General features: G+C 70.5%; 55 protein-coding genes (1 of these 55 only partly in view). 33 read left to right on the plus strand and 22 right to left on the minus strand.

Annotated features, from left to right (window positions below; all coding sequences use genetic code 11):
• Positions 1 to 76: 76 nt before the first annotated feature.
• The gene (locus tag AC07RV_RS14455; protein WP_296788652.1) at positions 77 to 1,063 is read right to left on the minus strand and encodes an NAD-dependent epimerase/dehydratase family protein; all 987 of its coding nucleotides are present in this window, start codon (positions 1,061 to 1,063) and stop codon (positions 77 to 79) included.
• A gap of 96 nt (positions 1,064 to 1,159) precedes the next feature.
• On the opposite strand from AC07RV_RS14455, the gene AC07RV_RS14460 reads away from it, so the two are divergent.
• The 13 genes from AC07RV_RS14460 (at position 1,160) to AC07RV_RS14520 (ending at position 14,425) form a co-directional block, all read left to right on the plus strand.
• Entirely contained in the window at positions 1,160 to 2,089 is a 930-nt protein-coding gene (locus tag AC07RV_RS14460; RefSeq protein WP_296788651.1) for a LysR family transcriptional regulator, read from the plus strand.
• Positions 2,086 to 2,586 (plus strand): hypothetical protein, encoded by a 501-nt coding sequence (locus tag AC07RV_RS14465; protein ID WP_208511024.1) that lies wholly within the window; start codon positions 2,086 to 2,088, stop codon positions 2,584 to 2,586. Before AC07RV_RS14460 ends, AC07RV_RS14465 begins: the two co-directional genes overlap by 4 nt.
• A 411-nt stretch (positions 2,587 to 2,997) precedes the next feature.
• Positions 2,998 to 4,191 carry an urea ABC transporter substrate-binding protein gene (gene urtA / locus AC07RV_RS14470; protein ID WP_057592375.1) on the plus strand — a complete coding sequence of 398 codons (1,194 nt, stop codon included), beginning with the start codon at positions 2,998 to 3,000 and terminating at the stop codon, positions 4,189 to 4,191.
• A gap of 5 nt (positions 4,192 to 4,196) precedes the next feature.
• On the plus strand, positions 4,197 to 5,099 hold the full coding sequence (urtB, locus tag AC07RV_RS14475) for an urea ABC transporter permease subunit UrtB (protein WP_296788646.1): 903 nt from the start codon (positions 4,197 to 4,199) through the stop codon (positions 5,097 to 5,099).
• A 4-nt stretch (positions 5,100 to 5,103) separates the two neighbouring features.
• Positions 5,104 to 6,159: an urea ABC transporter permease subunit UrtC gene (urtC, locus tag AC07RV_RS14480; RefSeq protein WP_296788643.1), complete on the plus strand. Its 1,056-nt coding sequence runs from the start codon at positions 5,104 to 5,106 to the stop codon at positions 6,157 to 6,159.
• A 14-nt stretch (positions 6,160 to 6,173) separates the two neighbouring features.
• A complete protein-coding gene (gene urtD / locus AC07RV_RS14485; protein WP_281081428.1) occupies positions 6,174 to 6,956 on the plus strand; it encodes an urea ABC transporter ATP-binding protein UrtD in 783 nt (260 codons plus the stop codon).
• A 13-nt stretch (positions 6,957 to 6,969) separates the two neighbouring features.
• Entirely contained in the window at positions 6,970 to 7,659 is a 690-nt protein-coding gene (gene urtE / locus AC07RV_RS14490; protein ID WP_057592373.1) for an urea ABC transporter ATP-binding subunit UrtE, read from the plus strand.
• Between the two features lie 39 nt (positions 7,660 to 7,698).
• Positions 7,699 to 8,736 (plus strand): aliphatic amidase, encoded by a 1,038-nt coding sequence (locus AC07RV_RS14495; RefSeq protein ID WP_208511019.1) that lies wholly within the window; start codon positions 7,699 to 7,701, stop codon positions 8,734 to 8,736.
• A gap of 11 nt (positions 8,737 to 8,747) precedes the next feature.
• On the plus strand, positions 8,748 to 9,758 hold the full coding sequence (locus AC07RV_RS14500; protein WP_296788638.1) for an alpha/beta fold hydrolase: 1,011 nt from the start codon (positions 8,748 to 8,750) through the stop codon (positions 9,756 to 9,758).
• Positions 9,755 to 10,573, plus strand: coding sequence for a CbbQ/NirQ/NorQ/GpvN family protein (locus AC07RV_RS14505; RefSeq protein WP_093343794.1), 819 nt, complete (start codon positions 9,755 to 9,757; stop codon positions 10,571 to 10,573). Before AC07RV_RS14500 ends, AC07RV_RS14505 begins: the two co-directional genes overlap by 4 nt.
• The gene (locus AC07RV_RS14510) at positions 10,570 to 12,222 is read left to right on the plus strand and encodes a nitric oxide reductase activation protein NorD (RefSeq protein ID WP_296788635.1); all 1,653 of its coding nucleotides are present in this window, start codon (positions 10,570 to 10,572) and stop codon (positions 12,220 to 12,222) included. Before AC07RV_RS14505 ends, AC07RV_RS14510 begins: the two co-directional genes overlap by 4 nt.
• Before the next feature lie 96 nt (positions 12,223 to 12,318).
• The gene (locus AC07RV_RS14515; protein WP_203203608.1) at positions 12,319 to 13,473 is read left to right on the plus strand and encodes an ABC transporter substrate-binding protein; all 1,155 of its coding nucleotides are present in this window, start codon (positions 12,319 to 12,321) and stop codon (positions 13,471 to 13,473) included.
• A gap of 307 nt (positions 13,474 to 13,780) precedes the next feature.
• Positions 13,781 to 14,425 carry an ANTAR domain-containing response regulator gene (locus tag AC07RV_RS14520; RefSeq protein WP_208511016.1) on the plus strand — a complete coding sequence of 215 codons (645 nt, stop codon included), beginning with the start codon at positions 13,781 to 13,783 and terminating at the stop codon, positions 14,423 to 14,425.
• A 6-nt stretch (positions 14,426 to 14,431) separates the two neighbouring features.
• Here the strand turns inward: AC07RV_RS14520 and AC07RV_RS14525 are convergent, their stop codons facing one another.
• Entirely contained in the window at positions 14,432 to 15,322 is an 891-nt protein-coding gene (locus tag AC07RV_RS14525; protein WP_296788632.1) for a LysR family transcriptional regulator, read from the minus strand.
• A gap of 110 nt (positions 15,323 to 15,432) precedes the next feature.
• On the opposite strand from AC07RV_RS14525, the gene AC07RV_RS14530 reads away from it, so the two are divergent.
• Together AC07RV_RS14530 and AC07RV_RS14535 are read left to right on the plus strand one after the other, a co-directional pair.
• Positions 15,433 to 15,654 (plus strand): DUF1127 domain-containing protein, encoded by a 222-nt coding sequence (locus tag AC07RV_RS14530; RefSeq protein ID WP_296788629.1) that lies wholly within the window; start codon positions 15,433 to 15,435, stop codon positions 15,652 to 15,654.
• 53 nt (positions 15,655 to 15,707) lie between these two features.
• Complete coding sequence (locus AC07RV_RS14535) at positions 15,708 to 17,417, plus strand: hypothetical protein (RefSeq protein ID WP_296788626.1); 1,710 nt, start codon at positions 15,708 to 15,710, stop codon at positions 17,415 to 17,417.
• 7 nt (positions 17,418 to 17,424) lie between these two features.
• On the opposite strand, the gene AC07RV_RS14540 is transcribed toward AC07RV_RS14535, so the two are convergent.
• From AC07RV_RS14540 to AC07RV_RS14555, 4 genes are all read right to left on the minus strand, one after another.
• Positions 17,425 to 17,826: a RidA family protein gene (locus tag AC07RV_RS14540; RefSeq protein ID WP_093343787.1), complete on the minus strand. Its 402-nt coding sequence runs from the start codon at positions 17,824 to 17,826 to the stop codon at positions 17,425 to 17,427.
• Between the two features lie 84 nt (positions 17,827 to 17,910).
• A complete protein-coding gene (locus AC07RV_RS14545) occupies positions 17,911 to 18,498 on the minus strand; it encodes a uracil-DNA glycosylase family protein (RefSeq protein ID WP_057592366.1) in 588 nt (195 codons plus the stop codon).
• A 5-nt stretch (positions 18,499 to 18,503) separates the two neighbouring features.
• Entirely contained in the window at positions 18,504 to 19,343 is an 840-nt protein-coding gene (locus AC07RV_RS14550; protein ID WP_296788621.1) for an isocitrate lyase/PEP mutase family protein, read from the minus strand.
• Between the two features lie 60 nt (positions 19,344 to 19,403).
• Positions 19,404 to 20,321: a LysR substrate-binding domain-containing protein gene (locus AC07RV_RS14555; RefSeq protein ID WP_296788619.1), complete on the minus strand. Its 918-nt coding sequence runs from the start codon at positions 20,319 to 20,321 to the stop codon at positions 19,404 to 19,406.
• A gap of 105 nt (positions 20,322 to 20,426) precedes the next feature.
• On the opposite strand from AC07RV_RS14555, the gene AC07RV_RS14560 reads away from it, so the two are divergent.
• Both AC07RV_RS14560 and AC07RV_RS14565 read left to right on the plus strand, forming a co-directional pair.
• Positions 20,427 to 21,302, plus strand: coding sequence for a fumarylacetoacetate hydrolase family protein (locus AC07RV_RS14560; RefSeq protein ID WP_296788617.1), 876 nt, complete (start codon positions 20,427 to 20,429; stop codon positions 21,300 to 21,302).
• The gene (locus AC07RV_RS14565; protein ID WP_296788615.1) at positions 21,299 to 21,898 is read left to right on the plus strand and encodes a VOC family protein; all 600 of its coding nucleotides are present in this window, start codon (positions 21,299 to 21,301) and stop codon (positions 21,896 to 21,898) included. Before AC07RV_RS14560 ends, AC07RV_RS14565 begins: the two co-directional genes overlap by 4 nt.
• 17 nt (positions 21,899 to 21,915) lie before the next feature.
• Here AC07RV_RS14565 and AC07RV_RS14570 read toward each other — a convergent pair whose 3' ends face one another.
• Genes AC07RV_RS14570 through AC07RV_RS14580 form a run of 3 tightly spaced genes read right to left on the minus strand, consistent with a single transcriptional unit; the run spans position 21,916 to position 25,827 of the window.
• Positions 21,916 to 23,295, minus strand: coding sequence for an L-serine ammonia-lyase (locus AC07RV_RS14570; RefSeq protein WP_296788658.1), 1,380 nt, complete (start codon positions 23,293 to 23,295; stop codon positions 21,916 to 21,918).
• A gap of 4 nt (positions 23,296 to 23,299) precedes the next feature.
• Positions 23,300 to 24,469 (minus strand): M20 aminoacylase family protein, encoded by a 1,170-nt coding sequence (locus AC07RV_RS14575; RefSeq protein ID WP_093343778.1) that lies wholly within the window; start codon positions 24,467 to 24,469, stop codon positions 23,300 to 23,302.
• Between the two features lie 20 nt (positions 24,470 to 24,489).
• Complete coding sequence (locus AC07RV_RS14580; RefSeq protein WP_296788611.1) at positions 24,490 to 25,827, minus strand: DUF3100 domain-containing protein; 1,338 nt, start codon at positions 25,825 to 25,827, stop codon at positions 24,490 to 24,492.
• Positions 25,828 to 25,965: 138 nt separating this feature from the next.
• Between AC07RV_RS14580 and AC07RV_RS14585 the strand changes: the two genes are divergently transcribed.
• Both AC07RV_RS14585 and AC07RV_RS14590 read left to right on the plus strand, forming a co-directional pair.
• A complete protein-coding gene (locus AC07RV_RS14585) occupies positions 25,966 to 26,934 on the plus strand; it encodes a LysR family transcriptional regulator (protein WP_296788608.1) in 969 nt (322 codons plus the stop codon).
• Positions 26,935 to 26,990: 56 nt separating this feature from the next.
• On the plus strand, positions 26,991 to 27,446 hold the full coding sequence (locus tag AC07RV_RS14590; protein WP_296788605.1) for a CopD family protein: 456 nt from the start codon (positions 26,991 to 26,993) through the stop codon (positions 27,444 to 27,446).
• On the opposite strand, the gene AC07RV_RS14595 is transcribed toward AC07RV_RS14590, so the two are convergent.
• The 3 genes from AC07RV_RS14595 to AC07RV_RS14605 all read right to left on the minus strand — a co-directional run bounded on the left by AC07RV_RS14595 (position 27,443) and on the right by AC07RV_RS14605 (position 30,480).
• Positions 27,443 to 27,883, minus strand: a complete 441-nt coding sequence (locus AC07RV_RS14595) for a VOC family protein (RefSeq protein ID WP_296788602.1) — start codon at positions 27,881 to 27,883, stop codon at positions 27,443 to 27,445. The genes AC07RV_RS14590 and AC07RV_RS14595 overlap by 4 nt on opposite strands.
• 13 nt (positions 27,884 to 27,896) lie before the next feature.
• Positions 27,897 to 29,129: a CaiB/BaiF CoA transferase family protein gene (locus AC07RV_RS14600; RefSeq protein WP_203203593.1), complete on the minus strand. Its 1,233-nt coding sequence runs from the start codon at positions 29,127 to 29,129 to the stop codon at positions 27,897 to 27,899.
• A 151-nt stretch (positions 29,130 to 29,280) separates the two neighbouring features.
• Positions 29,281 to 30,480 (minus strand): acyl-CoA dehydrogenase, encoded by a 1,200-nt coding sequence (locus tag AC07RV_RS14605; RefSeq protein WP_057592354.1) that lies wholly within the window; start codon positions 30,478 to 30,480, stop codon positions 29,281 to 29,283.
• A gap of 176 nt (positions 30,481 to 30,656) precedes the next feature.
• Between AC07RV_RS14605 and AC07RV_RS14610 the strand changes: the two genes are divergently transcribed.
• The gene (locus AC07RV_RS14610; protein ID WP_093343769.1) at positions 30,657 to 31,559 is read left to right on the plus strand and encodes a LysR substrate-binding domain-containing protein; all 903 of its coding nucleotides are present in this window, start codon (positions 30,657 to 30,659) and stop codon (positions 31,557 to 31,559) included.
• A gap of 5 nt (positions 31,560 to 31,564) precedes the next feature.
• The gene (locus AC07RV_RS14615; protein ID WP_296788595.1) at positions 31,565 to 32,497 is read left to right on the plus strand and encodes an AraC family transcriptional regulator; all 933 of its coding nucleotides are present in this window, start codon (positions 31,565 to 31,567) and stop codon (positions 32,495 to 32,497) included.
• An 18-nt stretch (positions 32,498 to 32,515) separates the two neighbouring features.
• Here the strand turns inward: AC07RV_RS14615 and AC07RV_RS14620 are convergent, their stop codons facing one another.
• Both AC07RV_RS14620 and AC07RV_RS14625 read right to left on the minus strand, forming a co-directional pair.
• Positions 32,516 to 33,301: a zeta toxin family protein gene (locus AC07RV_RS14620; protein WP_296788592.1), complete on the minus strand. Its 786-nt coding sequence runs from the start codon at positions 33,299 to 33,301 to the stop codon at positions 32,516 to 32,518.
• Positions 33,298 to 33,645 (minus strand): hypothetical protein, encoded by a 348-nt coding sequence (locus AC07RV_RS14625; protein WP_296788590.1) that lies wholly within the window; start codon positions 33,643 to 33,645, stop codon positions 33,298 to 33,300. The genes AC07RV_RS14620 and AC07RV_RS14625 overlap by 4 nt, the downstream gene beginning before the upstream one ends.
• A gap of 26 nt (positions 33,646 to 33,671) precedes the next feature.
• Here AC07RV_RS14625 and AC07RV_RS14630 point away from each other — a divergent pair, with 26 nt between their 5' ends.
• Together AC07RV_RS14630 and AC07RV_RS14635 are read left to right on the plus strand one after the other, a co-directional pair.
• Positions 33,672 to 34,472 carry a 2OG-Fe(II) oxygenase gene (locus AC07RV_RS14630; RefSeq protein WP_444814049.1) on the plus strand — a complete coding sequence of 267 codons (801 nt, stop codon included), beginning with the start codon at positions 33,672 to 33,674 and terminating at the stop codon, positions 34,470 to 34,472.
• A gap of 188 nt (positions 34,473 to 34,660) precedes the next feature.
• A complete protein-coding gene (locus AC07RV_RS14635) occupies positions 34,661 to 36,628 on the plus strand; it encodes an adenylate/guanylate cyclase domain-containing protein (protein ID WP_296788586.1) in 1,968 nt (655 codons plus the stop codon).
• 126 nt (positions 36,629 to 36,754) lie between these two features.
• Here AC07RV_RS14635 and AC07RV_RS14640 read toward each other — a convergent pair whose 3' ends face one another.
• Together AC07RV_RS14640 and AC07RV_RS14645 are read right to left on the minus strand one after the other, a co-directional pair.
• On the minus strand, positions 36,755 to 37,216 hold the full coding sequence (locus AC07RV_RS14640) for a YbaY family lipoprotein (RefSeq protein WP_296788584.1): 462 nt from the start codon (positions 37,214 to 37,216) through the stop codon (positions 36,755 to 36,757).
• A gap of 7 nt (positions 37,217 to 37,223) precedes the next feature.
• Positions 37,224 to 39,218: an acetoacetate--CoA ligase gene (locus AC07RV_RS14645; protein WP_296788582.1), complete on the minus strand. Its 1,995-nt coding sequence runs from the start codon at positions 39,216 to 39,218 to the stop codon at positions 37,224 to 37,226.
• A 100-nt stretch (positions 39,219 to 39,318) separates the two neighbouring features.
• Here AC07RV_RS14645 and AC07RV_RS14650 point away from each other — a divergent pair, with 100 nt between their 5' ends.
• The 7 genes from AC07RV_RS14650 to fahA are packed head-to-tail and all read left to right on the plus strand — an operon-like array spanning position 39,319 to position 45,622.
• The gene (locus AC07RV_RS14650) at positions 39,319 to 40,071 is read left to right on the plus strand and encodes a TetR/AcrR family transcriptional regulator (protein WP_296788579.1); all 753 of its coding nucleotides are present in this window, start codon (positions 39,319 to 39,321) and stop codon (positions 40,069 to 40,071) included.
• Complete coding sequence (locus tag AC07RV_RS14655; RefSeq protein ID WP_093343760.1) at positions 40,068 to 41,012, plus strand: ABC transporter substrate-binding protein; 945 nt, start codon at positions 40,068 to 40,070, stop codon at positions 41,010 to 41,012. The genes AC07RV_RS14650 and AC07RV_RS14655 overlap by 4 nt, the downstream gene beginning before the upstream one ends.
• Entirely contained in the window at positions 41,009 to 41,866 is an 858-nt protein-coding gene (locus AC07RV_RS14660; RefSeq protein WP_093343758.1) for an ABC transporter ATP-binding protein, read from the plus strand. The genes AC07RV_RS14655 and AC07RV_RS14660 overlap by 4 nt, the downstream gene beginning before the upstream one ends.
• Positions 41,859 to 42,629 carry an ABC transporter permease gene (locus tag AC07RV_RS14665; RefSeq protein ID WP_203203582.1) on the plus strand — a complete coding sequence of 257 codons (771 nt, stop codon included), beginning with the start codon at positions 41,859 to 41,861 and terminating at the stop codon, positions 42,627 to 42,629. Before AC07RV_RS14660 ends, AC07RV_RS14665 begins: the two co-directional genes overlap by 8 nt.
• Positions 42,626 to 43,411 carry an ABC transporter permease gene (locus tag AC07RV_RS14670; protein WP_296788570.1) on the plus strand — a complete coding sequence of 262 codons (786 nt, stop codon included), beginning with the start codon at positions 42,626 to 42,628 and terminating at the stop codon, positions 43,409 to 43,411. The genes AC07RV_RS14665 and AC07RV_RS14670 overlap by 4 nt, the downstream gene beginning before the upstream one ends.
• Before the next feature lie 56 nt (positions 43,412 to 43,467).
• Positions 43,468 to 44,274: a cyclase family protein gene (locus AC07RV_RS14675; protein ID WP_093343754.1), complete on the plus strand. Its 807-nt coding sequence runs from the start codon at positions 43,468 to 43,470 to the stop codon at positions 44,272 to 44,274.
• A 13-nt stretch (positions 44,275 to 44,287) separates the two neighbouring features.
• Entirely contained in the window at positions 44,288 to 45,622 is a 1,335-nt protein-coding gene (gene fahA, locus AC07RV_RS14680; RefSeq protein WP_296788567.1) for a fumarylacetoacetase, read from the plus strand.
• A 210-nt stretch (positions 45,623 to 45,832) separates the two neighbouring features.
• Here fahA and AC07RV_RS14685 read toward each other — a convergent pair whose 3' ends face one another.
• From AC07RV_RS14685 to AC07RV_RS14695, 3 genes are all read right to left on the minus strand, one after another.
• A complete protein-coding gene (locus tag AC07RV_RS14685) occupies positions 45,833 to 46,777 on the minus strand; it encodes an NAD(P)/FAD-dependent oxidoreductase (protein ID WP_296788564.1) in 945 nt (314 codons plus the stop codon).
• Positions 46,770 to 47,228, minus strand: a complete 459-nt coding sequence (locus tag AC07RV_RS14690) for an Rrf2 family transcriptional regulator (protein ID WP_093343749.1) — start codon at positions 47,226 to 47,228, stop codon at positions 46,770 to 46,772. Before AC07RV_RS14690 ends, AC07RV_RS14685 begins: the two co-directional genes overlap by 8 nt.
• 76 nt (positions 47,229 to 47,304) lie before the next feature.
• Entirely contained in the window at positions 47,305 to 47,979 is a 675-nt protein-coding gene (locus AC07RV_RS14695; protein WP_296788561.1) for a 4'-phosphopantetheinyl transferase family protein, read from the minus strand.
• A 68-nt stretch (positions 47,980 to 48,047) separates the two neighbouring features.
• On the opposite strand from AC07RV_RS14695, the gene AC07RV_RS14700 reads away from it, so the two are divergent.
• The 3 genes from AC07RV_RS14700 (at position 48,048) to AC07RV_RS14710 (ending at position 51,261) form a co-directional block, all read left to right on the plus strand.
• Complete coding sequence (locus tag AC07RV_RS14700) at positions 48,048 to 49,265, plus strand: helix-turn-helix domain-containing protein (protein ID WP_296788558.1); 1,218 nt, start codon at positions 48,048 to 48,050, stop codon at positions 49,263 to 49,265.
• A gap of 136 nt (positions 49,266 to 49,401) precedes the next feature.
• A complete protein-coding gene (locus tag AC07RV_RS14705) occupies positions 49,402 to 50,415 on the plus strand; it encodes an alpha/beta hydrolase family protein (RefSeq protein WP_296788555.1) in 1,014 nt (337 codons plus the stop codon).
• Positions 50,416 to 50,610: 195 nt separating this feature from the next.
• Positions 50,611 to 51,261, plus strand: a complete 651-nt coding sequence (locus tag AC07RV_RS14710; RefSeq protein ID WP_296788553.1) for an adhesin — start codon at positions 50,611 to 50,613, stop codon at positions 51,259 to 51,261.
• Between the two features lie 83 nt (positions 51,262 to 51,344).
• On the opposite strand, the gene AC07RV_RS14715 is transcribed toward AC07RV_RS14710, so the two are convergent.
• From AC07RV_RS14715 to boxA, 3 genes are all read right to left on the minus strand, one after another.
• Complete coding sequence (locus AC07RV_RS14715) at positions 51,345 to 52,838, minus strand: hypothetical protein (RefSeq protein WP_296788550.1); 1,494 nt, start codon at positions 52,836 to 52,838, stop codon at positions 51,345 to 51,347.
• A 233-nt stretch (positions 52,839 to 53,071) separates the two neighbouring features.
• Complete coding sequence (locus AC07RV_RS14720) at positions 53,072 to 53,545, minus strand: MaoC family dehydratase (protein ID WP_296788547.1); 474 nt, start codon at positions 53,543 to 53,545, stop codon at positions 53,072 to 53,074.
• A 31-nt stretch (positions 53,546 to 53,576) separates the two neighbouring features.
• A protein-coding gene (gene boxA, locus AC07RV_RS14725; protein ID WP_296788544.1) for a benzoyl-CoA 2,3-epoxidase subunit BoxA crosses the window boundary here: on the minus strand, positions 53,577 to 54,735 show its 3' portion. The gene runs 125 nt beyond the window's last position; the window shows 1,159 of its 1,284 coding nt (coding positions 126-1,284); its start codon lies beyond the right edge, outside the window — the gene reads right to left on this strand; its stop codon occupies positions 53,577 to 53,579.

The following is a 54,735-nucleotide window of genomic DNA, read 5'->3' on the forward strand; positions in this document are numbered from 1 at the left end:
TCGCTTGGGTCTGGCTCGCTGAAGCACGTATCCTCGCTACTAGGCTGGCCGCGTAGATCATTTCAAATACACCCTCTCAGGCCAGCGCCGCGCGCGGCGCCGCCTGCAGGCAACCCATGCCCTCGAGCGCGGCCTCGACCGCCTCGTCGAGCGGCGTGTGCGGCTCGCGGCCGAGCAGCGCCACCAGCTTCGCGTTGTCCATGGCCACGGGCGTGCGCCACAGGTAGCGCATCTCGCGCAGCTCGCGGAAGGTGGCGACGAAGGGCGAGGCCAGCAGCAGCGGCCACCACGGGAAGGCCGACACACGCACGTGCGTGCCGGTGCGGCGCGCCACCACGCGGCGGATGGCATCGGCCATGCGCGTGCCGTCGGCATCCCAGTGGCCGGCCATGTGGAAGCTGGCGAAGGGCTCGAGCCGGTCGCGCCGCGCCAGCAGCTCGACCATGGTGCGGGCCACGTCGGGCAGGTACGACCAGAGGTGGCCCACGCCGGCATCGCCGGGATAGCTCACGCCCGCGACCGGCTGCCCCGCCTTCACCAGCCCCTGCGAGAACCAGTTGTTGCCGGCCTTCGGACCGAAGAAGTCGCCGGCGCGCACGATCAGCACGCGCGCGCCCTCGCGGCTGGCCAGCTCGAGGCGGCGCTCCATCTCGACCCGGATCGCGCCCTTGCGCGTGGCCGGATGCTGGGGCGCGTCCTCGGCCAGCAGCGGGAAGGCGTCGGCGCCGTAGTTGTAGACGTTGCCGGGCAGCACGATGGTCGCGCCCTCGGCCTTGGCGGCGGCGATCGTGTGGTCGAGCATCGGCAGCACCAGCTCCGACCAGCGGCGGTAGCCGGGCGGGTTGACCGCATGCACGATGACCGCGCAGCCGCGCGCGGCCTCGCGCACGTCCCGCGCCTCCATCGCGTCGCCGCCCACCCAGTCGATGCCGTCGCGCCGCTCGGGCACCGCGCCGCGCTTCATCGCGCGCACCCGCCATCCCGCGTCGCGCAGCTGGCGGGCCATCTCGCCGCCGACGCCGCCCGTCGCGCCCAGAACCAGAACCGTGTCGTTGCTTGCCATGAAACATCTCCAGAACAGTGATCGATGGATGAATTCTGGGCAGGGTCGGGCTCCAATGGAATTGCCGAACATGAGCCATCGGCCATACATTTATGTATGACCTGGACCATCAGCTGGGAGCTCTATCGCTCCTTCCTCGGCGTGCTGCGCGAGGGCTCCCTCTCGGGCGCGGCGCGCGCGCTCGGCATCACGCAGCCCACCGTCGGGCGCCACGTCGCGGCGCTCGAGGAGGCGCTGGAGGTGGTGCTCTTCACGCGCTCGCAGGTCGGGCTGCTGCCCACCGAGGTGGCGCTGGCGCTGCGCACGCACGCCGAGGCCATGGAGAGCACGGCCGCCTCGCTGCAGCGCGCGGCCAGCGGCCAGGGCGAAGGCGTGCGCGGCGTGGTGCGGGTGTCGACCAGCGAGGTGGTCGCGGTGGAGGTGCTGCCGCCGATCGTGGCGAAGCTGCGCGAGGCCCATCCGGCGCTCAAGGTCGAGCTGGTGTCGACCAACCGCGTGCAGGACCTGCTGCGGCGCGAGGCCGACATCGCGGTGCGCATGGTGCGCCCGCGCCAGGAGCAGCTGGTGGCGCGCCGCATCGGCGATATCGAACTGGGCTTCCATGCCCATCCCGACTACCTCGCGCGCCACGGCACGCCGCGCACGGCCGAGGAGCTCATGCGCCACACGCTGATCGGCTACGACCAGCCCACTGCCTTCGTGCGCGACGCGATCAAGTCCTTCAAGGGCTTCACGCGCGACGCCTTCTCGCTGCGCACCGACAGCGACCTCGCGCAGATGGCGCTGATCCGCGCGGGCGCCGGCATCGGCGTGTGCCAGGTCGCGCTGGCGCGGCGCGGCCCGGCGCTGGTGCGGCTGCTGCCGCGCGCGCTGTCGCTGAAGCTCGAGACCTGGGTCACGATGCACGAGGACCTGCGCGCGAGCCCGCGCTGCCGCGTCACCTTCGACGCGCTGGCCGAGGGGCTGCAGGCCTACATCGCCGGCCAGGGGACAATGGCACGCGCAAGAACCTCCGCCTCCGAATGACCGACACGACCCCGACCACCGAATCCGACGACATCCTCCCGCTGCAACAGGACCGCCTCTGGCGCGACGAGCGCTGGACCGCCCGCATCATCAAGAACGAGGAAGACGACGGCTGGGCCGTCGAGATGACGCGCCATGGCGACCCCGAGCCCGCGCTGGTCGGCCCCTGGACCATGGGCCGCGACAAGAAGAACCCCAAGCCGCTCGACGGCCCCGCCTTCTCCACGCTGGTGAAGACCGCGGCCGAGGTGATCCGCCGCCACGAACAGCAGCTGCACGCCACGCTCAACCGCAGCGTGACCGTGAGCGCCGGCGAGCGGCGCATCCGCGTCACGCTGGCCATCGTGCCCGACGAGGACAACCCCTCGGCCACGCTGAGCGCATTCGACGAGGCCGACGACAGCGAGCTCGCGCGCGTGAACGTGCCGGCCTCGTTCAAGCTCAGCGCCACCAGCGCCTCGGCCTGGATCGACGCGGACTTCGCCAGGCCGCGCTGACCCCGCGCAAAGCGACCCCAGGCGCGCCTGTGCGCGCAAATAGCACAGTCCCCGCCGGCCCGCCAATCCGCACAACAACGTATTTGCAGACCGGCGCGGGTTGAGAAGAATCCGCCGCAACGAGCAATCGTTACCAGTCATGCGACGCCCGCTGCCAATGCTGCCAGCGAGGTGTCGGGCAACAAGGCCCGAATCGGTTTGAACACCGGTTCGGGCCTTTTTGTTTTTTCGGTCGCAACAGGGCTTTCGTCGAAACGGATGCATGCATCCGCTGGCGGAGCTTTGCCCGAAGCAAGAGCACTGGCGACGAAGCGCTCGTTTGCAGGGCCGCGTGGCGGGAGGAGACACCCCGAGCGCGGTTCCGAAGGTCGGATCTTCCTGACGACTCGCACAACCACAAAGGAATTTGACATGACGAACGCTTTCAACCGCCGCCAGATCGTGAAGACCGGCGGCTCGATGATCGTGCTGGGCGCCGCGGGCGGCGTGGCACCGCTGGCCTTCGCGCAGGACGGCGGCACGGTGAAGCTCGGGCTGCTGCATTCGCTCTCGGGCACGATCGCGATCGCCGAGGCCTCGCTGGTCGACGCCGAGAAGCTCGCGATCGAGGAGATCAACGCCGCCGGCGGCGTGCTCGGCAAGAAGATCGAGGCCGTGGTGGAAGACGGCGCGAGCGAGAACCCGGTGTTCGCCGAGAAGGCGCGCAAGCTGCTCGAGCGCGACAAGGTGGCGGCCATCATCGGCTGCTACACCTCGGCCTCGCGCAAGGCGCTGCTGCCGGTGCTCGCCCAGGCCAAGGGCCTGCTGTTCTACCCCACCTACTACGAGGGCCAGGAGCAGGACAAGCGCGTGTTCTATCCCTCGCAGGAAGCCACGCAGTCGGTGATCGCGGCGGTCGAATGGATGGCGCGCGAGAAGGGCAAGAACTTCTTCCTCGTGGGCTCCGACTACATCTATCCGCGCACCTGCAACAAGATCGCCAAGCCCGCGATCGCCAAGGCCGGCGGCAAGGTGCTCGGCGAGGAATACGCGCCGCTGGGCCACACCGAGTTCTCCTCGATCATCAACAAGATCAAGGCCGCCAAGCCCGACTGCATCTACAGCACGGTGGTCGGCGGCTCGAACGTGGCCTTCTACAAGCAGCTGCGCGCGGCCGGGCTCGACGGCACGAAGCAGGTGCTGCTGTCGACCGTGGTGTCGGAGAACGAGATCGAGGGCATCGGCAAGGACAACGCCGCGGGCTACTACGCCTGCATGGGCTACTTCCAGAGCATCAAGTCGCCGGCCAACGAGAAGTTCGTGAAGGCCTTCAAGGCCAAGTACGGCCAGGACCGCGTGATCGGCGACCCGATGGAGGTGGCCTACAACAGCGTCTACCTCTGGAAGCTGGCGGTGGAGAAGGCCAAGTCCTTCGAGGTCGACAAGGTCACGGCCGCCGCCGCGGGCGTGGAGATCGAGGCGCCCGAGGGCACGGTGCGCGTGCACGCCACCAACCACCACGTGTGGAAGAAGGTGCGCGTGGGCCGCGCGCGGCCCGACGGGCAGTTCGACATCGTCTGGGAATCGCCGCAGCTGGTCGAGCCCAACCCGTTCCCGAAGGTCTGAGCGCGATGAACTTCGACATCGCGGTGATGCAGGTGTTCAACGGCGTGAGCCTGTTCACCATCCTGCTGTTGATGGCGATCGGGCTGGCCATCGTGTTCGGCCTGATGGGCGTCATCAACATGGCGCACGGCGAGCTGATGGCGCTCGGTGCCTACATGACCTACCTGGCGTCGCGCTTCTTCGAGCACTACGCGCCGGGCTTCATGGACCTCTACCTGTTCGCCGCGATTCCGTTCGCGTTCGCCGTGACCTTCGCGTTCGGCTATGTGCTGGAGCGCGGCTTCATCCGCTTCTTCTACGACCGGCCGCTCGACACCCTGCTCGCGACCTGGGGCCTGAGCCTCATGCTGCAGCAGGCCTACCGCTCGCTGTTCGGCGCGCAGGAAGTCAGCGTACCGCTGGCCTCCTGGCTCGCCGGCGCGTGGGAACCGACGCCGGGCATCCAGCTGCCGCTCACGCGCCTGTTCATCGTCGGGCTCACGGCCATCGTCGCCATCGGCGTCTACCTGCTGCTCTACCGCACCTCCTGGGGGCTGAAGGTGCGCGCGGTGACGCAGAACCGCGCGATCGCGGGCGCGGTCGGCATCGACACGCAGCGCGTCGATGCGCTGACCTTCGCGCTGGGCTCGGGCCTCGCGGGCATCGCGGGCGCGGTGTTCACGATGATCGGCTCGACCAACCCCGGCACCGGCCAGCTCTACATCGTCGACTCCTTCATCGTGGTGGTGTTCGGCGGCGTGCAGAGCCTGATCGGCACCGCGCTCTCGGGCTTCGCCATCGCGCAGTCGCAGACCTGGCTCGAGTACCTGATGAGCGGCTCGATGGCCAAGGCCACGATCCTGCTGCTGGTGATCGCGGTGCTCTACGTGCGGCCCAACGGGCTGTTCGCGACCCGCTCGAGGAGCTGAGCGCATGGGCATAAAGCTTTCTCCCCAACGCCGCGGCGACCTCGTCGGGCTGGCGGCCGTGCTGCTGTTGCTGGCCGTGGTGCTGCCGGCCACGCTCGACCCGTTCCGCCTCAACCTCGTGAGCAAGTACCTGGCCTTCGCCTTCGTCGCGATCGGCGTGGTGCTGACCTGGGGCTACGGCGGCGTGCTGAGCCTGGGCCAGGGCCTGTTCTTCGGCCTCGGCGGCTACATGATGGCGATGTTCCTCAAGCTCGAGGCCTCGGCGCCCGAGCTGCCGGACTTCATGGTCTGGAGCAGCGTCGAGCAGCTGCCCTCGTGGTGGATCCCCTTCCACTCGCTGGGCTGGACCCTGGTCGGCATCCTCGCGATCCCCGCCCTGCTCGCCTACGTGTTCTCGTACGCGATCTTCAAGCGGCGCGTGAGCGGCGTGTACTTCGCGATCGTCACGCTGTCGCTGGCGCTCACGCTCACCGTGGTGGTGATCGGCCAGCAGGGCGACACCGGCGGCGCCAACGGCATCACCGACTTCCGCACCCTGCTGGGGTGGGACATCGCGGGCGACGCGGCCAAGCGGACCATGTACTTCATCGAGGTGACGGCCGTCGCGCTCGCGATGATGGGTGCGCTGCTGATCGTGCGCAGCCGCTTCGGCAAGATCCTGATCGCCATCCGCGACCGCGAGGACCGCGTGCGCTTCAGCGGCTACAACACGGCGCACATGAAGGCCTTCGTGTTCGCGGTGGCGGCCCTGCTGTCGGCCATTGGCGGCGCCTTCTACAGCCTGCAGGTGGGGCTGATCGCGCCCGGCGTGATCGGCGTGGTGGCCTCGGTCGAGATGGTGATCTACGCGGCCGTGGGCGGGCGGCTCTCGATTCCGGGCGCGGTGATCGGCGCGCTCTTGATCGGCTTCCTCAAGTCCTACCTGTCGGAGACCTTCCCCGAGGGCTGGCTCTACTTCCTCGGCGCGGTCTTCATCCTCGTGGTGTGGGCGATGCCGAACGGCCTGGCGGGCCTGGGCGAGAAGCTGCTGCGCCGCCGCGGCGCGGAGGCCGCGCCATGAACGCGACGCTGGCGATGCCCAACGGCGGCCTGCCGCAGGCGGCCTCGGCCGTGCCGCCCTCGAACGAGCAGATCCTGCGCGTCGAGGACCTCACGGTCTCCTTCGACGGCTTCAAGGCGGTCGATGGCCTGAGCCTCTCGGTCGAGCGCAACGAGCTGCGCGTGATCATCGGACCGAACGGCGCGGGCAAGACCACGCTGCTCGACATGGTCTGCGGCAAGACCCGGCCCAGCGCGGGCCGGGTGCTGTTCAACGGCCAGGACCTGGGCCGCATGAACGAGCACGAGATCGTGCGCGCCGGCGTGGGCCGCAAGTTCCAGACGCCCTCGGTCTACGAGGACCTCACGGTGCTCGAGAACTTCGAGATCTCGCTGCCGCGCATGCACGGCCTGTGGCAGTCGCTGAGCTTTCGCCGCACCCGCGCGCTGCGCGAGCGCATCGAGGCGATGGCCACCGAGGTGTTCCTGGTCGAGCGGCTCGACCGCCGCGCGGGACAGCTGAGCCATGGCCAGAAGCAGTGGCTCGAGATCGGGATGCTGCTGATGCAGGAGCCCGAGCTGCTGCTGCTCGACGAGCCCGTGGCCGGCATGAGCCCGCGCGAGCGCGAGCAGACCGGCGACCTGCTGCGCCGCATCTCGGTGGGCAAGTCGGTGGTGGTGATCGAGCACGACATGGATTTCGTCAAGCGCATCGCGCACCGCGTGACCGTGCTGCACCAGGGCCGGCTGCTCAGCGAGGGCACGGCCGCCGAGGTGCAGGCCGACCCGCGCGTGATCGACGTCTACCTCGGCCATTGAAGGAGCCCACCGCATGCTCGAAGTCTCCGCACTCGATGTCGCCTACGGCGAGTCGCACGTGATCCACGATGTCTCGCTGCGCGTCGCGCCCGACGAGGCGGTCGCGGTCATGGGCCGCAACGGCATGGGCAAGACCACGCTGCTGAAGTCGCTGATCGGCCTGCTGCCCGCGCGCGGCGGCAGCATCCGCCTGAACGGCACCGAGCTCACCCGGCTGCCGAGCCACCAGCGCGTGGCGCAGGGCCTGGCCTTCGTGCCGCAGGGGCGCATGGTGTTTCCGCACCTCACGGTGGAGCAGAACATCCTCTCGGGCGCCGCGCGCTCGGGCCACCGCACGGTGCCCGACTACCTCTACCGCTTCTTCCCGGTGCTGCAGGACATGCGGCTGCGCAAGGCCGGCAACCTCTCGGGCGGCCAGCAGCAGATGCTGGCGATCGCGCGCGCGCTCATTTCGGAGCCCAAGGTGCTGATCCTCGACGAGCCCACCGAGGGCATCCAGCCTTCGATCATCAAGGAGATCGCGCAGACGCTGAACGTGCTGCGCGCCGAGCGCGGCTTCGCGATCGTGGTGTCGGAGCAGGTGCTGAGCTTCGCGCTCGCGCTGGCCGACCGCTTCCTCGTGATCGACCGCGGCCGCCTGGTGCACGACGAGGCGCGCGCCACGCTCGACCAGGACAAGGTCCGGTCCTTCCTCACTGTCTGAACCCCTTCCCTTCCCAACCACCCCTTCAGGAGCAGCGTCATGAGACATGGTGATATTTCGAGCAGCAACGATTGCGTCGGCGTCGCGGTCGTCAACTACAAGATGCCCCGCCTTCACACCAAGGCCGAGGTGCTCGACAACGCGCGCAAGATCGGCGAGATGCTGGTCGGCATGAAGAAAGGTTTGCCGGGCATGGACTTGGTGATCTTTCCCGAGTACTCCACGCACGGGATCATGTACGACGCCAAGGAGATGTACGACACGGCCGCCTCAGTGCCCGGCGAGGAGACCGCGATCTTCGCCGACGCCTGCCGGCGCGCCAACGTCTGGGGCGTGTTCTCGCTGACCGGCGAGCGCCACGAGGAGCATCCGAACAAGGCGCCCTACAACACGCTGATCCTCATGAACAACCAGGGCGAGATCGTCCAGAAGTACAGGAAGATCATGCCGTGGGTGCCGATCGAGGGCTGGTACCCGGGCGACTGCACCTACGTCAGCGAAGGCCCCAAGGGCATGAAGATGAGCCTGATCATCTGCGACGACGGCAACTACCCCGAGATCTGGCGCGACTGCGCGATGCGCGGCGCCGAGCTCATCATCCGCTGCCAGGGCTACATGTACCCGGCCAAGGAACAGCAGATCCTGGTGTCGAAGGCCATGGCCTTCATGAACAACACTTACGTGGCGGTGGCCAACGCGGCCGGCTTCGACGGCGTGTACTCGTACTTCGGCCACTCGGCGCTGATCGGCTTCGACGGCCGCACGCTCGGCGAATGCGGCGAGGAGGAGATGGGCATCAACTACGCCGAGCTCTCGATGAGCCTGATCCGCGACGCGCGGCGCAACGGCCAGTCGCAGAACCACCTGTTCAAGCTGGTGCACCGCGGCTACACCGGCACCATCAACTCGGGCGACGGCGACAAGGGCGTGGCGGCCTGCCCCTACAACTTCTACACCCAGTGGATCAACGACCCCGAGGGCACGCGCGAGAGGGTGGAGTCGTTCACGCGCAGCACCGTGGGCACACCCGAGTGCCCGATCGAGGGGATTCCGAACGAGCCGGCCAAGCACCGCTGAAGCGCCGCCCCATGGATCACCAGATCTTCGAGCTCGGCGACGTCGTGCTGCAGCGGGGCGCCACCCTGCGCGGCGCGAAGCTCGCCTACAAGACCTACGGCACGCTGAATGCCGACAAGAGCAACGTCGTCGTCTACCCGACCTGGTACTCGGGCCAGCACCACGACAACGAGTGGCTGATCGGCGAGGGCATGGCGCTCGACCCGGCGAAGTACTTCATCATCGTGCCCAACATGCTGGGCAACGGCCTGTCGTCCTCGCCGAGCAACACGCCGCCGCCCTACGACCTGGAGCGCTTCCCCGACGTGACGCTCTACGACAACGTGACGCTGCAGCACCGGCTGGTGACCGAGCAGTTCGGCATCGAGCGCATCGCGCTGGTGGTGGGCTGGTCGATGGGCGCGCAGCAGACCAACCAGTGGGGCTGCCTCTACCCCGAGATGGTCGAGCGCATCGCGCCCTTCTGCGGCTCGGCCAGGACGGCGCCGCACAACATCGTGTTCCTCGAGGGCGTGAAGGCGGCGCTCACCAGCGACGCGGCCTGGAACGGCGGCTGGTACACGACGCCGCCGACGCGCGGGCTGCGCGCGGTGGGACGCGTCTATGCGGGCTGGGGCCTGTCGCAGCCCTTCTACCGGCAGGAGCTGTGGCGCGAACTGGGCTTCAGCTCGCTCGAGGACTTCCTGGTCGGCTACTGGGAGGGCTTCTTCCTGAAGAAGGATGCGAACAACCTGCTCGCGATGCTGTGGTCGTGGCAGCACGGCGACATCAGCGCCAACCCGGTGTTCGGCGGCGACTTCAAGAAGGCGCTGGGCGCGATCCGCGCCCGCGCGATCGTGATGCCGGCCGAGCGCGACCTGTACTTTCCGGCCGCCGACAACGAATGGGAGGTGGCGCAGATGCCGAACGCCGAGTACCGGCCGATCCCGGGCGTGTGGGGCCACTTCGCGGGCGGCGGCAGCAGCCCGGTGGACACCCGCTTCATCGACGACGCCCTGCGGGAACTGCTCGCCACGCCATGAACGCACCCGTGCACGATCCGCTCGCGGCCTGGCGCATCGAGTCCGAGCCCTTCTACCGGCCCGCGGGCAACGAGGTGGCGCTGTACCGGCAGGCCTGGCGCCACCGCATGCCGCTGATCCTCAAGGGGCCGACCGGCTGCGGCAAGACGCGCTTCGTCGAGCACATGGCGTGGTCGCTGGGCCGGCCGCTGGTGACGCTGGCCTGCAACGAGGACATGACGGCCTCCGACCTGGTCGGGCGCTACCTGCTCGACGCCGACGGCACGGCCTGGCACGACGGGCCGCTGACGCTGGCGGTGCGCCATGGCGGCATCTGCTACCTCGACGAGGTGGTGGAGGCGCGACAGGACACGACGGTGGTGATCCATCCGCTGACCGACGCGCGCCGCATCCTGCCGCTCGACAAGAAGGGCGAGCTGGTGCGCGCGCACCCCGACTTCCAGCTCGTGGTGTCGTACAACCCCGGCTACCAGAGCAGCGCCAAGGACCTCAAGCCCTCGACGCGCCAGCGCTTCGCGGCGCTGGAGTTCGACTACCCCGACGGCGCGCTCGAGGCCGAGATCGTGGCGCACGAGGCCGGCATCGACACCGCGCTGGCCGCGAAGCTGGTGGCCGTCGCGCACTGCTCGCGCGAACTCAAGCACCGCGGGCTCGACGAGGGCGTGTCGACGCGCATGCTGATCTACGCGGGCGTGCTGATCCGCGACGGCGTGACGCCGCGCGAGAGCTGCGAGATGACGATGACGCGCGCGCTGACCGACGACCCCGACATGGCGAGCGCGCTGCAGGGCTTCGTCGAGGCCCAGTTCGGATGACGCGCGACACGGGCAGCTTCGCCGCGCTGGGGCTGCTCGCGCGCGGGCTGGCCGGCATGGCGCTTGAGGTGCAGCCGCTGGTGGCCGGCGCGAAGCCGGGCACGCGCGCGGTGCTCGCGGCCGGGCGGCTGCTGGTTCCCGAGGACAGCCCGCCGGCGCTGCGCCGCGCGATGGTCGCGCATGCGGTGGCGCACCTGCGGCATTCGACGCCCGCGCGCCGCGCGAACACGCTGCGGCCGATGGGCATCGCGCTGGTGTCGGCCATCGAGGACGCGCGCGTCGAGCGGCTGCTGGTGCGCGACTTCCCCGGCCTGCATGGCTGGTTCGCCGACGCGCTGCCGCCCGCGCCCGATCCGCTCGACCTGCGCTTCGAGGCGCTGCTGCTGCGCATGGACCGGCTGCTGCTGCGGCCCGAGCTGCACGACGGCAGCCACTGGGTCGAGAAAGCGCGCCGGCTGTTCGAGAACACCGCGGCGCGCGCGGGCCTCGCGGACTACGAGGCCTTCCGCGCGATCGCCTCGATCCTGGCCAACGACCTGGGCCAGATGCGCGTGCGCTTCGAGCCCCAGGGCTACGCGGTGCCCGCGCCCTGGCGCGACGACAACAGCTGGCTCTGGGACTTCGGCGCCGATGCGACGCCGCCACCGCCCGACGAGGCGATCGCGCTGCAGCAGTCGGGCGCGCGCATGCCGCCGCCCTCCGACGCGGGCGATGCGGCCGCCGGAGCGCCGCCCGAGTTCGGCGACATGGAGCTGGGCCGCTATACCTACCCCGAATGGGACCGCCGCCTCGAGCGCCTGCGCCCCGACTGGTGCACGGTGATCGAGAAGCTGCCCGCCTGGCAGGGCCTGCTACCGGCGCAGGCACAGGCGGCCCTGCGCGCCGAGAGCCTGCCGCCGCTGGCGCTGCCGCGCGCGCGTCACCTCGACCGCCGGCACCGGCTGCGGCGGCAATGGGAGGGCGACGACATCGACCTCAATGCGGCGATCGAGGTGCTGGTCGACCGGCGCCAGCGGCTGCGGCCCGACGCGCGCTTGTTCATGCGCCCGGGCAAGGCGCCGCGGCCATCGAGCGTGCTGGTGCTGCTCGACCTGTCGGCCTCGGCCAACGATGCGGGCCCGCACGGCCTGTCGCTGCTCGAGATCGAGAAGCAGGCCGCGCTGATGCTCGCCGCCGCGCGGCCGCGCGGCGCGGACCGGCTCGCGGTGCACGGCTTCTCGTCGAACACGCGCGCCGAGGTCTACTACTACCGGCTGCTCGAGTTCGGCCAGCCGCTCTCGCCGCCCGCGCGCGCGACCATCGGCGCGGTGCGCGGGCGCTACTCGACGCGCATGGGCGCGGCGCTGCGGCATGCGGCGGCGCTGCTCGCGGGCGAGCCCGCGGGCCAGCGCGCGATCCTGCTGGTGACCGACGGCGCGCCGGCCGACATCGACGTGCACGATCCCAGGTACCTCGTCGAGGATGCGCGCGAGGCGGTGGCCGAAGCGCGCGGCGCGGGCGTGCGCACCGCCTGCATCGCGGTCGATGCCGCGGCCGATTCCTATGTGCGGCGCATCTTCGGCTGGCGCAACTATTGCATCGCCGACGATGCGCGCAGCCTGCCCGCGCGGCTCGCGCGCATGAGCGCGCGGCTGGCCGCGGCCCACTGACGAAAGCATCGGACTGCGATAGGGTGGAGTCCCGAACGAATCCCACACGAGACAGAAAAGACATGACGGCCCCTCACCCCTCACGGACGACCGCCCATGGCTGACAAGGATCCCATCCGCGTCGGCATCCTCTATTCGGAAACCGGCGTCACCTCGACCATCGGCCTGTCGCAGCTGCAGGGCGCGCTGCTCGGCATCGAGGAGATCAACGCGGCCGGCGGCATCGACGGCCGCGAGCTGGTGGCGGTGCGCCACGACCCGCAGTCGAACCCGGCGCGCTATGCGCAGCTGGCCGAGAAGCTGATCGTGCAGGACCGGGTCAACGTGATCTTCGGCTGCTACATGTCGAGCAGCCGCAAGGCGGTGATCCCGGTGATCGAGAAGTGGAACAAGCTGCTGTTCTACCCGACGCTCTACGAGGGCTTCGAGTACTCGGGCAACGTGATCTACACGGGCGCGGCGCCCAACCAGAACAGCGTGCAACTGGCGGAGTTCATGACGACGAACTTCGGCGCGCGGGTCTACCTGATCGGCTCCGACTACATCTACCCCTACGAGTCGAACCGGATCATGGGCGAGCTGGTGATGCAGCGCCCCGGCAGCGAAAAACTCGGCGAGCACTACGCGGCGCTCGACGCGACCGAGAAGGACTACCGGGCCATCATGGCCGACATCCGCGACAAGCAGCCCGACTTCATCTTCTCGACGGTGGTGGGCGACTCCACCGCGAGCCTGTACCGCGCCTATGCCGAGGCCGGCTTCGACCCGAAGCGCATGCCGATCGCGAGCCTCACGACCTCCGAGGCCGAGATCTCGCAGATGGGGCGCGGGGTGGCGACGGGGCACTTCACGGCGGCACCCTACTTCCAGTCGATCGACTCGCCGGCCAACCAGCGCTGCCTGGCGCAACTGCGCGCCCGCTTCGGCGACGGCTGCGTACCCAACCTGTGCTGGGAAGCCGCCTACTTCCAGATGCACATCTACGCCAATGCCTTCGCGCAGGCGGGCAGCGACGGGATCGCGGAGATCCTGCCGCACATCCTCGGGGCCGAGTTCGATGCGCCGCAAGGGCGGGTGAAGATCGATCCCACGAACCACCACACCTGCCTCTATCCGCGCATCGGGCGCGTGGATGCGCAGGGGCAGTTCACCATCGTTCGTCAGGCGACGCGTGCTGTGTATCCCGATCCCTATCTGGTGACGCATTCGCTCGGGGACTGGACGGCTCGGCTCGATACGCTGGAGGTTTAGGTGGAACGTGCTTTCTACCGTTGTGGGGGGGCTCACGCCGACGGGGTACTCCCCTCCGCGAATGTCCCCCGGCCTGCGGCCTCCTCCTTGATTTCGCTGCGGGGAGTACCCCATCGACGTGAGCCCGGGACGCGCCGGTCGAACCGGCCGCACCACCGCTGCGCTTCTCGTGCACAGGATGCCGGGTGCTTCCCGCAGCGAAATAAAGGAGGAGCCGAAGGCGGGGGACATTCGCGGAGGGAAGTACCCGGCGTCCTGTGCACGCGCCCCGAACAAGAGCCTCAAACCCAACAACAAGAGGCCTGAAGTGGACAGCCCACCCAAACGACACACCCTGCGCGTGACCCCACCGCAGCTCAAAGAACTGCGCCTGCTGAAGATCGCAGTCATCCACCCCGACGACAGCGACGGCCGCCAGCTCACCCAGCAGCTGCAGCGCATCGGCTGCCAGGTGCAGGCCTTCTGGCCGCCGGTGCAGGCGCTGCCCGAGGGCATCGACGTGGCTTTCATGGCGGTGCAGCCCGACTTCATCAATCTGCGCTTCGAGTGGACCAAGAGCGAGGATGCGCCGGCCATCATCGCCGTCGTGACCTACGAGAACCCGACCATCGTCGAGGCCGTGCTCGAGATCGGCGCCAAGGCCGTGCTGCCCTCGCCGGTGCGCTCCTTCGGACTGTTGTCGGCGCTGGTGGTGGCGCGCGAGGCGCACAAGCAGAACCGCTCGCTCGCGCGGCGCCTGCGCAAGACCGAGGCCAAGCTGCTGGGCGTGCGGCAGCTCGCGGAGGCCAAGGCGATTCTCATGAAGACGCATGGCGTGTCGGAGGGCCAGGCCTACGACCTGATCCGCGAGCAGGCGATGAGCAAACGTACCACCATGGAAGAGATCGCGGCCGCCATCGTCAACGCCAACGAGATCCTCTCGCTCGGCGCGCGCAAGCCCGAGGCTTCTTGAGGCCGTTCAGGCCTGACGGAAACCCGCCAGCACCTCGAGCACCCGCAGTGTGGCGCCGTCGAGCAGCGCGCGCGGCCGGTGCGCGATGCACAGGCGGCGCGTGAGCTTCGGCACGATCGGCAGGATCTGCATGCGCTCGCCGAGCGCCGCGTCGGTCGTCGGCTGCAGCGGCAGCAGCGCGGCGCCATAGCCGGCCGCCACCAGGCTGCGGATGGCCGCGTCGTAGTTGAGCTCGATGCGTGCGCGCGGCGCGAAGCCCGCGGCCGCGAACCACTCCATCGTGAGCCGGTACATGTGAGTGGTCGCGTCGTTGAAGATCAACGGCTGCTCGGCCAGCCAGGCCGGCGTGACGCGCCTGGGCGCCTTCGTGCGCTGCGGCACGAAGGCCATCATCGGCTGCGTACGCCAGGGCGTGAACACCAGGTCGCGCAGCGGCGGCTGCGGCAGCGCCACCAGGCCGATGTCGAGCGTGCCCGCGGCCAGCCGCGCCAGCGCCTCGCCCGAGCCGAGGATCGCCACATCGACGTCGATGCCCGCGTCCTGCGCGCCCAGCGCCTCGAGCACCTGCGGCAGCAGGTCGACCACCACGCCGGTCGACGTGCCCAGCCGCACGCGGCCGCTGCGGCCCTCGGCCTGCCGCTTGACCGCGTCGAGCGCATCGTCGGTGTCGCGCAGCAGCTTGCGCCCGCGCTCCACCAGCGCCGCGCCGGCCGCCGTGGGCGTGATGCCGCGCGCGCCGCGCACCACCAGCTTGGCATCGAGCCGCGACTCGAGTTCGGAGACGTGCAGGCTGACCGTGGGCTGCGCGAGATGCAGCGCCTGCGCCGCGGCCGAGAAGCTGCCGAGGTCGGCAATCGCGATCAGGGTGCGCAGCTGGTCGAGGTTGAGGTGGCGCATGGGCGTCGAATCAGGAAAGCTGATGAGATGGCTCAGAAATCTCAACTTCCACAATAGCACGGCGACGCCGAAGATGAGCGCACCGACACCGCAACCCCCAGGAGCCCATCGTGAAGACCGCATCGTCCCCGAGCTTTCGCCAACGCCTTCTGCATGCCCTGCGCGGCTGGCGCCGGCACGCGGCGAATCGCCGCCGGGCCCGCGCCGATGCGTGCCAGCTCGCCGGCATGAGCGAGCACGACCTGCGCGACCTCGGCGTCGGCCGCAGCGAGCTGCCGGGGCTGATGCAGCCCGCGCCCTCGCACTGCGAGCACAGCCACCGCGCAAGCTGAAGGAAGCGCGCCCGGCCCTTGCCGCGGCCTCGATTTGAGGTCCAATGCGGGGCGTGCCAAGTCCCGCTTCCGCTTCTCCCCCGCTCGTCGTCGAGCTCACTTCCCCGCAGTCGGTCGACGGCCGGCGCGCGGCCTTCCAGTCGCTCTGGCTGCTGGTGCGCATGCGCCATGCGCACGACAGCCAGACCCCGATGGTGCGGCTGGCCGACCTGCGCGGCGAAGTGTCGGACGCGAGCACCCTGCGCATGGTCGTGAGCCGTGCCTTCCGCGACTTCAAGGCCTGGGGCATCGAGGTCGGCTGGGGCGAGGACAGCACGCGCGAGCCGCGCTTCCTCAACGCCGAGCGGCGCAGCCAGGGCCCGTTCTGGCTGCCGCCGGCCGAGGCGCGGCGCGTGCGCTGCGAGGTCGAGGGGCGCGCCGCCAGCGCGGCCGAGATCGCCTCGTTCCTCGGCCTGCGCGCGCGCACGGGCGCGACGGCGGGCGCCTCGGCGCCGCCCGAGGCGGTGCACCTGCAGGACGCCGCCTTCTGGAAACAGCTCGTGTCCGCGCAGCGGGCCGCGCGCCAGGGCCGGCTGATGACGCCGGTGGCCGGCGGTGCCAGCGATGACGCGGGCCAGCCGAGCGCGCTCGAATCGATACGGCTCGCCGGCACGCTCGCGGCCAGCGGCTTCCAGCGCGCGCTGGTCACGCTCAATGAGGCCATGCTGTGGCGCCGCCTCGGCGACAACGAACAGGCGCGTCGCCAGCTCGAGGTGCTCAAGAAGCAGCGCCTCGCGCACCACGTGGCGGGCAACGACTACCTCGGCGCGATGGAATGCATCGTCTCGGCCTGGTGCGCCTACACCGCGCGCGACCTGCCGCTGGCGCAGTCGCTGCTCGGCGGCATGGCCGACGACCCGGCGCGCAGCGTGGTGCTGCGCCACCATCCCGACGTGCGCTTCGAATGGTGCAACCTGTGGGCGCTCGGTTGCCGCTCGCGCGCGCTGGCGCTCGCGGCCGAGGACGCGCCGGCCGCCCGCCTGCTCGCCGAGGAATCGCTGCGCCGCTTCGGCGACGCGCTGACCGCGGCCTTCGAGTCGCATTCCTTCGATGCCGCCCAGCACGTGGCGGCCAACCTCGGCATGGCGGTGTGGCTGTTCGACCGCGTGGGCCTCGCGCTGCCCGCGCTCCCCTCGGCGCCGGCGGGCGGCCCGAAGCGGCGCGGCGATGCCTCGGCAGCGTCCGACACCACGCGCCATGCCGTGCAGTGGATCGCCTTCAGCGAATGGCTCTGCGGCCAGGCCGACGGCCAGGGCCGCTCGGCCTGGAACGCGATCTACCTGATGCGCATCGCGCGCGGCCATTGCGGCGCCGAGCCCCGGCCCACGCTCGCGCAGTTCCGCGCCCAGGCGCCGCTCGACCCGGCCGCGATCTCGGCGCTGGCCGGTCCGCTCGCCGATGCCTTCGACGCCACGCACTGGCCCGCGCGCTGGGTCGAGGTGGCGCAGGCACGGCTGGCCGACCACCAGGCCGGCCGGCGCCGCTACCCGGGCCTGCAGCATTGCAGCCTGCTGTTCGAGCATGCGTGGTACGCCGCCCATGCGGGCGACCTGAAAGCAGCCGAGCGCTCGCTGGTCACGCTGCGCGAGGCGCTGCCGCAGCTGGTGCCCAGCGACCGCGCCTACTTCGCCGAGTCGTGGAACGACGGCCTGCCGGCCGAGCTGGTGCTCGAGGCAAAGCCGCCGCGACGGCCGGCGGCGCGGCCGAGGAAGGCCGCGCGCTGAAGCGGCCTCAGCCGCGCGCCGCGATGCAGTCGATCTCGATGTCGAAGGGCCCGAACCAGGCCGGCACGCAGACGAAGATGCGCGCGGGCGGCGACTCGGGGAAGTAGCGCGCATAGACCGCGTTGACCGCGGCGAACTTCTCCACCGAGGTGCAGTACACGTTGCACTTGAGCGCATTCGCGAGCGACGAGCCCGCCGTCTCCAGGCACAGCTTCAGCTGTTCGAGCACCAGCTCGGCCTGCCGCTCGACCGAGGCGCCGACCGCCACCTGCCCGGTCTCGGGATCGAAGGGCGGCAGGCCCGAGACATAGACGGTGTCGCCATGGCGCGTGACGATGGAGGCCGGTGCCTTCCAGCGATCGAGCCAGGTGGAGAGGGGTTCGACACGGATGACTTCGCGCGCGGGCATGGGAATCCTTCTGTTGCGGTGGATGACGATGGCCGCGATGGTGCGGCCTTCGTCCCCCGCACGCTTCGTTCCGCGACGAAGCGTTCAGCCGCCCGTGCCCATGCCCAGTGCCAGCCGCACGCGCTCGCGCAGCACCGGCAGCACCTCGCTCTCGAACCACGGATGGCGCTGCTGCCAGCCGGTGTTGCGCGGCGAGGGATGCGGCAGCGGGATGACGCGCGGCGCGAATTCCGCGAAGGCGCGCACGGTCTCGGTGACGCCATCGCGCGCCCGGCTGCCCAGGTGGCGGCGCTGCGCGTACTGGCCGATCAGCAGCGTGAGCTCGACGCGCGGCATCTGCGCCAGCAGCCGCTCGTGCCACAGCGGCGCGCACTCCTTGCGCGGCGGCAGGTCGCCGCTGGTGCCGCGGCCCGGGTAGCAGAAGCCCATGGGCACGAGCGCGATGCGCGAGGCGTCGTAGAACAGTTCGCGCTCCACGCCGAGCCAGCGCCGCAGCTGGTCGCCGCTGCGGTCGTCCCAGGGCACGCCCGTGCGGTGCACCGTCATGCTCGGCGCCTGGCCGACGATCAGCAGCCGCGCCTGCGCGCCGGCCTGCACCACCGGGCGCGGGCCCAGCGGCAGATGCACCTCGCAAACGCGGCAGGCGCGGATCTCGGCGAGCAGCGGCTCCACGCGCTTCAGCGGCCGAAGGGCTTGAAGAAGGCGTTGAGCTCGGCCCCGGGCGCGGCGTCGGCGAAGCCGTCGAAGCGGCCCTCGTCGGCCAGCGTGCGCGCGGCGCGGATGAAGCCGCCCCAGGCCGCGCGCGCCATCGCGCCGCCCACGCTGACGCGGCGCACGCCGAGCGCCTCGATGTCCTTCATCGTGAGTTCGCTGGTCGCGCCGACCAGCAGGTTCACCGGCTTGGGCGCAACCGCCGCGACCACGGCCGCGATCTGCTCGCGCGTCTTGATGCCGGGCGCGTAGAGGCAGTCGGCGCCGGCTTCGGCATAGGCCTTGAGGCGCGCGATCGCGTCGTCGAGGTCGGGCCGGCCGGCGAAGAAGTTCTCGGCGCGGCCGATCAGCAGCGTGTCGCCGCCCGCCGCATCGATGGCGCCGCGCGCGGCGCGCATGCGCTCGACCGCGACCTCGATGGGGAACAGCGGCGCGTCGGCATGGCCGGTCGAGTCCTCGATCGACAGGCCGGCCACGCCGGTCTCGACCGCGAGCCGCACGCTCTGGGCCACGGCCTGCGGATCGGCGCCGAAGCCGTTCTCGAAATCGGCATTGACCGGCAGCGAGGTCGCGGCCACCAGTTCGCGCAGGTGCGCGAGCACCGCGTCGCGCGCGATGGCGCCGTCGGCCTGGCCGTGCGACCAGGCGAAGCCCGAGCTGGTGGTGGCGAGCGCCTTGTAGCCCAGGCCTTCGAGGTAGCGCGCGCTGCCGGTGTCCCAGGGATTGGGGATGACGAAGCAGCCTTGGGCATGCAGCGCGCGGAAGGCCGCGCGTTTCTCGGCGACGGTGGGGTTCGTGGGGGTCATGGGGTCTGTTCCTTCTTTCGATGAAATTCGATGCAAGGGCGGCGAAAGGCGCGAAGCCGTTCAGGATAAGCCAGCGCCCGGCTGCGGCGCGCCGGGCGGATGGGCCAGCAGGTGGTCGATGAAGGCGCGCACCGCCGGCAGCATGCCGCGGCGCGTGGCGAAGGCCGCCTGGATCTCGCTCGCGGTGCAGGCCCAGTCGGGAAACAGGCGCACCAGGCGGCCCTCGCGCAACTCGTCGCGGCACAGGATCTCGGGCAGCAGCGCCACGCCCAGGCCCTGCAGCGCCACGTGCCGGAGCGCGAACATGTCGTCGGTGACCAGGCGCGGCACGAAGCCCAGTTCGTGCACCTGCCTGCCGCGCTCCAGCCGCCACAGGTGGCGCTCGCCGGTATCGGGCAGCGAGAGCATCGGCCACGCGGCCAGGTCGTCGAGGCTCGCGGGCCTGCCCAGGCGCTCGAGCAGCGCCGGGCTCGCGAGCAGCACGTCGACCGTGCGGCCCAGCGGCCGCGCGACCAGGCTCGAATCCTCGAACGGCGGGCGCCGCACGCGCAGCACCACGTCGACGTTCTCCTGCAGCGGATCGACGCGCCGGTGGCTGACCTCGAGCGACAGCCGCACCTCGGGAAAGGCGCGCATGAAATCGGGGATCAGCGGCGTGAGCCAGAACTGCGCGAGCGTGAAGGGCGCGCTCACGCGCAGCGGCCCCTGCGGCCGCGCGGCCGCCTGGCGCACCACGTCGAAGGCCTCCTCGCCCGCGGCCACCGTGGCCTGGCAGCGCTCGTAGAACTGCTCGCCGACATGGGTCAACAGCAGCCGGCGCGAGCTGCGCTGCAAGAGCCGCACGCCCAGCCGTTCCTCGAGCTGCGCGACGCGGCGGCTCAGGCGCGACTTGGGAATGCCCAGGTGCCGGCTCGCGGCGCTGAAGCCCTGCTGCTGCACCACGTGCGCGAACAGCGCGAGGTCGTTGAAATCGTCCATGTCTCCTGTTCCGCTGACAGAACGATCCGTTCTTTTTCGGCGGATTGTTGTCGTTTCGTTCCATCAGCATCATCGATCGCCTCTTCTCGGTCAATGTCCACGCCCATGAAAATCGCCAGCTTCCATCACCGCGGTGCCCTTCGCTTCGGCGTGGTCCGAAACGACGAGGTGCTCGACGCCAGCGCCCTGCCCGGCGCGCCGGCCGGCGTGCGCGAGCTGCTGGCGCGCGGCGACGAGGGCCTGGCCTGGCTGCGCGCGGCCATCGAGGCGGCACCGCGCCTGCCGCTGGCCGATGTGAAGCTCACGGCGCCGGTGCCCGAGCCGCGCAAGTTCCTCGGCCTCGGCGGCAACTACGCCTCGCACCTCGAGGAGGCCGCGAAGCTGGGCCTGACACGGCCACCGGGACAGGTGTGGTTCAACAAGCAGGTGTCGTGCGTGGCCGGCCCCTTCGACGAGGTGCACCGGCCGCGCGTGTCGGCGCAGTTCGACTACGAGGGCGAGCTCGGCGTGGTCATCGGCCGGCGCTGCCGCCATGTGCGGGCCGAGGAGGCGATGGCCATGGTCGCGGGCTACGTCGTGATCAACGACATGAGCGTGCGCGACTGGCAGCTGCGCGCGCCCACGCACACCCTGGGCAAGTCCTTCGACACCCACGGCCCCTTCGGCCCCTGGCTGGTGACGCGCGACGAGATCGCCGATCCGCATGCGCTGCGGCTGCGTACCTGGGTCAACGGCGAGCTGCGCCAGGACGGCAACACCGCCCAGATGATCCATCGCATCGAGGCCATGCTGGTCGAACTCACGACCGCCTTCACCCTCGAGCCCGGCGACGTGCTGAGCACCGGCAGCCCCGCGGGTGTCGGCGGCCTGATGGATCCGCCGCGCTACCTGGTGGCGGGCGACGTGGTGCGCGTGGAGATCGAGGGCATCGGCCACATCGAGAACCGCGTGGTGCAAGAACCCCTGGAGACCGCCCGATGAACGACCCCAAGCGCGCCCTGCCCGACCTCGCCTCTTCCGAATTGCGGCCCGTCAAGCTCGCCCACGTGGTGCTGCGCGTGGCCGAGCTCGCGCGTTCGCGCGCCTGGTACCTCGCGGTGCTGCAGGCGCGCGTGGCCTTCGAGAACGAGATGCTGTGCTTCCTGAGCTACGACGACGAGCACCACCGCATCGGCCTGATCGCGCGCCCCGACCTGGGCCGCGAGGCCGATGCGAACACCGGGCTCGAGCACATCGCCTTCACCTACGGCTCGCTGGCCGCGCTGCTCGCCAACCACCGGCGGCTGGCCGCGCTCGGCATCGTGCCCTACTGGTGCATCAACCACGGGCCGACGATCTCGATGTACTACCGCGACCCCGACGGCCACCGGCTCGAGCTGCAGCACGACGTGTTCGAGACCGCCGCCGAGGTCGATGCCTTCTTCGCGGGCGGCGCCTATGCCGAGAACTTCATGGGCGTGGTGTTCGACCCCGCGGACCTGGCCGCGCGCTTCGAGGCCGGCGAGCCGCTGGCCTCGCTGACCGCGCGGCCCGGCCTGCCAGTAGGCAAGGGGCCGTGGGACATGTTCGTGCCCTGACAAGGTGCGAGGCGGGCTCAGCACTCCACCACATTGACCGCGAGCCCGCCGAGCGAGGTCTCCTTGTAGGTCGACTTCATGTCCTCGCCGGTCTGCTTCATGGTGCGGATCACGGCATCGAGCGAGACGTAGTGGCTGCCGTCGCCGCGCAGCGCCATGCGCGCCGCGTTGATGGCCTTCACCGCGCCCATCGCATTGCGTTCCACGCAGGGGATCTGCACCATGCCGCCGACCGGGTCGCAGGTCAGGCCGAGGTTGTGCTCCATGCCGATCTCGGCCGCGTTCTCGACCTGCGCCGGCGTGCCGCCGAGCACCGCGGCCAGCGCGCCGGCCGCCATCGAGCAGGCCACGCCGACCTCGCCCTGGCAGCCGACCTCGGCGCCCGAGATCGAGGCGTTGGTCTTGTAGAGCATGCCGATCGCCGCGGCCGTGAGCAGAAAGTCGACGATGCCCGCGTCGCTCGCATTCGGCACGAAGCGCTGGTAGTAGTGCATCACGGCCGGCACCACGCCGGCCGCGCCGTTGGTGGGCGCGGTCACCACGCGACCGCCGGCCGCGTTCTCCTCGTTCACGGCCATCGCGAAGGCATTGACCCAGTCCATGGCCGCGAGCGGATCGGCCGCGCCGGCCTGCGCCAGCAGCTCGCGGTGCAGCTCGCCCGCGCGCCGGCGCATGCGCAGCGGGCCGGGCAGCGCTTGGGCGGCCAGCGGGTTGTCGATGCCGAAGCCGCGCTGCACGCACTGCTGCATCACGCCCCAGATGCGCAGCAGGCCCGCGCGCACCTCGGCTTCGGGGCGCCAGGCGCATTCGTTGCGCAGCACCAGCGCGGCCACCGAGAGGCCGTTCTCCCGGCATTGCGCCATCAGTTCGTCGCCCGTCGAGAACGGATGCGGCACCGCCACCGCCGCGGTCTGCGCCACGGCCTGGCCGCCCTCGACGACGAAGCCGCCGCCAACCGAGAAATAGCGGCCTTCGGCGAGCACCGCATCGTCGGTGGCGAAGGCGGTGAAGCGCATGGCGTTGGGATGCTCGGGCAGCGACTCCTCGCCGCGAAACACGATGTCGCGCACGCGGTCGAAGGCGATCGGCGTGGTGCCCAGCAGCATCAGCGTGCCGCCGCGGCGCAGCGTCTCGAGCCGCGGCTGCACGGTCTCGGGCCGCACCGTGTCGGGGGCGTCGCCGAACAGGCCGAGGATCACGCCCTGGTCGGTCGCATGGCCGTGGCCGGTGGCGCCGAGCGAGCCGAACAGGTCGACGCGCAATCGCGCGACGCGCTCGAGCAGGCCCTGCCGTTCGAGCGAGCGCGCGAACAGCAGCGCCGCGCGCATCGGGCCCACGGTGTGCGAGCTCGAGGGCCCGATGCCGATCTTGAAGATGTCGAAGGCGGACAGCATCAGCGCATCATGCGGCCGGAAGCTGCTGCTTGACCAGTGCCACCCAGTAGGCCGCGCCCAGCGGCAGGATGTTGTCGTTGAAGTCGTAGTAGGGGTTGTGCACGTTCGGATCGTTCGGGCCCTCGCCCGCGCCGATGCCGATGTAGGCGCCCGGACGCTTTTGCAGCATGAAGGCGAAGTCCTCCGAGCCCATGGCCGGCGGGATGTCGGTCAGCACCTGTTCGCGCTCGACCAGGCTGGCGGCCGCGGCGATCGCCGCATCGGTCTCGGCCGGCGTGTTGACCACGCCCGGATAGCCGCGGCGGTAGTCGAGCGCCACCTTCGCACCGTGGGTGGCGGCCACGCCCTCGCAGATCTGCTGCATCGCGGCCTGGGTCTTGTCCTGGATCGCGGCGTCGAGCGTGCGCACGGTGCCGCGCAGCACCACGGTCTCGGGGATCACGTTCCAGGTGTCGCCGCCGTGGATCTGCGTGACGCTGACCACGGCCGAGTCGGTGGCGCCGGTGCGGCGGCTCACGATGGTCTGCAGCGCGTTGATGAGCTGCGCCGAGACCACCACCGAGTCGATGCCGGTCTCGGGCATGGCGCCGTGGCTGCCCTTGCCGGTGACCACGATCTCGAAGGTGTCGAGGTAGGCCGTCATGGTGCCCTTGCGGATCGCGAAGCGGCCGCGCGGCAGGCTCGGGAAGTTGTGCATGCCGTAGACGGCATCGGCGGGGAACTGGTCGAACAGGCCTTCCTCGACCATCACGCGGCCGCCGCCCTCGTTCTCCTCGGCCGGCTGGAACACGAAGTGCACCGTGCCCTTGAAGGGCTTGTGGCGCGACAGGTGCTCGGCCGCGCCCAGCAGCATCGCGGTGTGGCCGTCGTGGCCGCAGGCGTGCATCTTGCCCACGCACTTCGAGGCATGGGCCTGCGTGCCCAGCTCCTGCATGTTGAGCGCGTCGAGGTCGGCGCGCAGCGCGATGCTCGGGCCGTCGCCATTCTTCAGCGTGCCGACCACGCCGGTGCCGGCCAGGCCGCGGTGCACCGGCAGGCCCATCAGCATCAGCGCGTTGGCGACCACGTTGGCGGTGCGGTGCTCCTCGAACGCGGTCTCGGGATTGGCGTGGATGTCGCGGCGCCAGGCCTGCATGCGCGCACGGGTGTCTTCGGCGATTTCGGGGTCGCGGTACATGGTGGGGTTCTCTCGGGGGGTCAGTGGAAGAATTCGGCGATCAGGGTCGCGCCGAGGAAGGTACCGGCGGTGGCGGTCAGCGACACCACCACGATGCGCCAGCCGAGCTGGCGGAACACCGGCAGGTCCTTCGCGACCGAGAAGCCGGCCAGCGCGAGCACCGGCGTGGTGAAGGCCAGGAAGTTGAGCTTGGCGGTGAGCGCGATCAGCGCGTCGGAGAACGGCAGCAGGCCCGGGATGCCCACCACCGTGGCCACCACCGACAGCACCAGCACCATCGGCAGCCGCGGCACCAGGCGCTTGAGGCCCTCGACGGCGAGCGCGATCGCCACCACGGCCAGCATGCCCTCGAGCGAGACCAGCGGTGGCACCTTGTAGGTCAGCGAATTGCCGATCAGCACGCCGCCACCCACCACGGCCCAGGCGATCAGCGTGTCGCGCAGCGGCAGCGCGCCACCGTGCGCCACGCTGACCTGCGACACGGCGGCGGTGCCCGCATCGGGCGCGCCGCGCTTCGAGAAACGGCCCAGCACCGGCTCGAGCTTGCCGTAGAGCCACGAGCACAGCGGCAGCGAGAGGAACAGCGTGAAGTAGAAGCCCGCGACCGTGGTCAGCAGGTTCGAGGCGGCCGCGATGGCCGTGAGCTGCGGCAGCATCTCGGCCGGCTGCTGCGCGGCGATGGCGCCCAGCGCGGCCGCCATCAGGCTGCCCGAGCCCACGCCGGCGCCCATGGCCAGCGAGCGCGGATCGAAGACGTGCAGGCTGGCGATGAAGCCCGCCAGCACCGCGATGAACAGCGCGCCCAGCACGGTGCCGGTGATGTATTCGGCCAGCACGCCGCGGCCCTCGGGCGAGGCCATGCCGTACTTCTCGCCGATGATCACCAGGTTGCCTTCGCGCCCCACCGAGAAGGTGGCGCCCACGGCCTCGCGCTTGATGCCCAGCAGCAGCGCCAGCGGCAGGCCGAGGGCCAACGTGCCCAGTGCGTGGCCGAACTCCTGGAACAGCAGCGCCCAGCCGGCCTGCTTGACCTGCGGCAGCGCGGCGCCGACCGTGAGGCCCAGCTTCACCACGAACAGCAGCAGGCCCGCGTTGAGCAGGCCGCCCGCGAAGGACTGCTCGGCGGTGGCGACGCGCGCCACGCCCGGCACGCGGCGGTGCGCGATGCCCCAGACCGCGGCGATCAGCAGCGCCCACAGCATCGGCAGCAGCGCCACCTTGCCGGGGCCGACGCTGAACTGCACCGGGCCGACCAGCTCGGCCGCGGCCACGATGGCCAGCGTGACGGCCGCGAGCTTGAGTTTTCCGGAAGCGCCGGAAGGCGCGGCCGTGACGGGAACGGAGGCGGCGGAGGTCATGGGTGGGGCGTCGGTCTGGAGCCGTGGGTGAAGCCTTTGCTGGCGGATGGCGGCGAGTTTCTCCATGTAGGCCTATTGCATCAATGACCGCAAATCGGGATATTCGATGCATTGAATGCAACACTCAGGAGACCGGGCATGGACGACAGGCTCGACACGCGCCGCGTGCGCTACTTCATGCAGGTGCTCGACAGCGGCTCGGTGCGCGGCGCGGCCGACGTGCTCGACATGGACCCCTCGGCCGTCAGCCGCGCGATCGGCATCCTCGAGCAGGAGTGCGGCGTGCCGCTGCTCGAGCGCCATGGCCGCGGCGTGGTGCCCACCGACGCGGGCGAGATGCTGGCCGGCTACGTGCGCCGGCAGAACAGCCAGAAGCAGCACCTGATGGCGCAGATGGACAGCATCCGCAAGATCGAGCGCGGCCACATCGACATCGTGGTGGGCGAGGGCTATGTGGACTGGCTGATGCGCCACAGCCTGCGCGAGTTCATGACCACGCATCCGGGGATCACCATCGACCTCGACGTGGCCAGCACCGACGAAATCGTGCGCCGCGTGGTCGAGGAGCGCGCCCACATCGGCATGCTGTTCCAGCCGCCGCGCGACGAGCGGCTGACCTCGCACCAGTCGCATCCGCAGCCGATCCAGGCGCTGGTGCTGCGCTCGCACCCGCTCGCGCAGCTGGGCCGCCCGCTCAAGCTCGCCGACCTGCTGCCCTACCCGGGCGCCACGCTGCACCGCAACTTCGGCGTGCGCCAGCACATCGAGGCGGCCGAGATCAGCGAGGGCGTGCGGCTGCCCTCGCTGCTGACCACCACCTCGTTCAGCGCGCTCGGCCATTTCGTCTCGGCCGGGCTCGGCTACACGCTGGGCACGCGGATCTCGCTGACGCCGAATGCCGACCATCCCGAGCTGATCGAGCTGCCGATGAAGAACCCGCTGCTGTCGCAGGGCCGCTCGCACATCGTGTCGCGCCACGGGCGCCTGCTGTCGCCGGCCGCGGCCGAGCTGCTGCGCTGCGTGGTGCGCGACATGAAGCGCTACGCCGACACCGGGCCGACCAAGGCCCGCAAGCCGGCACCGCGCACGCGCGCGGCCACCGCTTGAGGAAGGCGCGGGGAGATCGTTGCGCGCGGCGGGCTTCGGTGGTCTGATCGCCTCCCATGTCCTACCTGCTCCCGCTCTTCGTCCACCTGCTGTGCGCCGCCTTCTGGGTCGGCGGCATGGCCCTCATGCACTTCGCGGTGCGCCCGGCCGCCGTCGCCACGCTCGAGCCGCCGCTGCGCCTGCGCATGATGGCCGCGACCTTGCGGCGCTTCTTCGTCGGGGTCGATGCCTCGGTCACGCTGCTGTTCGTGACGGGCGTGGCGATGATCCTGACCACGGGCGGCTTCCGCGGCGTGCACTGGCGCGTCGAGGCGATGATGGGCATCGCGATCCTGATGGCCGCGATCTACGTCTACATCCGCGCCTCGGTGTTCCGCGCGATGCGGCGCGCGGTCGACGACGGCGCCTGGCCGGTGGCCGCGGGCCGGCTCGACCTGGTGCGCAAGCTCGTGAGCCTGAACCTTGTGCTGGGCGTGGCGGTGTTTGCGGTGGCGGTGCTGGGGCGCGGCTAGACCGCTGGCCCCTTGAGCTCGACGCCGTTGCCGTCGGGGTCGCGCAGGTAGATCGAGGGCCCCGTGCCCTCGGCCCCGTAGTTGTTCTGCACCTCGCCATCGACCTCGACGCCATGGCTCGCCATGCGCTCGCGGATCGCGGCCTCGTCGAAGGGCTCGATGCGCAGGCACAGGTGGTCGAGGTTGCGGCCCTCGCGGCCGGCCAGCGCGCCACCCGCGCGGCCCAGCTTGCCGTCGTGCGTGACGAGGTCGATCAGGCTCTCGCCCGCGCGCAGGTGCACCAGGCCGAGGTCGTCGCGCCGCTTGTCGACCGTGCAGCCGAGCACGCCGACGTAGAAGGCGATGGCGCGCTCGGCATCGCGCACGCGCAGCACCAGGTGATCGATGCGCCGCAGCGCGAACGGCGCGGCATCGGAAGGATCGTGCGGGCGGGTCATGCCCGCCAGTGTGTCAGACCACGCCCGAGGCGCGCAATGCCTCGAAGCGCGCCGCATCGATGCCCATCTCGGCGAGCACCTCGCGCGTGTGCTGACCCAGCGCGGGCGGCGCGCGGCGCAGCACCGGCGGCGTGGCCGACAGGCGCAGCGGGCTCGCCACGCCGGTGATGGCCGCGATGCCGTCGCCCGCGTCGCGCGGCAGCGTGACCGCGAGGCCGCGCGCCTTGACCTGCGCATCGTCGAAGGCCTGCGCGATGTCGTTGATCGGGCCGCAGGGCACGGCCTTGTCCTCGAGCAGCGCGACCCAGTCGGCCGTGGTGCGCGTGCGCGTGAGCTCCTCCATCATCGGGATCAGCACGCCGCGGTGCTTCACGCGCAGCGTGTTGGTCGCGAAGCGCGCGTCGCTGGCCCAGCCGGGCTGGCCCGCGGCCTCGCAGAAACGCGCGAACTGGCCGTTGTTGCCGATCGCCAGCAGCATCGCGCCGTCCAGCGTCGGGAAGTCCTGGTAGGGCGCGAGGCTCGGATGGGTGTTGCCCTGGCGCGCCGGCGCCTTGCCGGTGTTGAGGAAGGCGCTGGCCTGGTTGGCGAGGATCGCCATGCCCACGTCGAGCAGCGCCATGTCGATGTGCTGGCCTTCGCCGGTGCGGTGCCTCACCTGCAGCGCGGCGAGGATCGCGGTGCTCGCGTAGACGCCGGTGAAGATGTCGGTGAGCGCGACGCCCACGCGCAGCGGACCGCCGCCGGGCTCGCCGTCGGGGCGGCCGGTGATGCTCATCATGCCGGTCATGGCCTGGATCATCAGGTCGTAGCCCGCGCGCTCGGCATAGGGGCCGTCGTTGCCGAAGCCGGTGACGCTGCAGTAGATGAGCCGCGGGTTGGCGCGGCGCAGCGTCTCCTGGTCGAGGCCGTACTGCTTCAGGCCGCCGGTCTTGAAGTTCTCCACCACCACGTCGGCCTGCGCCGCCATCTGCCTGAGCAGCGCCTGGCCGTCGGGCGTGGCCATGTCGATGGTGACCGAGCGCTTGTTGCGGTTGCAGGCGGTGAAGTAGCTGGCCTGGTCGCTGTCGTTGCCGTTCGCGTCCTTCACGAAGGGCGGGCCCCAGGTGCGGGTGTCGTCGCCGACGCCGGGACGTTCGATCTTGACGACATCGGCGCCCAGGTCCGCGAGGATCTGCGTGCACCACGGGCCCGCGAGCACGCGGGACAGATCGAGAACCTTGATGCCGTCGAGGGCTGCTTGGGTCATGGCGATGCGGTTGGAATTCGGGCTGCCCGGACGCGAAGAACGCGAAGGTTCCGCGAAGGGCGCAAAAGATTCATTTCAAGGAAGATGGACTTCCCTTCGCGTCTTTCGCGAATCCTTCGCGTCCTCTGCGTCCGGAAGTCCATGTCTGGCTTCAGTTCGCGAACGCGGCGATGCCCGTGATCGCGCGACCGAGGATCAGCGCATGGATGTCGTGCGTGCCTTCGTAGGTGTTCACGACCTCGAGGTTCACGAGGTGGCGCGCCACGCCGAATTCGTCGCTGATGCCGTTGCCGCCCATCATGTCGCGCGCCAGGCGGGCGATGTCGAGGGCCTTGCCGCAGTTGTTGCGCTTCATGATCGAGGTGATCTCGACCGCGGCCGTGCCTTCGTCCTTCATGCGGCCCAGGCGCAGGCTGCCCAGCAGGCCCAGCGAGATCTCGGTCTGCATGTCGGCCAGCTTCTTCTGGATCAGCTGGTTGGCGGCCAGCGGGCGGCCGAACTGCTTGCGGTCCAGCGTGTACTGGCGCGCGCGGTGCCAGCAGTCCTCGGCGGCGCCGAGCGCGCCCCACGAGATGCCGTAGCGGGCGCTGTTGAGGCAGGTGAACGGACCCTTGAGACCCTGCACCTCGGGGAAGGCGTTCTCCTCGGGGCAGAACACGTTGTCCATCACGATCTCGCCGGTGATGCTGGCGCGCAGGCCGACCTTGCCGTGGATCGCCGGGGCGCTCAGGCCCTTCATGCCCTTCTCGAGCACGAAGCCGCGGATCGGGCCGACGGCGCCGCTCTCGCTGACTTCCTTGGCCCAGACCACGAACACGTCGGCGATCGGCGAGTTGCTGATCCACATCTTGCTGCCGGTGAGCGCGTAGCCGCCCGGCACCTTCTTGGCGCGCGTGGCCATGCTGCCGGGGTCGGAGCCGTGGTCGGGCTCGGTGAGGCCGAAGCAGCCGATCCATTCGCCGGTGGCGAGCTTGGGCAGGAACTTCTGCTTCTGGCCTTCGGTGCCGAATTCGAAGATCGGCACCATCACCAGCGAGCTCTGCACGCTGGCCATCGAGCGGTAGCCCGAATCGACGCGCTCGACCTCGCGCGCGATCAGGCCGTAGGCCACGTAGTTGAGGCCGGGGCCGCCGTACTGCTCGGGGATCGTCGGGCCCAGCAGGCCCAGCGAACCCATCTCGCGGAAGATCGCCGGATCGGTCTCGCCGGTGCGGAAGCCCTCGAGCACGCGCGGTGCCAGGCGCTCCTGGCAGTAGGCATTGGCCGCGTCGCGGATCATGCGCTCGTCGTCGGTGAGCTGCTGGTCGAGCAGGAAGGGGTCGTCCCAGTGGAAGGAAGCTTTGGCGGCCATGCGGCTGTCTCCGGAAAAGGGGAAAAGAGGGGGATCGGGCGATCCTAGCGAGGCAGGGGGCGCGGCGCAAACGATGAATCCTCACCCAGATATGCGGATCCAGAATGTCTTGGGCGTTGCCGGAGCCGTGCTTTCATTGATGAAAGCCCTGCGCCAGTCATACACTCGCGGCATACATGCGCCGCAAGATCCCGCCCCTGCAGACCCTCGTGTGCTTCGACGCGGCCGCGCGCCACGAGAGCTACACGCGCGCCGCGCAGGAACTCGCGCTCACCCAGAGCGCGGTGTCGCGCCAGATCGGCACGCTCGAGGCCTTCCTCGGCGTGGCGCTGTTCCGCCGCACGCGCCACGGCGTGGCGCTGACCGCGAGCGGCGCGGCCTATGCGCGGCAGACCGCGAAGCGGCTCGAGGCGATGGAGCGCGACACGCTCGACGCGATGGCGCACCAGGGCGAGGGCGGCTCGCTGTCGCTGGCGGCCGTGCCCACCTTCGCCACGCGCTGGCTGATGCCGCGGCTCAAGGGCTTCGCGGCGCTGCAGCCCGACGTGGTGGTGCACATCGAGACGCGCACCCGGCCCTTCCTGTTCGCCGACGCGGAGTTCGACGCCGCGCTCTACGCGGGCACGGTGGCGCAGGTGCAGAACTGGGCCGGCACGCATGCGCTGCCGCTGATGCAGGAGGACGTGGTGCCGGTCTGCAGCCCCGCGCTGCTGCCGCGCGGCAAGCCGGTCTCGCCCACGGCCATCGCGCACATGCCGCTGCTGCAGCAGAGCACGCGGCCCGATGGCTGGCGCCAGTGGTTCGATGCACAGCAGGTCGACGCGCCCAATGCGCGCGGCGGCCCGCGCTACGAGCTGTTCTCGATCCTGGCCGCGGCCGCCTCGCAGGGCCTGGGCGTGGCGCTGATGCCGACCATGCTGGTGGCCGACGAGCTCGCGCGCGGCGAGCTGGTGGTGGCCTGCCCGCGGCCGCTCGCGGGCGAGCGCGCCTACTACCTCGTGACGCCCGAGCGCGCCGACCAGCGGCCGCTGCTGAAGTTCTTCAGCGACTGGCTGCTCGCGCAGGCCCGCGAGGGTTGAAGCCGATGCCGCGCGACAGCCGGTCCGAATACGAGTGGCGCATGCACAAGGTGGTGACGCACATCGACGACCACCTCGAGCGGCCGCTCGACCTCGCGGAGCTGGCCGACGTCGCGCATTTCTCGGCCTTCCATTTCCACCGCCTGTTCGCGGCCTGGGCCGGCGAGACGCTGGGCGACTACGTGCGCCGGCGCCGGCTCGAGGTCGCCGCGCTGCGGCTCGCGACGCAGCCGCGGCTGTCGGTGCTCGAGGCCGCGGTGTCGGTCGGCTTCGGCTCGGGCGAGGCCTTCTCGCGCGCCTTCCGCGCGCGCTTCGGCAGCGCGCCCAGCAGCTGGCGCGCGGCCCACGACTGGTCGCTGCTGCCCGAGGCGAACAGCAATCCCGATCAGATCGAACTGCACGGCTTCACGAAGAATGGGCCCGGTCCGCGCCGCGATCCCGACGGCGCCGCTTCCCCGGAGCCCCCCATGAACGTCGAACTGATCATCCGCCCGCCCGTCACCATCGCCTACCTGCGCTATGTCGGCCCCTTCGGCGCGCCCGTGGGCGCGTTCTGGGGCGAGCAGGTGGCGCCCTGGATCACGCGGCACCGGCTGTGGTCGGGCGCGCGCTACGGCATCAGCCACGACGACCCGAGCATCACGCCGCCCGAGCAGTCGCGCTACGACGCCTGCGTGGAGGTGCCCGAAGACTTCGTGCCCGATGGCGGCTTCCAGAAGACCGTGCTGCCGGGCGGGCGCTATGCGGCGCTGCGCTTCCACGGCCTGCCGGCCGAGATCAACACGGCCTGGACCCGCCTCTTGCGCGACTGGCTGCCGGGCAGCGGCTTCCAGTTCGACAACCGGCCGGCCTTCGAGCACTACGCGGCGAGCTACGCCTACGACGACAACACGCACGCCTTCGAGTGCGACATCTGCATTCCGATCGCGCCGCTCTGAGGCATTCCCGATCCGGAATCAACGCACGGCTGTCTTCGGTCGCCGGGCACGGGGTGGCTTGAACGGTCCCGTGATTCTCTCGAGCCACGGATCGCAAACCGCTCGAAGCTCGGGGTCCACGTCGAATTGAGGGTCCCGCGCATCGAACAACACCGTTTTCTTCGCCTGGGCGCGCACCAGCGCGAAGGCGTTCTTTTCCGAGCGGCTGTTGTCGAACATCAGCGTCATGTTCGCGATCTGCGTCGCGTGCCCGACCGCCGCCTGCGTGCGTGGAAAACGCTCGATCAACTTCTTGCGCTCCACATCGTGGCCGCCTTGCTGCTTGCGCGTGCTCACGCGAAAGACGGACAGGTCGACCGAGACCAGTCCGACGAAGAGCAGCACGACGAAATAGCCCGCCTCCTGCATGGCACGGATGTCGTCCGCCTTCGACGCGTGACCGCCGCCGGGCAGCGGCTTCCAGTGGGAGAAGACCGTCTCGAATGCGAAGGGCATGCGCTGGTCCATCACCAGGCTCTTGAAGGCGCGCACGCCTTTCTGGGACAGCGCCTGCCACCGCTCGTCATCGTCGCGCAGGCGTTCGGCCCACGTCGGGATGCGCCCCGTGAGCGGGTCGGCATCCGGCAGGATGGACATCATCATGCGGTCGGCGTTGACCAACGGCATGCGCAGCGATTCCGCGAGGCGCGAATACCAGAGCGTCGATTTGCCGGACCCGTTGTGGCCAGCCAGCACGAACGCCACCGGACGCGGCCCCTGCGTCTGCGCCAGCAGCTTCTCGAGCCGGGGTGGGCGGCGACTCACGCCTTGCTGGCGCGGAACCTGCCATCGACCATGCGGCCGATGACCTTGGTGCCATCGGCCGCTTCGCGCACGACCTTGCTCAGGTCCTGGGGGTAGGCGGAATAGGCGTAGACCTTGGCCGCGTTCGGCCCACGAAAGACTTCCGACCGATCGATGCCGGGCTTGCCGAGTGCGCGAGCCGCCTTCTTCAACAGCACCGTGGTCTTGTCTTCGGGACGAACGACCGGACGCGGCGACTTGCCGACCTTGACCAATGCCATGCCGCGTCCCAGCGCGGCAACGGAACGTCCCTGCACCAATTGCCCGGCCGGGTTCTCGTGTGAAATGGGTTTTTCGCGCGCCATGGGCGGATGATCGCTCAAAAGGCCGGATGCCTGCCGCAAGGAAACGGCAAAACCGTGTCGAAAGCCGCGTCCGGAAACGGCGAGCCCGCGCCCGCCGGCCGCGCCACACTCGCCCCATGCCTTCTCCCGCTTCCGTGATCGATGCGCTCGACTGGCCCCGCATCGAAGCCGACCTCGCCGCGCGCGGCTGCGCCACCACCGGCCGCCTGCTCGGTCCGCGCCAGTGCGCGGCGCTGGCCGCGATGTACGACGAACCACAACATTTCCGCAGCCGCGTGGTGATGCAGCGCCATGGCTTCGGCCAGGGCGAGTACCAGTACCTCGCCTATCCGCTGCCCGAGCCGGTCGCGGCGTGGCGCGCCGCGCTCTACCAACGGCTCGCGCCGCTGGCCAATGCCTGGGCCGGGGCGATGGGCCTGCCGGCGGACTATCCCGCCGCGCACGCGGACTACCTCGCGCGCTGCCACGCGGCCGGCCAGCAACGGCCGACGCCGCTGCTGCTGCGCTACGACGAGAGCGACTACAACTGCCTGCACCAGGACCTGTACGGCGAACTGCAGTTCCCGCTGCAGCTCACGGTGCTCCTGAGCCGGCCCGGCGAGGACTTCACGGGCGGCGAGTTCGTGCTGACCGAGCAGCGCCCGCGCATGCAGTCGCGCGCCGAGGTGGTGCCGCTCGCGCAGGGCGAGGCCGTGATCTTCGCGGTCAACCAGCGGCCCGTGGCGGGCACGCGCGGCAGCTACCGCGTGACGATGCGCCATGGCGTGAGCCGCGTGCGCTCGGGCCGGCGCCAGACGCTGGGGCTGATCTTCCACGACGCCCAGTAGGCGCGCGGCGTCGCCGAATCTCCGACTGTCCAGGCACAGCTTTCGCCCGCTTCGAGGGAGTGGAGCGAGAATCCGCCCCGCATCCGGCACTCGCCAGCATTTCCGACGCACTGATCGGACAGCGAGACCGCCGGCTGCCGATCCGTGGCCCTCCGGCCGCGGATGCGCTTGGGCAGACAGGGAGCAGTATGAACAGATATCCGTCCGGCGCGCCGGACCCGGCCGCGCGGCCGTCTTCCGAAGCGACCGCGTCTGTCACACGGCCATGGACCTTCGGCTTCGCCTCGAACCCGGCGCCTTCGCGGCGCCGCACCCGTCACTTCCGGGTCGACGTGGGCACCATCGTGAGCGTGGTCGCGCTCACGCAATCGCTGCTGCTGGTCTCGCTCGGCTACTGGGGTTCGCAGCGGCTGGTCTCGCGCATCGGGGTGTCGGCCCACAAGTCGAACCACGACCGCACCGAGGACAAGGTGAACGCCTTCCTCTCGAAGGCCGAGTCGGTGGTCGGCGCGGTCGCCGGCACACCGAGCCTGCGGCCCGCGGGCGAACAGGGCGAATGGACGGCCGAGATGCTCTGGACCATGCTGCAGCAGTCGCCCGAGCTCGACAGCCTCTACGTCGCGAACGACGAGGGCCAGATGCTGATGGCGCTGCGCTATCCCGCGCCGGCGATCCGCCACATCGCGCCCGAGCGCGGCATCACCACCGAGACCTGGCAGTACAAGCGCCCGCTCGAGGTCGATGCCGAGCCGCAGCAGCGCTACCAGACGATCCGCCTCGAGGCCTTCCAGAGCGACTACGACCCGCGCACGCGCAGCTGGTACATCGGGGCCCGCGCGGCCAAGGGACCGGTGTGGACGCAGCCCTATGTCTTCGCGGCCGCGCAGGAACTCGGCGTGACCTACGCGCTGCCGAGCCGGCGCCGCTACGCCGACGGCAATCCGCAGGCGCTGGTGGTGGCCGGCGACGTGTCGCTGGGCCGGCTCTCGGACTTCGTGCGCCAGTTCAGCAGCAGCGGCTTCGGCGGCAGCGCGCTGCTGTCGGCCGACCACCGCGTGCTCGCGCGCAGCGACATGCCGGGCGTGCGGCACCAGCTCGAGGCGCCCACGGGCGTGCTCGGCGAACTGCACCAGCACATGGTGGACGACGGCACCGCGGGCCACGCGGCCGACACCGCCTTCTCGTTCCGCCACGAAGGGCGGCGCTACCTGGCGCAGACCTCGCGCATCGAGATCACCGGCTGGGAACTGGTGAGCTGGGTGCCCGAGGACGCGCTGCTCGGCGACCTGCGCCGTGCGGTGCTGTGGTCGATGCTGCTGGTGCTGGGCTTCCTCGCGGTGGCACTCGCAATCTCGCTGCGGCTGTCGAAGCTGGTGACGGCGCCGGTCGAGAACCTGTCACGCATCGCACGCCGCATCGGCATGCTCGAGCTCGACAGCCTGCCGCGCGAGCCGAGCCGTGTTCTCGAAATCCAGCATCTCGACCAGGCGCTCGACGAGTCGGCGCGCAGCCTCAAGGCCTTCAGCAAGTTCGTGCCGGTGGACGTGATCAACCAGCTCATCGCGCAGGGCCATGCGCTCGCGCCCAACGGCTCGCCGCGCCGCGTGACGGTGATGTTCACCGACGTGGAGGGCTTCACGAGCATCTCCGAGTCGATGCCGCCGGCCGTGCTGGTGGGCCAGCTCACCGACTACTTCAACCTCGCGGCGCGCGTGTTCGCGCGCCATGGCGGCGTGATCGACAAGTTCATCGGCGACGGGATCATGGTGCTGTGGGGCGCGCCCGCCGACCTGCCCGATGCCGAGTACAAGGCCTGCCTCGCGGCGCTCGAGCTGCAGGCCGAGATGCGCGCGCTCAACCGCCAGTGGCACAGCCAGGCGCTGCCCGAGTTCCGCACCCGCGTGGGCATCCACACCGGCATGGTGATCGCGGGCGTGCTGGGCTCGAACGACCGGCTGTCGTACACGGCCTTCGGCGACGTGATCAACGTGGCGAGCCGCATCGAGGGCATCAACAAGCAGCTCGGCACCCAGCTGCTGGTGTCGGAAGTGACCCATGCCGGGATCAAGGGCCGGCTCGCGACGCGCCGCGTCGAGGAGCAGGTGGAGCTGCGCGGCCGGCAGACGAAGATGGTGCTCTACGAGCTGCTGGCTTGACGAGGTGTGAATCAACCTGCTACGCCCCCCGATCTCGCACCTGCGGTCCTCACCGTACAAGGTACGGCTCCGGTCCTCGGCGCGACCTCGGGGCGCTCGCTACGGTTTCTTCACACCTCGCGAGGCTCAGCGCGGCGGCGGCGCGGGCGTCACGCGCACCAGCACCAGGTCCGCGCGCGTGCCCTGGCCCTGCGTGAGCACGCTGTACTGCGTGTCGTTGATGAACAGCAGCTGCTCGCCGCGCACGATGCGCGCCGCCACGGCGTAGCGCATGCGCGGATCGATGCGCGCCGCGTCGACCTGCAGCGTGTAGGCGAACGGCGGCTGGCGGCCGTCGGCGCGGATGCGCTGCTCGGCCAGCACGACCGAGGGCGCGTCCATGCGCGAGACGTCGAGCAGCTGCACGCGCACCTCGGCGGCGGGATCGAGCGCGATGCGCTCGCGGTAGCTCACGGTGCCGCTCACGACGAGCGGCGCGGCCGAGGCCGAAGGCGCCGACGGCGAGGAGGCCGCGCAGGCACTCAGGAGCGCGGCGCCGGCCACGCCGGTGGCGATCGCGAGAAGGAATACGTTGCGTCTGGAAAGCATCGCGCCATCATACGGACGCGCGCTGCGCCGCGAAGGCCACGTACCAGTCGAGGCTGCCGGGATTGGCCATCGCCTCGCGGTTCACCACCTTCTCGATCGGCTGGCCCAGCAGCAGCTTCTTGATCGGCAGCTCCTGCTTCTTGCCCGAGAGCGTGCGCGGGATCTCGGCCACCTGGAAGATGTCGTTGGGCACGAAGCGCGGCGACAGCGAGGTCTTGATCGCATGGTTGAGCCGCGCGCGCACCGCATCGTCGAGCGCGACGCCGGGGCGCAGCACCACGAACAGCGGCATGTAGCTCTCGCGGCCCAGGTACTCGAGGTCGACCACCATCGAGTCGAGCACCTCGGGCAGGCCCTCGACCGCGCTGTAGATCTCGCTGGTGCCCATGCGCAGGCCCTGGCGGTTGATGGTGGCGTCGCTGCGGCCGTAGATGATGCAGCCGCCGTCGTTGCCGATCCGGATCCAGTCGCCGTGGCGCCAGACGCCGGGGTAGGTGTCGAAGTAGCTCGAGACGTAGCGCGCGTTGCCCTCGTCGCCCCAGAAGTAGAGCGGCATCGACGGGATGGGCTGGGTGCAGACCAGCTCGCCGACCTCGCCGATCACCGGCTGGCCCTGCTCGTTCCAGGCCTCGACCGCATGGCCGAGCTCGCGGCACTGCATCTGGCCCGGCACCTCGGGCAGCTCACGGTGGCCGCCGACGAAGGCGCCGCAGAAATCGGTGCCGCCCGAGATGTTGCACCACCACACGTCCTTCGAGCCCGCATCGAGGATCTGCTGCGTGCCCCAGCGCTGCACCTCCTCGGGCAGCGGCGAGCCGGTGCTGCCGAGCGCGCGCACGCGCGAGAGGTCGCCGCAGTCCTTCGCGACCAGCCCGGCCTTCATGCAGTTGCTGAAGTAGGCCGCGCCCGCGCCGAAGAAAGTGACCTCGTGGCGCGCGACGAAGCGCCACAGCACGCCCCAGTCGGGCTTCTCCTTGCTGCCGGCCGGGTTGCCGTCGTAGATGCAGATGGTGGCGCCGAAGGCCATGCCCGAGAGCTGCGAGTTCCACATCACCCAGCCGGTGGAGCTGTACCAGTGGTAGCGCTCGCCGAAGTTGTTGGCGCCGTAGCTCGCGCCCACGTCGTTGTGCAGGCCGCAGGCATGCATGGTGAGGATGATGCCGCCCTGGCCGTGCACGATGGGCTTGGGCAGGCCGGTGGTGCCGCTCGAGTAGACGATCCAGATCGGATGGTCGAAGGGCAGCGATTCGGGTTCGAAGGCCGCGACCTCGGCGTCGTCGCGCGCGGTGGCCCGGGCCCAGTCGACGTCGTGCGCCACCTGGCCCGCGGCGTGGGGCGAGGGCACGAGCAGCAGCCGCCGCACGCTCGGCAGCTGGTCGCGCAGTTCCTGCAGCACGGCGCTGCGGTCGAGCGGCTTGCCGCCGTAGTGCACGCCGTCGACCGCGATCAGCAAGGCGGGCTCGATCTGGCGGAAGCGGTCGGCCACGGCGGCCGTGCCCATGTCGGGCGCGCACACGCTCCAGATCGCGCCGATGCTCGAGCAGGCGAGAAAGGCCACCATGGTCTCGGGCACGTTGGGCATGTAGGCCGCGACGCGGTCGCCGCGCTTCACGCCGAGCGACTTCAGCGTGAGCGCGACCGACGCGACCTGGCGCCGCAGCTCGGGCCACGACAGCTCGCGCACCTCGCCGCGTTCGTTGTCGCTGACGATGGCGGGCATGCCGGCCGCATGGGCCGCGTCGACGTGGCGCAACACCTCGCGCGCATAGTTGACCTGGGCCCCGGGGAACCAGCGCGCACCCGGCATGCGCGACTCGGCGAGCACGGCCGTGTGCGGCGTGGGCGACTCGATGCGGGCGTAGTCCCAGATGCTCTGCCAGAAGGCATCGAGCTCGGTGACGGACCAGCGCCACAGGGCGTCGTAGTTGTCGAAAGCGAGGCCGCGCGTCTCGCGCAGCCAGTCTTGATAGAGGCGGATCTGGGGGATGTTGGGAGCGGGCATGGAGCGAGCGTAGCGCCGTGACGGAGTGCGCTCAAGAGGGGTTGACCTCAGGGTTTGTACGCGTGTTCAACATTTTTGTACAAGTGTTCAATACGCCTCCATGAGCACCCGCACACCCACCGCCAAGCGCCGCGCCGCGCGCCCGAGCGCATCGTCCGCCGCCGCTGTCGCCATCGAGACGGCACGGCCCGACCGCAGGCAGGCGATCCTGCTGGCGGCCGAGAAGCTGTTCGCGCAGCACGGCTACCACGCGGTGACGATCCGCCAGATCGCCGAGGAGGCCGGCGTGCCGCTGGCGCTGGTGGGCTACTACCACGGCCAGAAGCACGAGCTGTTCCACGCCATCTTCGAGCACTGGGCCCCCTCGATCGAGGCGCGCCTCGCGGGGCTGGCGGCGGTGAACCTCGACCCCGACGACGCGCGCACGCTGCCGCGCATCATCGAGGCCTTCACCACGCCGGTGCTGGCGCTGCGCGCGAGCCCCGAGGGCGAGTACTACGCGCTGCTGGTGGCGCGCGAACTCGCCAACACCACCGAAGAGGCCGACCGCGTGCTGCGCGCCTACTTCGATCCGCTGGCCGAGGCCTTCATCGATGCGCTGCACGTCGTGCTGCCGCATGCCACGCGCGGCGAGGTCGCCTGGGGCTACCAGTTCGCGCTCGGCGCGCTCATGAATCACCTGAACAGCAGCCGCATCGCGCGCCTGTCGCGCGGCGAGAACACGCCCGGCGATCCGGCCATGGCGCCGATGCTCGTGAACTTCATCGTCGGCGGCCTGCGCCATGCGCTGCCGCGGCCGAAGAGCGCCAAGTCACCCCAGAAGAAAGCACCCCTCAGGAGAGAAAAACCATGATGAAGAGACGCACCCTGCTGTCGGCATTGGCCGCGGCATCGGCGGCCGCCGCATTGCCCGCGCGCGCTCAGCCCCTGACGAAGATCGTGTTCGGCTACACGGCCGTGACCGACTTCGCCTCGGTGTTCGTGGCAGCCGACGAAGGCTATTTCAAGAAGCGCAGCCTCGAGGTCGAGCTCAAGTTCATCCCGCTCAACTCCACCATTCCCGCGGCGCTGCAGTCCGACTCGCTGCAGCTCGGCGGCCCCACGCCCTCGGTGTTCCTGCAGGCGGTCGACGGCGGCCTCGACCTGGTGGTGGTGGCCGGCGGCGGCCTCACCTCGAAGACCATCACGGGCGCGGGCCTGGTGGCGCGCGCGGGCAGCGGCATCAAGAGCGCGCAGGACTGCGTGGGCAGGAAGATCGGCGTGCCGGGCCTGGGCGCCTTCCTGCACGTGACCTTCCGCGCCTGGCTCAAGGACAGCGGCGTCGACCACCGCAAGGTCAACTTCGTCGAGGCCGCCTTCCCGCAGCATGCCGACCTGCTGCGCGGCGGCTCGGTCGATGCCGTGGTTTCGACCGATCCGTTCATGACCCGCATCACCGACAGCGGCGCGGGCTACGTGGCCTCGTACTACTCGACCTTCCTGCCCGACAACAACCTGACCATCGTGCACGCGGCCAAGCGCGAATGGGTGGCGAAGAACCCGGCAGCGGCGCGCGCCTTCCGCGAGGCGCTGGTCGAGGCCGCGGCCTTCATGCAGCAGCCGAAGAACGAAGCGAAGCTGCGCGCCTCGATCGGCAAGTACACCCGGCTGCCGGCCGACGTGCTCGCGAAGATCCAGATCTCGCCGCCGGGCCCGGTGGCGAGCGAGAAGCAGCTCGCCTACTGGACCGGCCTGATGAAGGAGCAGGGCATGCTGCGCTCGGACATCGACGTCGCGAAGCTGGTGGCCAAATGATCGCGACGCCCGTTCCCAACCTGGCGCGCAGCGCGCTGTCGTCGGGCGCCGCGCTGCCGGGCAGCGGCCCCGCGCGGCACGCCGCGCCCTTCCTGCGCTTCGACGGCGTGACCATCCGCCTCGGCGGCCGCGAGATCCTCTCGCCCACCTCCTTCGACGTGGCGCGCGGCGAGTTCGTCTGCATCGTCGGCCCCAGCGGCTGCGGCAAGACCACGCTGCTGCGCGCGGCCAGCGGGCTGGTCACCGCAAGCGCGGGCGAGGTGCGGCGCAACGGCGTGAAGATGCTCGAGCCCTCGCGCGAAGTGGCTTTCGTGTTCCAGGACTACGGCCGCGCGCTGCTGCCCTGGCGCACGGTCGAGGGCAACGTGAGCCTCGCGCTCGAGGCCGGCGGCGTGCCCGTGGCCGAGCGCGCGCCGCGCATCGCCGACGTGCTCGCCAAGGTCGGGCTCGCGAAGCACGCCCACAAGTTTCCGGTGCAGCTCTCGGGCGGCATGCAGCAGCGCGCGCAGATCGCGCGCTGCCTCGCGCAGAAGCCCGAGCTGATGATGATGGACGAGCCCTTCGGCGCGCTCGACGCATTGACGCGGCAGAGCCTGCAGGACGAGCTCGCGCGGCTGGTGCGCGAGGACGGCCTCACGGTGCTGTTCGTCACGCACGACCTCGAGGAGGCGATCTACCTCGGCGACCGCGTGATCGCGCTGCAGGCCAACCCCGGTCCCGGGCGGCCCAGCCTCGCGCGCATGATCGACGTGAAGATCCCGCGCCCGCGCGATCAGCTCACGACCAAGGAGCATCCCGACTACCTGCGGCTGCGGCGCGAGCTGTTCGCCTTCATCGAGCACGGCCATGACTGAGAACCGGCTCGTGCGCGGGCTGCGGCCCTGGGTCTTTCCGGCGCTGCTGATCGGCGCCTTCGAGTGGTATGCGCGCCGCGCGGCCGCCTTGGGCAGCGATGCGCTGGCGCCGCCGAGCGCCGCGGCCAGGGCCTTCGCCGGCGCCGCGCTCGACGGCTCGCTGTGGCAGGCCACCGGCTTCACGCTCGGCACCGCCGCGCTGGGCCTGCTGCTGGGCGCGGTGCTCGGCATCGCGCTGGGGCTGGTGCTCGGGCTGTCGCGCCGCGCGGCGCGGCTCGGCTCCGTCACCATCGAGGTGCTGCGCCCCGTGCCCTCGGTCGCGCTGATCCCGCTCGCGATGCTGGGCTTCGGCTTCGGCGTGCGCATGGAACTCGCGATCGTCGCCTTCGCCACCTTCTGGCCGCTGCTGGTGCTGGTGCAGGCGGCGGTGCAGCAGGTCGAGCCGCGGCTGCTCGAGGTCAGCCGCGTGCTGGGCCTGTCGGCGCGCGAGCGCGCCTTCAAGATCGTGCTGCCGGCCATCGTGCCGCGCCTGTTCGTCGCGCTGCGGCTCGGCGTGGCGGTGGCGCTGGTGGTGGCCGTGACGGTGGAGATCGCGGCCAATCCCAACGGCATGGGCTACGCGATGATGATCGCGCAGCAGAGCTTCGACCCCGCGCTGATGCTCGCCTGGCTGGGCTGGATCGGCGTGGTGGGCTTCGCGATCAACGCGGCCATGCTGCGGCTGCAGCGCGGCGTGTCGCGCCGCATGGGAGTCGTGTCATGAACGGCCACGCCGAACGCAAGGGCCTGGAGCAATTCGGCGCGCTGGGCGTGCTGCTGGCACTGATCGCGCTGTGGTGGGTCGCGAGCAACGCGGGCTGGGTCAGCCGCGTGTTCCTGCCGACGCCGCAAGCCACCTTCGCGAGCCTGCGCGAAGGGCTGAACCTGTCGGGCGAAGGCGGCGGCGAGCTGCTCGCGTTCACCGGCGCCACGGTGGGCCGCATGGCCCAGGGCTGGCTGCTCGCCTCGCTGGCCGGCGTGCTGCTGGGCGCGGCCATCGGCGTCTCGCCCGCGGTGCGTGCCTGGGTCCAGCCCACGCTGGAGTTCGTGCGCCCGCTGCCGGCCTCGGCGCTGCTGCCGCTGGCGATCTCGATCTTCGGGCTCAACCCCGGCATGGTGCTGTTCGTGGTCGCCTTCGGCGCGATGTGGCCGGTGCTGCTGGCCACGGTGCACGGCTTCGCGGCCGTGGAGCCGCGCCTGGCCGAGGTGGCGCGCTGCCTGCAGATGTCGCGCGCGGCCTATGTCTGGAAGATGGGCCTGCCCAATGCGATGCCCGACATCCTGGCCGGCATGCGGCTCGCGCTGACCATCGCGCTGATCGTCGCAGTGGTGGGCGAAATGATCGCTTCGCAAAGCGGCCTGGGCCAGGCCATCCTGCTGGCCGCGCGCGCCTTCCGCGCCAGCGAGCTGTTCGCCGGCATCGTGCTGCTCGGGCTCATCGGCTTCGCGAGCAATGCGCTGCTGGCCCTGGCCGAACGGCGCCTGCTGCGCTGGCAGCAGCCCTGATTTCCGTTTCCTTCTCTTCCCTCCGCTCGAACGAACACCCCACAAGGAGTCCACCCATGCCACGCAAACTGGTCGACCTCTCGATCTTCCTGGAGAACGACGTGCTCTCCGACCCGCCGGCCTTCGGCCCGAAGATCCAGTACTTCACGCACGAGAACACCTACGAACAGATCGAGCCCTTCTTCCCCGGACTCAAGAAGGAAGACCTGCCCGACGGCGAAGGCTGGGCGGTCGAGCTGGTGCACCTGTCCACGCACAACGGCACCCACCTCGACGCGCCCTACCACTTCCACTCGACCATGGACAAGGCGCTGGGCGAGAAGAAGCCCGCGATCGCGATCCACGACGTGCCGCTCGACTGGTGCTTCCAGCCCGGCGTGAAGCTCGACTTCCGCCATTTCGCCGACGGCTACGTGGTGCGCGCGGCCGATGTCGAGGCCGAGCTCAAGCGCATCGGCCACACGCTCAAGCCGCTCGAGATCGTGGTGATCAACACGCGCGCCGGCTCGCGCTACGGCAACCCCGACTACGTCTCGGCCGGCGCCGGCATGGGCTACGAGGCGACGATGTACCTGCTCGAGCGCGGCGTGCGCCTCACCGGCACCGATGCCTGGAGCTGGGACGCGCCCTTCGTCCACACCGCGAAGAAGTACGGCGAGACGCACGACGCCTCGCTGATCTGGGAAGGCCACAAGGCCGGCCGCGACATCGGCTACTGCCACATCGAGAAGCTGCACAACCTCGAGGTGCTGCCGCCCACGGGCTTCTTCATCAGCTGCTTCCCGCACAAGATCCGCGGCGCCTCGGCCGGCTGGACGCGCGCGGTCGCGATCTTCGACGATGCATTGATGGCCTCGGTCTAAGGAATCCTCTTTCATGCACACGCTCAACCACACGCACGACGTCCACGCCCGAAGCTGGGTCGAATCGGCCAACCCCACGGCCACCCACAGCAGCGACTTCCCGATCCAGAACCTGCCGCATGCGGTGTTCCGCCGCGCCGGCGGCAGCGAAGCCTTTCGCGGCGGCGTCGCGATCGGCGACCAAGTGCTCGACCTGGCCGCGCTGGTGCAGGCGCAGCAACTCGACGGCCTCGCGCTCGAAGCGGCCACGGCCGCCGCGCAGCCCGCGCTCAACGACTTCTTCGCGCTCGGCTCCGCGGCCTGGCAGGCGCTGCGCCATGCGCTGTTCGCGCTGCTGAAGAACGATGCGCCGGTGGCGGCGGTGCAGGCCGTGCGCGCCTGCCTGGTGCCGCAGGCCGAGGCCGAGTACGCGATCCCGGCGCGCATCGGCGACTACACCGACTTCTACACCTCGATCGACCATGCGCTCAACATCACGCGCCTGCTGAACCCCGGCGGCGACGTGACCTCGAACTTCCGCTGGATCCCGATCGCCTACCACGGGCGCGTGTCGACCATCGGCGTGAGCGGCCAGCAGTTCCGCCGCCCCATGGGCCAGGCGATGGCGCCGGGCGCGAAGGCGCCCACCTACCAGGCCTGCGCGCGGCTCGACTACGAGCTCGAGCTCGGCGTCTGGATCGGCACCGGCAATGCGCACGGCGAGGCCATCGCACTCGAGGACGCGGAGCAACACATCTTCGGCATCTGCCTGCTCAACGACTGGTCGGCGCGCGACATCCAGTTCTGGGAGATGGCGCCGCTCGGCCCCTTCCTCGCGAAGAACTTCGCGACCACGATCTCGCCCTGGATCGTGACCATGGAAGCGCTCGCGCCCTACCGCCAGCCCTGGACGCGCGCGGCCGCCGATCCGCAGCCGCTGGCCTACCTCGAGGATGCGGCCAACCGCGAGGCCGGCGCGATCGACATCCGGCTCGAGGTCTGGCTCGAGAGCGAGAAGGCGCGCGCCGAGAAGCGCGGCCCGTCGCGCCTGTCGTCCACCAGCTTTCGCCACCAGTACTGGAGCGTGGCGCAGATGGTGGCGCACCACACGGTGGGCGGCTGCCAGCTCAACCCCGGCGACCTGTTCGGCAGCGGCACCATCTCGGGCCCCGGCGAGGGCGAGGCCGGCGCCATCATCGAACTCGCGCGCGGCGGCCAGACGCCCGTGCCGCTGGGCGACAGCGGCGAGCAGCGCAGCTTCATCGAGGACGGCGATGCCGTGCTGCTGCGCGGCTGGTGCGAGAAGCCCGGCCATGCGCGCATCGGCTTCGGCGAGAGCCGCGGCACGGTGCTGCCGGCGCGCGGCTGAAGCGGAGCGCGGTCCATGGACTTGCCGCGAAGGAGCGATCGCGCCGAGGCGATCCAGGTGTCGATCTGGCAAGCCATTTCGCAAGCGGGTGCGGCACCGCCCCCAGCCACCCGCGTGCGCCCGGCGGCTCGCCCCGGGCTGGCTGCTCCCGCCCCGCCAGATCGGCGCCTGGCGCGGGCGCCGGCCGAAACCTCGAAGCTTCTTCTGCCCTCAGTTGCCGAAGATCAGTGAGCGGTGCAGCGAGGCCCCGGCCCGCACGCCATCGGCCGAGGCCAGCGTGGCGTTCTGCATCGCGAGCGCCGCATCGCCGGCCGCGAACACGCCGGGCACCGAGCTCGTCTTCATCATCGGATCGGTGTGCACCACCAGGCCCAGCGGTCCCTCGTCGAAGGCGCAACCGAGTTGCGCGGCCAGCGTGCTGCCCTGGCGCTGGGCCGGCGCCACGAACAGCGCGTCGAGCGGCAGCCGGCGCCCGTCGTCGAAGCGCACCGCCTCGAGCGCGTTCGCGGGGCCTTCGAGCGCGACCACGCGGCCCGGGTCGAGCGTGATGCCGCGCGCATCGAGCTGCGCGCGCGTCTTGGCGTCGAGCGGCGGCATGCCATGCGTGAACAGCGTCAGCGGCCCCCAGTCGGCCACCAGCATCGCCTGGTGCACCGACAGCTCGCCGCTGCCCAGCACGCCGAGGCGGCGGTCGATGAACTCGTAGCCATGGCAGTAGGGACAGTGCAGCACGCTGGAACCCCAGCGCGGCGCGAGGCCCTCGATGCCCTCGGGCAGCAGGTCGTGCATGCCCGTGGCCAACAGCAGCCGGCGCGTCACCAGGGTCTGGCCCGAAGCCAGCGTGACGGCGAAGCGGGTGTCGCCCTCTTCGGCCGGCAGCACGCACGCCGTCTCTGCCGCGTCCGCGACGAAATCCACCGAGGGATAGGCCAGCAGTTGCGCGCGCGCCTGGTCGCGCAGTGCCAGTGGCGCCGCGCCGTCGTGGCCGAAGAAGCCGTGCGAGGCCTCGGCGAAGCGGTTGCGCGGCTGGCCCGCGTCGACCACGCAGATGCGCCGGCGTGCGCGCGCGAGCTGCATCGCGGCCGAGAGGCCCGCGAAGCTGCCGCCGACGATCAATGCGTCGTAGGGGAGGGAAGAACTCGTGGAATCAGGCATGGGCAATGTCCTTGGCAGTGAAGCCGCCTTCGTGCATGCGGCGGTGGAAATCCTTCGAGAGATCGGCCAGCGTGATGCGGCCCAGGCGCGCGAGCAGCAGCGCCTCGGCCTCGCGGCAGGCGCCGTCGAGGGCGGTGTTGACCGCCTGCTCGACGATGCAGCCCGGGCTCTCGGTGCGGTTGCCGAAGGCCAGCAGCGCGGGCGCGCCCACGGCCGCGTGGATGTCGGCCAGCGTCACCTTCGACAGCGGGCACGACAGCACCCAGCCACCGCCATGGCCCTTGGCCGAGCTCACGAAGCCGGCCTGCCGCAGCCCGGCCATGAGGCGGCGCACCACCACCGGGTTGGTGTGCATCGCCTGCGCGAGCGATTCGGAGGTCGCGGGTTCGTCCATCTCGGCCATGTGCAGCAGCACGTGCAGGATGGCGGAAAGCTTGCTGTCTCGTTTCATGCAACATTATGAGTTGCTTGAAATGGAAAGCGTGGCGAGGCCGGGTCAATGCCCCTTCGGAAAAAGCGGTTGCGGCTCAGGACACCGGATGCCAGGCGAGCGCCGCGGCATAGCCCGCGGGCGCATCGAGCCGGATCGCACGCACCGCCTGCCAGGCCGGCACGCGCATGACGATGTCGATCGCCGCGCCGGTGCCGGCCGCGATGTCGAGCGACTGCAGGTGCTCGGTGATGCCGACGCCGATCGCCTTGAGCACCGCCTCCTTGCCGGTCCAGCGCAGGTAGAAGGCCGCGAGCCGGTCGTCGGCCACGCGCAGCGCGGCGCGCTCGGTGGGCGTGAACACGAGTTCGCCCAGGGCCTCGATGTCGATGTCCTCGCTGCGGTGCTCGATGTCCACGCCGACCTCGAGCCCCACGGCGGGGTCGGCCAGCGCGATCAGCGCCTGCGTGCCCGAATGCGCGACGTTGAAGCGCGGCGCCTCACGCACGAAGGGCTTGCCCTGCGGGCCCGCCTCGAAGCGCAGCCCGAGCGGATCGCGGCCCATGCGCTCGGCCAGCAGGCCACGCAGCGCCGAACGCGCGGCGGCGAAGCGCACGCGATCGGCGCGCTGCACGAAGCGCTGCAGGCGCGCGTCCTCGTCGCTCGAGAGCGCGGCGCGCAGCGCGGTGGGTTCGGTGGCCAGGTCCAGTTCGAGACGAAACAGCTCGATGCCGGCCGGCAGGGCGGCATCGGCCAGGGGAAGGATGCGCATGCGGCATTGTCTTGCACGCGCTGCTATCGTCCGGCCCGCGGCGACTGCGCCTTCATCGCCGCGCCCGCATGCCTCTTTCCGATCCCGCCCCTCTGCTGCTCGATGCCGCCCTGCGCGGCGTGCTGACCGCCCTGCTGCTCCTGCTGGCGCTGGTGCTCGGCCGCGACCGGCCGCGGCTGCCGGCGGCGCGCGTCGGGGTGGCCCTGGCGCTGGGCCTCGCGCTGCAGGTGGCGGGCTCGACGCCGTCCTTCGAGGCCTGGGCGTCGCGGCTGTGGCAGGCACCGCTGGTGGCGGTGGCGGCGGGCAATGCGGTGCTGTTCTGGGTGTTCGCGCGGGCCCTGTTCGACGACGACTTCGCGCCGCGGCCGCTGCATGCCGTGGCCTGGGCCGCGGTGGCGCTGCTCGCGGGCGCCAACTGCGCCGTGCTGGTCGGAAGCGGCCTGGCGATCGCGCCGCTGACGCTGGGCCTGCAGCGCGCGGCGCCGCTGGTGTTCGCGCTGCTGGCCATGGCCGCGGCGGCCTCGCGCTGGCGTGCCGACCTGGTGGAGCGGCGGCGCCGGCTGCGCGCCTTCATCGTGGGGGCCGGCGCGCTCTACAGCATCGCGATGATCGGCGCGCGCTGGCAGTCGCCGCGCTGGCAGCTCAGCGGAACGATGGCGACGCTGGACGTCGCGCTGCTGCTGGCCATCGTGGCGGTGGTCGCCTGGCGGATGGTGCGGCTGGCGGGGTCGGACCTGTTCCCGGCCGCGACGCCCGTGCCGGCACTGCCTGCGATGGAACCCGCGGCGGTCCTCGTTCCGGAGACCGGCGCCGAACCGGCCACGCCGTCCGAGGCCGTGCCCCGGTCCAAGGCCGGTGTCGAGCGCACCGAATCCGCGCCGGCCGATCCGGCCCCGGCGGCATCGCCCGAGCCCACGCCGGAGGTCGACCCGGCCGAGGACCGCCTCGCCGACGCCCTGCACCGCCTCATGACCGCCGAACGCGGCTACCGCGACGAGGACCTGGGCATCGCCCAGCTCGCCGCGCGGCTCGCGGTGCCCGAGTACCGGCTGCGCCGGCTCATCAACCAGCGACTCGGCCACCGCAACTTCAACGCCTACATCAACGGCTTCCGCCTGCAGGAAGCGCTGGCGGCGCTGGCCGATCCGGCGAAACGCGAGCGGCCGGTGCTGAGCATCGCGCTCGAGGCCGGCTTCCAGTCGATCGGCCCGTTCAACCGCGCCTTCAAGGCCGCCACCGGGCTCACGCCGACCGAATTCCGGCGGCAGAAGCTGGCCGATTCCTGAAATCGCCGGGCCCGAAGCCGCCCTCGCGGTTTTCGGCGAGACGCGGCCCGGGCGGCGCCGGCATCGTGCCGGCTTCGTTCCATCATCAGGAGTTTTCTTGCTTCACCGTTACTCATTGCTCGGCCGAATCGCCGGCATGCTGGCGCTCTTCGCCTTCCTCACCGGCCTGGCCCAGGCCGCCACGCTCGGCTTTGACCAGCTTCCCGCCACCCCCACCGATGGCCCCATCACGCTGTTCTATCCCGCCGAGTCGCCGCCGCAGCGCGTGCAGCGCGGCCCCTTCGCCTTCGACGCCGCCCCCGGCGCGACACCCGTGCGCGGCAACGACCGGCTGGTCGTGGTGTCGCACGGCTCGGGCGGGGCGCCGTGGGTGCACGTGGATCAGGCGCGCAGCCTGGTCGCGGCCGGCTTCGTGGTCGCGATGCCCGAGCACCGCGCCGACAACGCGCGCGACGGCAGCGACCCCGGCCCCGACAGCTGGACGCAGCGGCCGGCCGAGGTCTCGCGCGCGATCGACGCCGTGGGCCGCGATCCGCGCTTCGCCCCGCTGCTGCGGCTCGACCGCGTCGGCCTCTACGGCATCTCGGCCGGCGGGCACACGGCGCTGAGCCTCGCGGGCGGGCGCTGGTCGCCGGCGGCGTTCGCGCGCCATTGCGACACCCACCTGGACGAGGATTTCCAGTTCTGCGTCGGGCTGATCACGCGGCTCACGGGCGGCCCGCTCGACGGCCTCAAGCGCTGGGGTGCGCGCACCGTGATCCGCCACCGCTTCGCGGCCGACACGCGGATGCGCGAGGACCACGACCCGCGCATCGCGGTCGCGGTGGCCGGCGTGCCGGGGGCGGCCGATTTCGACCTGGACTCGCTGGTGACGCCGCGCATCCCGCTGGCGCTGATCGGTGCCCGGCAGGACCGCTGGCTGATCCCGCGCTTTCATGGCGATGCCGTGCTGGCCGCCTGCCGGCCGCGCTGCGAACTGCTGGCCGACCTGGCGCTCGGCGGCCATGGTTCACTGCTGTCGCCGCAGCCGCCGGCGCTCGATGGGCTGATCGGCGACCTGTTGAACGACCCGCCGGGCTTCGACCGGGCGGCGGTGCGCGCGGCCGAAACCGGAACAACGGCCTTCTTCAGCCGCCATCTCCTGCCTTGAAGACGTCATTCCTGCGCCGAACGGGCTAACGCACGAGCCCCCGATTCCGCCGACGGACAGCTCCCACAGCCAGGCGCGGCCCCGGCGCTCACGGCCCCCACCGCGCCCTTCCCTATGTTTCATTCCGAGCCGGCACCCTGCCGGCTCTGTGTTTTCAGCGATCCCGTATCACTCGAAAAGGAAGGAATCCCAGCCATGAAACAACAACACCATCGCATCGTCTTCGGCGCCCTGCTCGCGGGCCTGCTGGCCACCGCGGGCATTCAGGCCGGCGCACAGGTCTCGACCCCGAACGTCGGCGTCGGCGTGGGCGTGAATGCCGGGGTCGGCGCCTCGGGCGGCGGCAATGCAGGCAGCGCACAGGCTGGCGCGCGTGGCGATGCCGCGGCGCAGACGCGCGCCAATGCCGGCGGCACCGGCGTGAATGCCGGAACGAACGCCGGCGGGGGTGCTGCCGCTTCAGGCCAGGCGAACGGCCATGGCGCTAACGCTGGCGGCAACGCTGGTGCGAGCGGCAATGCCTCGGGCAACGCGAACGGCGGCGGCCTCGGCAATGCCGTGGGCGGCGTGCTCGGCGGCGCGACCGGCGCGGTGGGCAATGTCGGCAATACGGTCGGCGGCGCCACGGGGGCCGTGAACGGTGCCACCAATGCGGTGGGCGGCGTGGCGGGCACGGCCAATGGCGCGACCGGTGCGCTCGGCGGTGCGACCAATACCGTCGGCGGCGCGGTGAACGGCGTCACCGGCGCGGCCGGTTCCGCGGGCGGCGCGCTGAAGCCGATCGGCACCGGGGCCGGTGTGGCCGGTCAGGCCGGTGGCAGCGGTGGCGTGAAGCTGGGCAAGTAAGCCTGCAGGCGAGTGCCTGCGCCGTGACAAAAGGCCCGCGCCTCTTTCGAGATCGCGGGCCTTCTTTTCGAATCAGCGGCGGATCATTGGTCGTTCAGATGGATCTGCAGCACGCCCGTAAAGGCCGGCGATGGCGGTCCGATGAGCAAGGACAGGTTGGTGCTCTGGATACCGATGTAGTTTTCGGACGCCGGTGTCTTGGGCTCGACATCCTTCAGATCGGCGCGACTGCCGAGGTTCTGGATGGAGAAGTCGAGCTTGCTCCTCGAACCATCGGACTTGAGGGTGTCACGGTTCAGGTTGGTGGCGTTCGCGCTCACGGTGAGCTTGCTCCAGCCGCCATTGGTGGATGCACCGTAGGCGACGACATCGCGCCATTGGGAGCGGACCGGCAGTCCTGCCCTGAAGACGGTCTTGGCCGGATCGGCGGCCAACTTACCGGCCGAGATCACGACGACCTCACCATTGACCCTCAGCGCGAGGAAGTCCTCACTGTCCTTCGAATCCGCGATGTTGGTGGCACGCCAGAAGCCGGCCGGTGCTGTCGCGGCGACCGCGTAGGTCTTGAGGCCGGAAGGCGGGCACCCGAGAACTTCGAAGACATAGTGCTCGGTGCACAGCTCGAGCTGGCGGCCGTCTCCGGAAATGCGGAACTGGTTGATGGAGGAGGTCGGCCCCACGCCATAGGCACGCTCGACGCTGAACCGGTTGTAGGTTCCCGCCAGTTCCCCTGCGTTCAGCGGTGCCGCCCGACGGGTCATCGCGATGAAGGGCTGCGCGGTGGCGCCATCTTCGGGCTTCAGGGCGCCGACGATCAGGTCGGCCGACGGATAGGCTGCCGGATTGCTCGCAGCCAGGCGGAAGCGGGCGATGTTGGCGGCTGCATTGCCCTTGTCGTCGAAGACGAAGCTGCCGGGCTCCTTGTCATCGGCTGCGAACGATCCCGTGAGCTTGCGGGTGTCCTTGCCCACGAGTTCGTAGACCTTCGCATCGAAATCCAGCCGAAGCTTCTTCTGGACGCCACCGGCGCTGAAGAACTCGTAGGTTCCGTTGCGCGGGTCGCCTGGGGAAGTATTCAGGTAGACGGCGGCGAACTGCGTGTTCGTGAACGAGCCGCCCGAGGGAATGCTGGCCAGCCACCCGATGATGGGCCAGCCTTGCTCGCTCCCCGGATCGATGTTGACGATCTGGGCCGACCACTTGGTGCCGGTGATGCTCAGGTTGCGGAACTTGAGGAAGCCATGGTCGCCGTAGCGCGGATCGACGTCCGCATAGCTGTAGTCAGAGTTGGCAACGGCTTCGTCGAAACCATGATCGTCCTGAGGCGTCCACCTGACCGGCAGGTTCGTCGAGAACTCGACCCGGTCGCCCGCCTTGATCCGGACTTCCGGATAGGCCTTCCCGCTCGCGGGCGGAGTCGGCGTCACGACCTTGCCATTGACCGACACAGTCATGGTCACGGCATCGGAGGGCACGGTCGGCAGCCCGCCCAGCCCCAACGCACCCACGCCACCACCACCGCCGCCTCCCCCACCGCCGCATGCCTGCAGGCCCAGCGCAACGACCGCGGCCAGCAACAGCCTCCCGTATGACTTCCTCATAGAAACTTCCATTTCGAGCAACTTCTGTCTTGATCCGATGGCCAGAAAAACAGGGCACCGCCGGGAATTCACCTGGCCGATGCCCTTTTCTTTCCTCGCCGCATCACCGTCGACCCTGCCAGGGTGTTCCCCGAGCGGCCCACGGCTCTGCCTAGTTCATCCAGCGTTACTCAAAAATGTTTAGCGAAAAGCGCTGAATCCGAGTGGTTTCAGGGGACTTGATGGCGCAGCGCCAAGTCGCTCTCCGCGTCCCGCAGCCTGAACAGGCTCGTCACCTCCACATCCAGCACCATCAGCTCCCGCTGATTGAACAGCCGCCAGCGCCAGCGCAGGATGCCCAGCGTGGGCTTGCTCTCGGAACGGCGCACCTCGATCACGTCGGCCACGAGGCGCAGCGCGTCGCCGGGGCGCACGGGGTTCGGCCAGCGCACGTGCTCGAGGCCCGGCGAGGCGAAGGATTCGGAGCCCGCGAGCGCGGCCTCGACCACCAGCCGCATCGCGATGGCGCAGGTGTGCCAGCCGCTCGCGATCAGGCCGCCGAAGGGGCTCTCGCGCGAGGCCTCGGCATCGGTGTGGAACCACTGCGGGTCGTAGCTGCGGGCGAAGCCGACCAGCTCCTCTTCGCTGAGCAGGTAGGGGCCGGCCTCGATGACCTGGCCGGCGTGGAAATCGGCGAACTTCATCGGCGCAGCGTATCCGGCTCCAGGATGAAGATCAGTAGGTCTCGAGATGCAGCCGGCCTTCGCGCTTGAGCGCGGCGCCCACGGTGTCCCAGTCCAGGCCCGCGTCCCGCGCCACGTCGCGCAGCGCGAGCACCACGCCCTCCTCCATGCTCTTGAGGCCGCAGACGTAGAAGTGGCTGGCGCCGTCCTTCAGCAGCGCGGCGAGGTCGGCCGCGCGCTCGCGCATCAGGTCCTGCACGTAGCGCTTGGGGCTTCCCGGCGTGCGCGAGAACGCGAGGTTGATGTCGATGAAATCCTTGGGCAGCGACTGCAGCGGACCGAAGTAGGGCAGCTCCTGCTGCGTGCGCGCGCCGAAGAACAGCATGAGCTTGCCGCCCTCGAACTTGCCGCTCTTGCGCAGACGGCGGCGCCACTCGGTCATGGCGCGCATCGGCGCGCTGCCGGTGCCGGTGCAGATCATCACGATGTGCGACTTCGGATGGTTCGGCATCAGGAACGAGGCGCCGAAGGGGCCGACCACCTGCACGGTATCGCCGACCTTGAGGTCGCAGACGTAGTTCGAGGCCAGGCCGCGCACCGGGTTGCCCTGGTGGTCCTCGGTCACGCGCTTCACGGTGAGCGAGACGTTGTTGTAGCCGGGCCGCTCGCCGTTGCGCGGGCTGGCCACCGAGTACTGGCGTGCGTGGTGGCGCTTGCCGATGGCGTCGACGCCGGGCGGCACGATGCCGATCGACTGGCCCTCGAGCACCGGGAACGGGATGGCGCCGAAGTCCAGCACGATGTGGTGGGTCTCGCTGTCGAAGCCGGCCTCGGTGCAGTTGAAGTTGCCCACCACGGTGGCGGTGGTCGGGGTCTTCGGCGGGAACAGGTTGGTGTAGGCATGCGCGGCCGACCAGGGCGGCACGGTGGCGCCGTACTGGGCCGAGTGGAAGACCGGCTCGGCCGCTTCGGCGCTCGCGGCCTGCGCCGGTGCCGCTTCGGCCACCTCGGCGGCATCGGCCACGTCGGCCGTCACGCCCGCGGCCTCGAGCTCCTCGGGCGTGAGTTCGGCCGGCAGCGATTCCCAGCCGAGCTGTTCCTCGATCGAGTAGGCGCGCACCAGCGGCATGGTGCGCCAGTTGTCGATCGAGCCCGTGGGGCACGGCGAGATGCAGGCCATGCAGCCGTTGCAGACGTCCGCACGCACGACG

The sequence above is a fragment of the Variovorax sp. GW821-FHT09B01 genome, assembly GCF_059418345.1.

Coding starts and splice junctions, on each gene's coding strand:
- AC07RV_RS14455 (WP_296788652.1), bottom strand. CDS start 1,063: ATGGCAAGCAACGACACGGTTCTGGTTCTGGGCGCGACGGGCGGCGTC.
- AC07RV_RS14460 (WP_296788651.1), top strand. CDS start 1,160: ATGACCTGGACCATCAGCTGGGAGCTCTATCGCTCCTTCCTCGGCGTG.
- AC07RV_RS14465 (WP_208511024.1), top strand. CDS start 2,086: ATGACCGACACGACCCCGACCACCGAATCCGACGACATCCTCCCGCTG.
- urtA (WP_057592375.1), top strand. CDS start 2,998: ATGACGAACGCTTTCAACCGCCGCCAGATCGTGAAGACCGGCGGCTCG.
- urtB (WP_296788646.1), top strand. CDS start 4,197: ATGAACTTCGACATCGCGGTGATGCAGGTGTTCAACGGCGTGAGCCTG.
- urtC (WP_296788643.1), top strand. CDS start 5,104: ATGGGCATAAAGCTTTCTCCCCAACGCCGCGGCGACCTCGTCGGGCTG.
- urtD (WP_281081428.1), top strand. CDS start 6,174: ATGCCCAACGGCGGCCTGCCGCAGGCGGCCTCGGCCGTGCCGCCCTCG.
- urtE (WP_057592373.1), top strand. CDS start 6,970: ATGCTCGAAGTCTCCGCACTCGATGTCGCCTACGGCGAGTCGCACGTG.
- AC07RV_RS14495 (WP_208511019.1), top strand. CDS start 7,699: ATGAGACATGGTGATATTTCGAGCAGCAACGATTGCGTCGGCGTCGCG.
- AC07RV_RS14500 (WP_296788638.1), top strand. CDS start 8,748: ATGGATCACCAGATCTTCGAGCTCGGCGACGTCGTGCTGCAGCGGGGC.
- AC07RV_RS14505 (WP_093343794.1), top strand. CDS start 9,755: ATGAACGCACCCGTGCACGATCCGCTCGCGGCCTGGCGCATCGAGTCC.
- AC07RV_RS14510 (WP_296788635.1), top strand. CDS start 10,570: ATGACGCGCGACACGGGCAGCTTCGCCGCGCTGGGGCTGCTCGCGCGC.
- AC07RV_RS14515 (WP_203203608.1), top strand. CDS start 12,319: ATGGCTGACAAGGATCCCATCCGCGTCGGCATCCTCTATTCGGAAACC.
- AC07RV_RS14525 (WP_296788632.1), bottom strand. CDS start 15,322: ATGCGCCACCTCAACCTCGACCAGCTGCGCACCCTGATCGCGATTGCC.
- AC07RV_RS14540 (WP_093343787.1), bottom strand. CDS start 17,826: ATGCCCGCGCGCGAAGTCATCCGTGTCGAACCCCTCTCCACCTGGCTC.
- AC07RV_RS14550 (WP_296788621.1), bottom strand. CDS start 19,343: ATGACCCCCACGAACCCCACCGTCGCCGAGAAACGCGCGGCCTTCCGC.
- AC07RV_RS14555 (WP_296788619.1), bottom strand. CDS start 20,321: ATGGACGATTTCAACGACCTCGCGCTGTTCGCGCACGTGGTGCAGCAG.
- AC07RV_RS14560 (WP_296788617.1), top strand. CDS start 20,427: ATGAAAATCGCCAGCTTCCATCACCGCGGTGCCCTTCGCTTCGGCGTG.
- AC07RV_RS14565 (WP_296788615.1), top strand. CDS start 21,299: ATGAACGACCCCAAGCGCGCCCTGCCCGACCTCGCCTCTTCCGAATTG.
- AC07RV_RS14575 (WP_093343778.1), bottom strand. CDS start 24,469: ATGTACCGCGACCCCGAAATCGCCGAAGACACCCGTGCGCGCATGCAG.
- AC07RV_RS14580 (WP_296788611.1), bottom strand. CDS start 25,827: ATGACCTCCGCCGCCTCCGTTCCCGTCACGGCCGCGCCTTCCGGCGCT.
- AC07RV_RS14585 (WP_296788608.1), top strand. CDS start 25,966: ATGGACGACAGGCTCGACACGCGCCGCGTGCGCTACTTCATGCAGGTG.
- AC07RV_RS14590 (WP_296788605.1), top strand. CDS start 26,991: ATGTCCTACCTGCTCCCGCTCTTCGTCCACCTGCTGTGCGCCGCCTTC.
- AC07RV_RS14595 (WP_296788602.1), bottom strand. CDS start 27,883: ATGACCCGCCCGCACGATCCTTCCGATGCCGCGCCGTTCGCGCTGCGG.
- AC07RV_RS14600 (WP_203203593.1), bottom strand. CDS start 29,129: ATGACCCAAGCAGCCCTCGACGGCATCAAGGTTCTCGATCTGTCCCGC.
- AC07RV_RS14605 (WP_057592354.1), bottom strand. CDS start 30,480: ATGGCCGCCAAAGCTTCCTTCCACTGGGACGACCCCTTCCTGCTCGAC.
- AC07RV_RS14610 (WP_093343769.1), top strand. CDS start 30,657: ATGCGCCGCAAGATCCCGCCCCTGCAGACCCTCGTGTGCTTCGACGCG.
- AC07RV_RS14615 (WP_296788595.1), top strand. CDS start 31,565: ATGCCGCGCGACAGCCGGTCCGAATACGAGTGGCGCATGCACAAGGTG.
- AC07RV_RS14625 (WP_296788590.1), bottom strand. CDS start 33,645: ATGGCGCGCGAAAAACCCATTTCACACGAGAACCCGGCCGGGCAATTG.
- AC07RV_RS14630 (WP_444814049.1), top strand. CDS start 33,672: ATGCCTGCCGCAAGGAAACGGCAAAACCGTGTCGAAAGCCGCGTCCGG.
- AC07RV_RS14635 (WP_296788586.1), top strand. CDS start 34,661: ATGAACAGATATCCGTCCGGCGCGCCGGACCCGGCCGCGCGGCCGTCT.
- AC07RV_RS14640 (WP_296788584.1), bottom strand. CDS start 37,216: ATGCTTTCCAGACGCAACGTATTCCTTCTCGCGATCGCCACCGGCGTG.
- AC07RV_RS14645 (WP_296788582.1), bottom strand. CDS start 39,218: ATGCCCGCTCCCAACATCCCCCAGATCCGCCTCTATCAAGACTGGCTG.
- AC07RV_RS14650 (WP_296788579.1), top strand. CDS start 39,319: ATGAGCACCCGCACACCCACCGCCAAGCGCCGCGCCGCGCGCCCGAGC.
- AC07RV_RS14655 (WP_093343760.1), top strand. CDS start 40,068: ATGATGAAGAGACGCACCCTGCTGTCGGCATTGGCCGCGGCATCGGCG.
- AC07RV_RS14660 (WP_093343758.1), top strand. CDS start 41,009: ATGATCGCGACGCCCGTTCCCAACCTGGCGCGCAGCGCGCTGTCGTCG.
- AC07RV_RS14665 (WP_203203582.1), top strand. CDS start 41,859: ATGACTGAGAACCGGCTCGTGCGCGGGCTGCGGCCCTGGGTCTTTCCG.
- AC07RV_RS14670 (WP_296788570.1), top strand. CDS start 42,626: ATGAACGGCCACGCCGAACGCAAGGGCCTGGAGCAATTCGGCGCGCTG.
- AC07RV_RS14675 (WP_093343754.1), top strand. CDS start 43,468: ATGCCACGCAAACTGGTCGACCTCTCGATCTTCCTGGAGAACGACGTG.
- fahA (WP_296788567.1), top strand. CDS start 44,288: ATGCACACGCTCAACCACACGCACGACGTCCACGCCCGAAGCTGGGTC.
- AC07RV_RS14685 (WP_296788564.1), bottom strand. CDS start 46,777: ATGCCTGATTCCACGAGTTCTTCCCTCCCCTACGACGCATTGATCGTC.
- AC07RV_RS14690 (WP_093343749.1), bottom strand. CDS start 47,228: ATGAAACGAGACAGCAAGCTTTCCGCCATCCTGCACGTGCTGCTGCAC.
- AC07RV_RS14695 (WP_296788561.1), bottom strand. CDS start 47,979: ATGCGCATCCTTCCCCTGGCCGATGCCGCCCTGCCGGCCGGCATCGAG.
- AC07RV_RS14700 (WP_296788558.1), top strand. CDS start 48,048: ATGCCTCTTTCCGATCCCGCCCCTCTGCTGCTCGATGCCGCCCTGCGC.
- AC07RV_RS14705 (WP_296788555.1), top strand. CDS start 49,402: ATGCTGGCGCTCTTCGCCTTCCTCACCGGCCTGGCCCAGGCCGCCACG.
- AC07RV_RS14710 (WP_296788553.1), top strand. CDS start 50,611: ATGAAACAACAACACCATCGCATCGTCTTCGGCGCCCTGCTCGCGGGC.
- AC07RV_RS14720 (WP_296788547.1), bottom strand. CDS start 53,545: ATGAAGTTCGCCGATTTCCACGCCGGCCAGGTCATCGAGGCCGGCCCC.